Source organism: Aeromonas sp. 603757, from assembly GCF_049171255.1.
In the GTDB taxonomy this organism is placed as follows: Bacteria; Pseudomonadota; Gammaproteobacteria; order Enterobacterales; family Aeromonadaceae; genus Aeromonas; species Aeromonas veronii_A.
In genome coordinates this window covers 1-57,449 of the sequence record NZ_JAAKOE010000019.1, presented here as the reverse complement: position 1 = coordinate 57,449, position 57,449 = coordinate 1, and the positions used below count along the sequence as shown (strand labels likewise).

Annotated in this window: 49 protein-coding genes and 2 tRNA genes (1 of these 51 running past the window's edge); 24 read left to right on the top strand and 27 right to left on the bottom strand. The window is 60.5% G+C overall.

Features of this window, described 5'->3' with window-relative positions; all coding sequences use genetic code 11:
- A protein-coding gene (locus G5332_RS16715; RefSeq protein ID WP_201981361.1) for a substrate-binding periplasmic protein crosses the window boundary here: on the bottom strand, nucleotides 1-653 show its 5' portion. 79 nt of this gene lie to the left of the window's left edge; the window shows 653 of its 732 coding nt (coding positions 1-653); the start codon lies at nucleotides 651-653; its stop codon lies off the left edge, out of view.
- Nucleotides 654-1,204: 551 nt separating this feature from the next.
- Nucleotides 1,205-2,443 carry a uracil-xanthine permease family protein gene (locus tag G5332_RS16710; protein WP_005334784.1) on the bottom strand — a complete coding sequence of 413 codons (1,239 nt, stop codon included), beginning with the start codon at nucleotides 2,441-2,443 and terminating at the stop codon, nucleotides 1,205-1,207.
- 305 nt (nucleotides 2,444-2,748) lie between these two features.
- On the opposite strand from G5332_RS16710, the gene G5332_RS16705 reads away from it, so the two are divergent.
- Nucleotides 2,749-4,140, top strand: coding sequence for a hypothetical protein (locus G5332_RS16705; protein WP_421311396.1), 1,392 nt, complete (start codon nucleotides 2,749-2,751; stop codon nucleotides 4,138-4,140).
- A complete protein-coding gene (locus G5332_RS16700; protein ID WP_041235099.1) occupies nucleotides 4,137-4,478 on the top strand; it encodes an RT0821/Lpp0805 family surface protein in 342 nt (113 codons plus the stop codon). Before G5332_RS16705 ends, G5332_RS16700 begins: the two co-directional genes overlap by 4 nt.
- Before the next feature lie 87 nt (nucleotides 4,479-4,565).
- Here G5332_RS16700 and G5332_RS16695 read toward each other — a convergent pair whose 3' ends face one another.
- Entirely contained in the window at nucleotides 4,566-6,281 is a 1,716-nt protein-coding gene (locus G5332_RS16695; RefSeq protein WP_064339679.1) for an NAD-dependent malic enzyme, read from the bottom strand.
- A 274-nt stretch (nucleotides 6,282-6,555) separates the two neighbouring features.
- On the opposite strand from G5332_RS16695, the gene G5332_RS16690 reads away from it, so the two are divergent.
- A complete protein-coding gene (locus G5332_RS16690) occupies nucleotides 6,556-7,320 on the top strand; it encodes a substrate-binding periplasmic protein (protein WP_236396761.1) in 765 nt (254 codons plus the stop codon).
- 87 nt (nucleotides 7,321-7,407) lie between these two features.
- On the opposite strand, the gene G5332_RS16685 is transcribed toward G5332_RS16690, so the two are convergent.
- The 10 genes from G5332_RS16685 to G5332_RS16640 form a co-directional block, all read right to left on the bottom strand.
- On the bottom strand, nucleotides 7,408-7,818 hold the full coding sequence (locus tag G5332_RS16685) for a DNA breaking-rejoining protein (RefSeq protein WP_236396759.1): 411 nt from the start codon (nucleotides 7,816-7,818) through the stop codon (nucleotides 7,408-7,410).
- 159 nt (nucleotides 7,819-7,977) lie between these two features.
- Nucleotides 7,978-8,949 (bottom strand): formate dehydrogenase subunit gamma, encoded by a 972-nt coding sequence (locus G5332_RS16680; RefSeq protein WP_005334792.1) that lies wholly within the window; start codon nucleotides 8,947-8,949, stop codon nucleotides 7,978-7,980.
- Complete coding sequence (gene fdh3B / locus G5332_RS16675) at nucleotides 8,946-9,572, bottom strand: formate dehydrogenase FDH3 subunit beta (RefSeq protein WP_005334799.1); 627 nt, start codon at nucleotides 9,570-9,572, stop codon at nucleotides 8,946-8,948. Before fdh3B ends, G5332_RS16680 begins: the two co-directional genes overlap by 4 nt.
- Nucleotides 9,573-9,576: 4 nt before the next feature.
- Entirely contained in the window at nucleotides 9,577-12,453 is a 2,877-nt protein-coding gene (locus G5332_RS16670) for a formate dehydrogenase subunit alpha (protein ID WP_421249311.1), read from the bottom strand.
- Nucleotides 12,454-12,476: 23 nt separating this feature from the next.
- Nucleotides 12,477-12,680: a transcriptional initiation protein Tat gene (locus G5332_RS16665; RefSeq protein ID WP_421249310.1), complete on the bottom strand. Its 204-nt coding sequence runs from the start codon at nucleotides 12,678-12,680 to the stop codon at nucleotides 12,477-12,479.
- A 113-nt stretch (nucleotides 12,681-12,793) separates the two neighbouring features.
- Entirely contained in the window at nucleotides 12,794-13,411 is a 618-nt protein-coding gene (locus tag G5332_RS16660; protein ID WP_058058400.1) for a TorD/DmsD family molecular chaperone, read from the bottom strand.
- Nucleotides 13,412-13,420: 9 nt separating this feature from the next.
- Entirely contained in the window at nucleotides 13,421-15,166 is a 1,746-nt protein-coding gene (locus G5332_RS16655; protein WP_421249309.1) for a 4Fe-4S dicluster domain-containing protein, read from the bottom strand.
- A 103-nt stretch (nucleotides 15,167-15,269) separates the two neighbouring features.
- Nucleotides 15,270-15,869: a DUF3306 domain-containing protein gene (locus G5332_RS16650; RefSeq protein WP_421203042.1), complete on the bottom strand. Its 600-nt coding sequence runs from the start codon at nucleotides 15,867-15,869 to the stop codon at nucleotides 15,270-15,272.
- Complete coding sequence (locus G5332_RS16645; RefSeq protein ID WP_421249308.1) at nucleotides 15,862-16,440, bottom strand: DUF3305 domain-containing protein; 579 nt, start codon at nucleotides 16,438-16,440, stop codon at nucleotides 15,862-15,864. The genes G5332_RS16650 and G5332_RS16645 overlap by 8 nt, the downstream gene beginning before the upstream one ends.
- Before the next feature lie 471 nt (nucleotides 16,441-16,911).
- A complete protein-coding gene (locus tag G5332_RS16640) occupies nucleotides 16,912-17,634 on the bottom strand; it encodes a hypothetical protein (RefSeq protein ID WP_421249307.1) in 723 nt (240 codons plus the stop codon).
- A 230-nt stretch (nucleotides 17,635-17,864) separates the two neighbouring features.
- Here G5332_RS16640 and G5332_RS16635 point away from each other — a divergent pair, with 230 nt between their 5' ends.
- Both G5332_RS16635 and G5332_RS16630 read left to right on the top strand, forming a co-directional pair.
- Nucleotides 17,865-18,722, top strand: a complete 858-nt coding sequence (locus G5332_RS16635) for a formate dehydrogenase accessory sulfurtransferase FdhD (protein WP_323968682.1) — start codon at nucleotides 17,865-17,867, stop codon at nucleotides 18,720-18,722.
- Between the two features lie 15 nt (nucleotides 18,723-18,737).
- Nucleotides 18,738-19,604, top strand: coding sequence for a helix-turn-helix transcriptional regulator (locus G5332_RS16630; protein ID WP_323968810.1), 867 nt, complete (start codon nucleotides 18,738-18,740; stop codon nucleotides 19,602-19,604).
- 80 nt (nucleotides 19,605-19,684) lie between these two features.
- Here the strand turns inward: G5332_RS16630 and G5332_RS16625 are convergent, their stop codons facing one another.
- Nucleotides 19,685-21,763, bottom strand: coding sequence for a sensor histidine kinase (locus tag G5332_RS16625; RefSeq protein WP_421249305.1), 2,079 nt, complete (start codon nucleotides 21,761-21,763; stop codon nucleotides 19,685-19,687).
- Between the two features lie 25 nt (nucleotides 21,764-21,788).
- Entirely contained in the window at nucleotides 21,789-23,144 is a 1,356-nt protein-coding gene (locus tag G5332_RS16620; protein ID WP_421249304.1) for a sigma-54-dependent transcriptional regulator, read from the bottom strand.
- Nucleotides 23,145-23,395: 251 nt separating this feature from the next.
- Here G5332_RS16620 and G5332_RS16615 point away from each other — a divergent pair, with 251 nt between their 5' ends.
- The 6 genes from G5332_RS16615 (at nucleotide 23,396) to G5332_RS16590 (ending at nucleotide 29,278) form a co-directional block, all read left to right on the top strand.
- Nucleotides 23,396-24,238 carry a substrate-binding domain-containing protein gene (locus tag G5332_RS16615; RefSeq protein WP_111900510.1) on the top strand — a complete coding sequence of 281 codons (843 nt, stop codon included), beginning with the start codon at nucleotides 23,396-23,398 and terminating at the stop codon, nucleotides 24,236-24,238.
- Between the two features lie 129 nt (nucleotides 24,239-24,367).
- The gene (locus G5332_RS16610; protein WP_019446238.1) at nucleotides 24,368-25,069 is read left to right on the top strand and encodes an ABC transporter permease; all 702 of its coding nucleotides are present in this window, start codon (nucleotides 24,368-24,370) and stop codon (nucleotides 25,067-25,069) included.
- 34 nt (nucleotides 25,070-25,103) lie between these two features.
- Nucleotides 25,104-25,799, top strand: coding sequence for an energy-coupling factor ABC transporter ATP-binding protein (locus G5332_RS16605; RefSeq protein WP_019446237.1), 696 nt, complete (start codon nucleotides 25,104-25,106; stop codon nucleotides 25,797-25,799).
- A complete protein-coding gene (gene mobA / locus G5332_RS16600) occupies nucleotides 25,771-26,415 on the top strand; it encodes a molybdenum cofactor guanylyltransferase MobA (RefSeq protein ID WP_111900511.1) in 645 nt (214 codons plus the stop codon). The genes G5332_RS16605 and mobA overlap by 29 nt, the downstream gene beginning before the upstream one ends.
- Nucleotides 26,412-28,157 carry a bifunctional molybdopterin-guanine dinucleotide biosynthesis adaptor protein MobB/molybdopterin molybdotransferase MoeA gene (locus G5332_RS16595; RefSeq protein ID WP_421203032.1) on the top strand — a complete coding sequence of 582 codons (1,746 nt, stop codon included), beginning with the start codon at nucleotides 26,412-26,414 and terminating at the stop codon, nucleotides 28,155-28,157. The genes mobA and G5332_RS16595 overlap by 4 nt, the downstream gene beginning before the upstream one ends.
- Before the next feature lie 62 nt (nucleotides 28,158-28,219).
- Complete coding sequence (locus G5332_RS16590; RefSeq protein ID WP_421249303.1) at nucleotides 28,220-29,278, top strand: FUSC family protein; 1,059 nt, start codon at nucleotides 28,220-28,222, stop codon at nucleotides 29,276-29,278.
- 58 nt (nucleotides 29,279-29,336) lie between these two features.
- Here G5332_RS16590 and G5332_RS16585 read toward each other — a convergent pair whose 3' ends face one another.
- The 8 genes from G5332_RS16585 to G5332_RS16550 form a co-directional block, all read right to left on the bottom strand.
- Nucleotides 29,337-29,891 carry a DUF3332 domain-containing protein gene (locus tag G5332_RS16585; protein WP_227342168.1) on the bottom strand — a complete coding sequence of 185 codons (555 nt, stop codon included), beginning with the start codon at nucleotides 29,889-29,891 and terminating at the stop codon, nucleotides 29,337-29,339.
- Nucleotides 29,892-30,071: 180 nt separating this feature from the next.
- Nucleotides 30,072-31,373, bottom strand: a complete 1,302-nt coding sequence (locus G5332_RS16580; protein ID WP_421249302.1) for a methyl-accepting chemotaxis protein — start codon at nucleotides 31,371-31,373, stop codon at nucleotides 30,072-30,074.
- A 91-nt stretch (nucleotides 31,374-31,464) separates the two neighbouring features.
- Complete coding sequence (locus G5332_RS16575) at nucleotides 31,465-31,944, bottom strand: GNAT family N-acetyltransferase (protein WP_421311392.1); 480 nt, start codon at nucleotides 31,942-31,944, stop codon at nucleotides 31,465-31,467.
- Between the two features lie 97 nt (nucleotides 31,945-32,041).
- Nucleotides 32,042-32,485: a DoxX family protein gene (locus tag G5332_RS16570; RefSeq protein WP_421311390.1), complete on the bottom strand. Its 444-nt coding sequence runs from the start codon at nucleotides 32,483-32,485 to the stop codon at nucleotides 32,042-32,044.
- Nucleotides 32,482-33,234, bottom strand: a complete 753-nt coding sequence (locus G5332_RS16565; protein ID WP_421311388.1) for a putative DNA-binding domain-containing protein — start codon at nucleotides 33,232-33,234, stop codon at nucleotides 32,482-32,484. Before G5332_RS16565 ends, G5332_RS16570 begins: the two co-directional genes overlap by 4 nt.
- Nucleotides 33,227-34,075 (bottom strand): DUF692 domain-containing protein, encoded by an 849-nt coding sequence (locus tag G5332_RS16560; RefSeq protein ID WP_421311387.1) that lies wholly within the window; start codon nucleotides 34,073-34,075, stop codon nucleotides 33,227-33,229. Before G5332_RS16560 ends, G5332_RS16565 begins: the two co-directional genes overlap by 8 nt.
- A gap of 72 nt (nucleotides 34,076-34,147) precedes the next feature.
- Nucleotides 34,148-34,411: a DUF2282 domain-containing protein gene (locus G5332_RS16555; RefSeq protein ID WP_005334862.1), complete on the bottom strand. Its 264-nt coding sequence runs from the start codon at nucleotides 34,409-34,411 to the stop codon at nucleotides 34,148-34,150.
- Nucleotides 34,412-34,844: 433 nt separating this feature from the next.
- Nucleotides 34,845-35,045, bottom strand: a complete 201-nt coding sequence (locus tag G5332_RS16550) for a YbfA family protein (RefSeq protein WP_005334863.1) — start codon at nucleotides 35,043-35,045, stop codon at nucleotides 34,845-34,847.
- A 212-nt stretch (nucleotides 35,046-35,257) separates the two neighbouring features.
- On the opposite strand from G5332_RS16550, the gene G5332_RS16545 reads away from it, so the two are divergent.
- A complete protein-coding gene (locus tag G5332_RS16545; protein WP_005347702.1) occupies nucleotides 35,258-35,551 on the top strand; it encodes a hypothetical protein in 294 nt (97 codons plus the stop codon).
- Nucleotides 35,552-35,599: 48 nt separating this feature from the next.
- Here the strand turns inward: G5332_RS16545 and G5332_RS16540 are convergent.
- A tRNA-Cys gene (locus tag G5332_RS16540) sits at nucleotides 35,600-35,673 on the bottom strand.
- A 57-nt stretch (nucleotides 35,674-35,730) separates the two neighbouring features.
- A tRNA-Gly gene (locus G5332_RS16535) sits at nucleotides 35,731-35,806 on the bottom strand.
- A 249-nt stretch (nucleotides 35,807-36,055) separates the two neighbouring features.
- On the opposite strand from G5332_RS16535, the gene G5332_RS16530 reads away from it, so the two are divergent.
- The 11 genes from G5332_RS16530 to G5332_RS16480 all read left to right on the top strand — a co-directional run bounded on the left by G5332_RS16530 (nucleotide 36,056) and on the right by G5332_RS16480 (nucleotide 52,526).
- A complete protein-coding gene (locus G5332_RS16530) occupies nucleotides 36,056-39,493 on the top strand; it encodes an ATP-binding protein (RefSeq protein WP_227342161.1) in 3,438 nt (1,145 codons plus the stop codon).
- A 415-nt stretch (nucleotides 39,494-39,908) separates the two neighbouring features.
- The gene (locus G5332_RS16525; RefSeq protein ID WP_005353816.1) at nucleotides 39,909-41,594 is read left to right on the top strand and encodes an ABC transporter substrate-binding protein; all 1,686 of its coding nucleotides are present in this window, start codon (nucleotides 39,909-39,911) and stop codon (nucleotides 41,592-41,594) included.
- 118 nt (nucleotides 41,595-41,712) lie between these two features.
- The gene (locus tag G5332_RS16520) at nucleotides 41,713-42,696 is read left to right on the top strand and encodes an ABC transporter permease (RefSeq protein WP_005353818.1); all 984 of its coding nucleotides are present in this window, start codon (nucleotides 41,713-41,715) and stop codon (nucleotides 42,694-42,696) included.
- Between the two features lies 1 nt (nucleotide 42,697).
- Nucleotides 42,698-43,618 carry an ABC transporter permease gene (locus G5332_RS16515; RefSeq protein ID WP_421311386.1) on the top strand — a complete coding sequence of 307 codons (921 nt, stop codon included), beginning with the start codon at nucleotides 42,698-42,700 and terminating at the stop codon, nucleotides 43,616-43,618.
- Nucleotides 43,615-44,634, top strand: a complete 1,020-nt coding sequence (locus G5332_RS16510) for an ABC transporter ATP-binding protein (protein WP_005334876.1) — start codon at nucleotides 43,615-43,617, stop codon at nucleotides 44,632-44,634. Before G5332_RS16515 ends, G5332_RS16510 begins: the two co-directional genes overlap by 4 nt.
- Before the next feature lie 11 nt (nucleotides 44,635-44,645).
- A complete protein-coding gene (locus G5332_RS16505; protein WP_005353824.1) occupies nucleotides 44,646-45,638 on the top strand; it encodes an ABC transporter ATP-binding protein in 993 nt (330 codons plus the stop codon).
- Nucleotides 45,639-45,752: 114 nt separating this feature from the next.
- Nucleotides 45,753-47,486: a glycoside hydrolase family 9 protein gene (locus tag G5332_RS16500; protein ID WP_421311385.1), complete on the top strand. Its 1,734-nt coding sequence runs from the start codon at nucleotides 45,753-45,755 to the stop codon at nucleotides 47,484-47,486.
- A 128-nt stretch (nucleotides 47,487-47,614) separates the two neighbouring features.
- Complete coding sequence (locus tag G5332_RS16495) at nucleotides 47,615-48,487, top strand: BadF/BadG/BcrA/BcrD ATPase family protein (protein ID WP_335831979.1); 873 nt, start codon at nucleotides 47,615-47,617, stop codon at nucleotides 48,485-48,487.
- Nucleotides 48,472-50,337 (top strand): beta-N-acetylhexosaminidase, encoded by a 1,866-nt coding sequence (locus G5332_RS16490; protein ID WP_421250026.1) that lies wholly within the window; start codon nucleotides 48,472-48,474, stop codon nucleotides 50,335-50,337. Before G5332_RS16495 ends, G5332_RS16490 begins: the two co-directional genes overlap by 16 nt.
- Before the next feature lie 212 nt (nucleotides 50,338-50,549).
- On the top strand, nucleotides 50,550-52,103 hold the full coding sequence (locus tag G5332_RS16485; protein WP_421250025.1) for a methyl-accepting chemotaxis protein: 1,554 nt from the start codon (nucleotides 50,550-50,552) through the stop codon (nucleotides 52,101-52,103).
- A gap of 66 nt (nucleotides 52,104-52,169) precedes the next feature.
- Nucleotides 52,170-52,526, top strand: coding sequence for an MGMT family protein (locus tag G5332_RS16480; protein WP_421250024.1), 357 nt, complete (start codon nucleotides 52,170-52,172; stop codon nucleotides 52,524-52,526).
- A 16-nt stretch (nucleotides 52,527-52,542) separates the two neighbouring features.
- On the opposite strand, the gene G5332_RS16475 is transcribed toward G5332_RS16480, so the two are convergent.
- Entirely contained in the window at nucleotides 52,543-52,707 is a 165-nt protein-coding gene (locus tag G5332_RS16475; protein WP_162851498.1) for a hypothetical protein, read from the bottom strand.
- 109 nt (nucleotides 52,708-52,816) lie between these two features.
- Complete coding sequence (topA, locus tag G5332_RS16470; protein WP_421250023.1) at nucleotides 52,817-55,438, bottom strand: type I DNA topoisomerase; 2,622 nt, start codon at nucleotides 55,436-55,438, stop codon at nucleotides 52,817-52,819.
- 355 nt (nucleotides 55,439-55,793) lie between these two features.
- Between topA and astB the strand changes: the two genes are divergently transcribed.
- On the top strand, nucleotides 55,794-57,131 hold the full coding sequence (gene astB / locus G5332_RS16465; protein ID WP_227342152.1) for an N-succinylarginine dihydrolase: 1,338 nt from the start codon (nucleotides 55,794-55,796) through the stop codon (nucleotides 57,129-57,131).
- Nucleotides 57,132-57,449 lie beyond the last annotated feature (318 nt).

Below are 57,449 nucleotides of genomic sequence, written 5' to 3'. Positions count from 1 at the left end.
AGCTCATCGGGCGTGTCCTTGTTAAACGCCAAGCTCATCTGGGTTTCCTTGAACACGAAGACCGGCTTGGGTGAGGTCACCTTCTCCTTGCTGGCCAGATAAGGCGCCAGATACTGGCCGGTTGCCCAAAGATCGATGCGGCCCGCCTCCAGTTTCTTCACGTTGGCGGTATCGTTGGCCGCCAGCTGCAACTTGGCAAATCCCTGGGCCTTGAGATATTCGGCGGCCGCATCACCGTTATAGCCACCCACCGAATACTGCTTGGCATCTTCCAGCGACTTGACCGTGATATTGGCGGTCGAACTGGAGAAAAACACCCAGTTGTTATTGACCAGCGGCCCGACCCACTTGAACAGTGCTTCCCGCTCCGGAGTGCGGGTCGTGGAGTAGAGGGCGGTATTGGGGGTGCCAAGGGTATCTTCGTACGCCCGTTTCCAGGGCATCAGGGTCAGCTTGTATTCGACCCCGGCACGCTTGAACAGCTCTTCGACCACCTCGGTCGACAGCCCGACAATCTTGCCCCCCTCCCCCTGCATGTTGAATGGCGGGTAATCCTCGGTCATCACGTTCAGTGGCGCAGCCTGAACCGCGCTTATCGCCATCATGGAAGAGACTGAAAAAATTGCACTTTTCCACAGCAGTTGATAGTTCATTGCAACCTCGCTTTGCTTGCCATTCATCCCTGAACATCCGCCGTTACCGATGGCGGTGCACGTCTGACCCACTGGGGTCATGCCGGCTTTCACGGCTCGCCGCCCACCCATGTGCAGCAGCAAACAGATCCGGATTTTGCCTGTGCGCAACGAAACGCAACCGGCGAGGGAGGCTCACAACAAATCGAGGAGGAAACATGCCAGGGCAGCATGAGGGGAGTGTGGAGTGGGGCGGATAAGCCTCTGCCATACAACAGCGCCGTGGCAAAGAAAAAGCGCATCGTTTTATGACAGGGGTCTGGGAGAGAAATGATAGAAAACGCCAACATCCATTTTCCCATACTGCTCGAGGAGACCTCAGAGCCAAACCTGTCCTTTAGCTAAGGTCACGAAAAGAGATACGTCAAATGAGAATGCTAACCCCCTCATCTGCTTCCAAATTAGATTCCAGATGAGCTCCGCCGAGCCGAAAAGTGGCGCTAGATACCCGAAAATGAGAAGGCCACCGCGAGGTGGCCTTCTCCAAATCAACAATCAACGTCTGGTGAAACTCAGTCCTTGGCCGCGTCCATCACACCTTCTTCGGAGTGCGCAGGCAGGATCAGGTTGAGCAGGATGGCGGCAACAGAGGCCAGGCCAACACCGGCCAGCGCGAAGTCGCCAATCTTCATCTCCAGCGCACCGACACCGACGGTCAGAGTCACGGCGACGATGGCGATATTGCGTGATAGCCCCAGATCCACCTTGGATTCCACCAGCGTCTTGAGACCGATGGCAGCGATGGATCCGAACAGCAGCAGCATGATACCGCCCATCACCGGCATCGGGATGGAGGTGAGCAACGCATTGAACTTGCCGAAGAAGGCCAGAATGATGGCAAACACCGCAGCCCAGGTCATGGTGACCGGATTGAAGTTGCGAGTGATCATCACGGCACCGGTCACTTCGGCGTAGGTGGTCACGGGTGGGCCACCGATGAAACCGGCGAAGCAGACGCCGATGCCGTCACCGGCCAGCGTACGGTGCAAACCCGGATCCTTGGTGTAATCCTTGCCAGTCACGCCACCAATCGCCAACACGCCACCGATATGCTCGATACAGGGGGCGATGGCTACCGGCAACATGAACAACGCAGCAGCCCAGTTGATCTCCGGGGTTTCGAAGTGGGGCAGCGCCAACCAGGGGGCGTTCACCATGCCATCGAAACTCACCTGGCCCATGAAGACCGCCGAGACATAACCGGCAATCACGCCGCACAGGATGGGGATCAGCTTGATCCACCCCTTGCAGAACACAGCTGCAATCAGGGTGACCGCCAGCGAGATACCGGCCAGCGTCAGCGCAGTCCCCGCAGGAACCACCTGCTCACTACCGGCGCGGCCCATCGCCATGTTGCAGGCAACCTGCGCCACAGAAAGACCGATCACCATGATCACCGGGCCAATCACCACCGGGGGCAGCAATTTGTGCACAAAACCCATCCCTTTTGCCCGGATCAGCGCAGCCAGAATGAAATACATGAAACCGGCGGCAAACAGGCCAAACATGGTGGATGGCAATCCCCAGGTCTGGGTGGCGTAGATGATGGGAGCGATAAAGGCAAAGCTGGAACCGAGGAAAATCGGTACCTGGCGGCGGGTGCAGAGCTGGAACAACAGGGTGCCCACACCGGCGCCAAGCAGGGCCATGGAGGGGTTCAGTCCGGTGAGCAGGGGCACCAGAACCATGGCACCGAAGGCGACAAACAGGATTTGCAGCCCGGCGACACTTTGCTTGACTAAGGAAAACATGGATGTCCTTAATTTTTTGATAACTGATGGGGATATTTATCACTTTTCAGTTATCACAAGACTTTTCCAAGGCACAAAATGAACACAAATGCGTCACTTGTTACCTTTTACTGCTTGGGAAGGGCATGAAACTGGCTTTTTAGGCGGGATTCGTTGCTACAAGCATCGAGTATGCGATTTTACGCATTATTGTGACGAACGCCAATCGTTTTTCCATCATGTTTATTGTGTTCATAGTCAAAAATGCCGCCGCTTGGGGGCGCTCTATACTGGATCCTGTGAATCAAGATGGACAAGGAGTCCCCATGTCACAGCCCTCATTCAAGGCCAGCCAGCGCAGATTGCTTATTGGCTCGGCCATCGCACTCGCCCTGTTTGCGAACCCGTTCAGTTATGATTTCGCCCACAATGAGTGGCAAATGAATCAGGCCTATGCCAAGTCCTGCTTTATCGCCGGCACTCGCATCACGATGGCCGATGGTTCCACCCGCCCCATAGAAACGCTCCGGGTCGGTGAACAGGTGCTGGATCAGCACGGCGGCAGTAACCGGATCCTGGCGGTCGAACGGGTCATACTGGGCAAGCGCAGACTCTATGGGATCAATGATCTGCCCCCGTTCTTTACCGCAGAGCACCCTCTGCTGACCACTCGGGGCTGGGCGGCCATCTCACCGGCCATGACCCGAACCGAAAACCCGCAACTGGCGGTGCTGCCGCTATTTACCGGCATGCAGATAATGTGTCGCCCGGCACCTGCCATGGTGACGGGCAATCTGGCCCTGCAACCCCAGCCGGAATTACTGCTGGTTGAGTCACTCTGCTGGATCGAGGCATCTCCCACTACCGCACTCTTCAATCTGCTGCTCGATGGCAGCCACAGCTACATCGCCAATGAGCTGATCGTTCACAACAAAGATGGCGATGGTGGCAGCAGTGGTGGAGGCAGCAACAACGGTGGTGGCAGCAACAGCGGCGGCGGCAGCAACAGCGGTGGTGGCAGCGACAGCGGCGGAGGCAGCGACAGCGGCGGAGGCAGCAACAGCGGTGGTGGCAGCAACAGCGGCGGAGGCAGCGACAGCGGCGGTGGCAGCGACAGCGATGGGGGCAGCGATGACAGTGGCGGCCAAGGCGAGCATGCCGGCGGAGATCAGCATGGTGGAGGTGAACGGCATGCTGGTGGAGAAAAACATGCAGGGGGAGAACGCCATGGGGGTGGCCGCGGATTTGGCAATGGCGTTGATGACAACGGTGTGGATGCCGTCGATGCCAACGGGAACAAGCTCAGAGGTGACGGCACAGTCGATGACAACGGTGTAGATGCCGTCGATGCCAATGGCAACAAGCTCAGAGGCGATGGCACAGTCGATGACAACGGTGTGGATGCCGTCGATGCCAACGGCAATAAGCTCAGGGGTGATGGCACAGTCGATGACAACGGCGTGGATGCCGTCGATGCCAACGGCAACAAGCTCAGGGGTGATGGTACCATCGATGACAACGGCGTGGATGCCGTCGATGCCAATGGCAACAAACTCAGGGGCGATGGCACGGTCGATGACAACGGTGTGGATGCTGTCGATGCCAATGGCAACAAACTAAGAGGTGACGGCACGGTCGATGATCGCCAGCAAGTGCTTACCGATGAGCAGGAGCGGGCGCTGCTCAACAACGGTTTTCGCCAACAGGGGCAACCATGATGCGTTATCTGTTACCACTCCTCCTGCTCGGCCTCACTGGCTGCGCCACGGTCGACACTCCGCCGCTTTACCATCAGATGGATAAGGCAGATGTTCAACTGGCCAATCAGGCCCTTGCCAAAGCGCTGGAAACCCGCACCAAAGGGCAGAGCCTCACCTGGTTCAATCCGGCTAATCGTCACTCGGGTAGCGTCACGCCGCTTCGCACCTTCCGCCATACCAGCGGGGAGTGGTGTCGCGACTATCGCGAGCAACTCTATATCGGCAAGGCGAGCCAGCAGTGGCAGGATACCGCCTGTCGCAATCAGCAAGGGCGCTGGCGGCCATTGCGAACTTAGTGCATACCACGGGGTAAACGAAAGGGGGTAGCAGCGCTACCCCCTTGTCATCTTTAGCGACCCGTTATCCGAGCGGTGAATATGCGGTTATACCCGACGATAGGGCAGGTAAACCGGCTCCCACATGTGGTTGAGGATATGCTGCTGCAGATCCTGACCGATCAGTGGGTGGGAGGGATCCCGGCGCACGATATCCTTGAGCACGGCGGTCGCCACATGCACCGAGATGCTGCGCAGCTCGCGAATGCGGGGATAAACGGCCCCTTTCGCCAGGTCCACCTCACTCACGCACTCAGCCAGCGCAAAGGCGGCGGTCGTGAAGACATCGGGTGTGATCTCGCGGATCTGGCTGACGATGGCCGCCAGACCTACACCGGGGAAGATAAAGACGTTGTTGCCCTGCCCGACCCGGAACTCCTGCCCCTCGTAGCTCACATCCTTGAACGGACTACCGGTTGCAACGATGGCTTTGCCCTTGCTCCAGCGGTAGATATCTTCCGGCAGCGCTTCACAGTTGGCGGTCGGGTTGGAGAGCGGGAACACCATGGGGCGCTCGCAATGCTGCAGCATCAGCTGGATATGCTCTTCCTGGAAGGCTCCGCCCGAGCCGCTGGTACCCAACAACACGGTAATGGGCACATGACGCAGCACATCGGCCAGATTGGCCTTGCCGGGCACCTCGGTGTCCCAACCGGCCAGCAGCAGCCCCGGCTTGGCGTAGCGACGCTTGTACTCATCGAGCCCGTCCCGGTTGTCGCACACCAGCCCCTGGGTATCCAGAATGTAGATGCGATCGCGGGCCGCCTGCGGATCCATCCCCTCGCGGATCATCCCCGCGCAGATCTGATCCGCGACGCCAACCCCGCCGGCGCCAGCGCCATAGACCAGATAGTTCTGCTGGCCCAGGGTCTCCCCCTTGACCTTGACCGCGCCGATAATACCGGCCAGCACCACGGCACCGGTGCCCTGAATGTCATCGTTGAATGACGGCAGTGCCTGCTGGTAGCGGGCCAGATTGTTGAAAGCATTGGATTTGCTGAAGTCTTCCCACTGCAGCACGGCGTTGGGGAAGTGGCGCTTGACCCCCTGCACGAACTTGTCGATGAACTCTTCATACTCCTTGCCGCGAATACGCTTGTGCGGGCGGCCCAGATACATGGGATCATCGAGCAGTTTCTGATTGTCGGTGCCCACATCCAGCGCGATGGGCATGCAGCAGGCGGGGTGAATACCGGCCCCTAGGGTATAGAGCGCCAGCTTGCCGATAGGGATCCCCATGCCGCCAACACCCTGGTCGCCGATCCCCAGAATGCCCTGGCTGTCGGTGACGACTATGATGCGGATCGATTTGGCATCGAAGTGACGGGCCTGACTGCCCATGTCATCCACGTTGTCCGGGGTGATGTAGAGGCCGCGCGGCTTCTGGAAGCGGTGGCTGAACTCCTGGCACGCCTTGCCCACGGTCGGGGTATAGATGTAGGGAGTCATCTCCTCTACATGGCGTGACAACAGGGCATAGAAGAGAGTCTCGTTGCGATCCTGCAGGGCACGCAGGTTCTGGTACTTCTCGATATCGCTGCAAGCGCTCTTGAACCCCTCATACACTCGCTCGAGCTGGGCTTCAAAAGTTTGCACCTGAGGCGGCAGCAAACCATCGAGATCAAAATCGGCCCGCTCCTGTTCGGTGAAGGCCGTGCCCTTGTTGAGGTATCGATTGTTAAGCAGATCAGTGCCGGTCAGTGCAACGGGGCGAAAATCCTGTCCCTGTGCATCTTTCCACAGCAGATATTGTCCGGTAGCCATAGTCATTCTCTTTGATTTACGTGAAATTGCCGTTCGGCAGGAGAGCAAGACTCATAATGAAATCAATCATATGACGTTTACTCGATCGGTTTTGTGAGCTTGGGCATACCCTGCGGCCAAAATAGGCGTCTGGCGGCCCCGGCGAGACAAATTTCCACGGCAAGGAATGAGACTCATGTTAGCATTGCGGGCAACCCAGCCCCTTTCACCGCATCACAGCCGGGAGTGACCTGATGCCCTCGCCTCTGCCAGCCTGCGTCCCCTTCTTTCTGCCATGCGCTTGATCCCGCTGCTTGCTCTGTGGCTATTTCTGACCTGCCAGTCGGCTCTCGCCGCACCGGGCCGGGTGCTCAACATCATCGTGGGTGAATGGCCCCCTTTTGTCTCCGAGCAGTCAAAACAGCACGGGCCAGTGGCCCACCTCATCAGCGATCTGTTCAAGGAGGCGGGCTATGAGGTGAAGTTCCACTTCGCCCCCTGGGGTCGGGTCTATTCGCTGGCGGCCAACAGCCAGCTCTACGACGCCACCGCCGTCTGGATGCACAAACCGGAGCGGGAGCAGGATTTTCTGTTCAGCGAAGCGGTGCTGCAGGAGCAGTTTGTCTTCTTCTCCCTCAAATCACGGCAACTGCAAGCCGAGCGCCTTGAGCAGATCATCGGCATGCGGTTGGGGGGCGATATCGCCTATAGCTACGGGCCCGAGCTGGACAAGATGGTGGCCGATGGCAAGGTAACCCAACAGAAAGTCACCGACGTGAAACAGAATTTCGGCAAGCTGCTGCGCGGGCGGATCGACCTCTATCCGCAAGAGCTGCGAGTCGGTCTGGCCGAGTTGCAGAGCCAGCTCGATCCCGCCAGCGCGGCACTCATCACCCACAGTCAGACCCCTTTTCTGCGCAACGACAGCTTCGTGATGTTCCCGCGCAAGATGCCGGATTCAGCCAAACTGCGGGATCAGTTCAATCAGCTGTTGCAGCAGGCCATCGCCAGCGGACGTTATCAGCGCTACTTCGAGCGGCTGGCCCGGGGGGAATATTGACCTTGGCGAGGCAAAAACAGAGGGGATAAAACAACGGTGGCGGCCCTTTGTGGCCACCACCTCTGTGATGCTTGTCAGCGGCCGGCATTAGCCGCTGATGCCCACCTCCAGCTTGAACGACGTCTTGGCCTTGCTGCTCTCGGCAGCCCCCATCTGGTAGACCCGAATGGTATAAGTGCCCTTGGCAGGCAGGGTTGCCTCAAAGTTGTTCCCGTCACGCGAGCCAACAAAGATCGCCTCCCCCTTGCTGCCCGGCGGCAAAATATTGAAGTAGGGCTTGCCGGTCAGGATCACCACCATGCTCTGGCCCTTGTTGGCCGTCAGCTTGTAATCGAGGGTCTGGCTACCTTGAATAGTGCCGTTGATAGTCGCCCCTGACTCCCCCTTCTTGAACTGCACCTGCTGGGTCTTGATCCCGTCAGCCGCCTGCGCCACGCCCGCAATACCACCGAAGAGCGCAGATGCACATACCGCTGCCAGCCATGCTTTTCTCATCATTTGTCATCCCTTGTGTGAATGGAACCCCTGTTACTGTTGCTCAAGGTGGCCCAAAAAACCATCGCCGTTTGCGGCATCGTTCAATCAATTTGCCATCACCATCGACCCGCCATCAAAAGGGGCGCCGCAGCGCCCCTTCTCTTTATTCTTTGTCGACCATCAGCTTGATTTCCCCGCCTTGGGCTCATCGAGGGTGTGCTTCACCTCTTCATACCAGAGGTCGTGGTGCTCCTTGGCCCAGGTCTCGTCCACCTCGCCGGTCACCATCCCCTCCAGCGCCCCTTCCAGCTGGAACAGGCCCATGTAGATATGGAAGATAAAGCCGCAGATAAGGATCAAGGCGCCTACGATATGGATAAAACTGGCCCACTCCATCTGGCGGCGCAGCTGGCCGAAGATGGGGAAATCGAGGAACAACCCGGTCGCCACCACAATGCCGCCAAACCAGATCAGCAACCAGAAGATCGCCTTCTCGCCACCGTTGGAGAAGCCCGCCGAGGGGTGGCTTCCCTTGTGCTTGCCGAGCATGCCGCCAAACTTCATGAACCACTGCACATCCACCATGTTGACGATGTTGTGGCGGAACCACTTGATGAGCACCCCCATCAGGCAGAGGAAGAAGAGCGGCCCCACATAGTTGTGGAACACCTTGGCAAACCAGATCCAGTTCTCCCACACCCCGAGGCTCACCACCGGCTTGATGAAGTACTTGCCGTAGATGATGGCCAGCCCCGACCCGGAGAGGGTCAGGAACATGGCCGCCGTGGTCCAATGCAGCGCCCGATCCAGCCTGCTCCAGCGCTTGAGCTTGCGCCCGGTGCGCGGTTTGGAGAGCTTGGTCTGCCCCACCACCAGGTACATCAGACCGCACATGGCCAAGGAGCCGAAGATGGCGATGGCACCGAGCGGCGACACCCACTTGGTCTTCACCTCGAACCAGAGTTGGCCCGGCACCGAGATAAGTACCCCGTGCTCCGGCGAGCGGGAGGTGGTCACCCCCTCCTGCCCATCCTTCACCGCCCGCCAGTAATCGGCGCCGGCAAAGCCGACCGCCTCTTTCTCGGCATCGGCGAAACTTGCGGTACTCACCAGCAGCAGGGCAGCAAACAGGGCCATTAGCCAGGTTTTCATGCCGCCCCTCCCTGCTTGTTCAGCTTGCTGGCATCGTGGAACAGCTCATCGCCATTACCCCAAGCCGCATCCTTGGCACCACGATAGGCAACCCGCTCGCGGAAGATGTCGGAGATCACCTGCGCATCCCCTGCCAGCAGTGCCTTGGTGGAGCAAAGCTCGGCACACATGGGCAGCTTGCCCTCGGCAATGCGGTTGGCACCGTACTTCTGGCGCTCCGCCTCGCTGTGATCCTCTTCCGGGCCGCCGGCGCAGAAGGTGCACTTGTCCATCTTGCCCCGATCGCCAAAGGCGGCGGTCTTCGGGAACTGGGGCGCCCCGAACGGGCAGGCAAACAGGCAGTAGCCGCAACCGATGCAGAGATCCTTGTTGTGCAGCACTATGCCATCGTCGGTGTGATAGAAGCAGTCGGCCGGGCAGACCGCCATGCAGGGGGCATCGGTGCAATGCATGCAGGCGACCGAGATGGAGGTCTCACCCGGCAGGCCGTCGTTGAGGGTTACCACCCGGCGGCGCTGGATGCCCCACTCGAGGGCATCGTCGTTCTCGTTCTTGCACGCCGTCACACAGCCGTTGCACTCGATGCAGCGCTTGGTGTCACACATGAATTTCATTCTGGCCATGGGATCAGGCTCCTACTTTGCGAAAACGGCACAGGGTGACCTTGGTCTCCTGCATCTGGGTGACCGGGTCATAACCATAGGTGGTGACTATGTTGACCGACTCCCCCAGCACATAGGGGTCAGACCCTTCCGGATATTTGGATCGCAGATCCTTGCCCTCGAAGTGGCCGCCGAAGTGGAACGGCATAAAGGCGAGCCCCGGCTTGACCCGCGGGGTCACCAGCGCCTTCACCTTGACCCGGCCCCCTTCCGGCCCCTCGACCCACACGTCCTGACCGTCGCGCACGCCGACATCGTTGGCATCCGCCGGGTTCATCTCGACGAACATCTCCTGCTGCAGTTCAGCCAGCCAGGGGTTGGAGCGGGTCTCGTCGCCGCCCCCCTCGTACTCCACCAGACGGCCGGAGGTGAGGATGATGGGGAACTCCTTGCTGACATCCTTCTCCTGCACCGAGGCGTACTGGGTCGGCAGGCGCCACAGGCTCTTCGAATCAGGCCAGGTGGCGTAGTCGGCCAGCAAGTCGCGGCGCGGGGTGTAGAGCGGCTCGCGGTGCTTGGGCACCTGATCCGGGAAGGTCCACACCACGCAGCGCGCCTTGGCGTTGCCGTAGGGGACGAAGCCATGCTTGATGGCGACCCGCTGGATACCGCCGGAGAGATCGGTCTTCCAGTTCTTGCCCTCGGCCTCTTTCTTCTCGGCCTCGGTCAGTTCATCCCACCAGCCAAGCTGTTTCATCAGGTCGGCAGTGATCTCGGGATAGCCATCCTCCACCTCACTCCCCTTCGGCCAGGAGTCTTCGGCCAGCAGCGAAACGCCCTGATACTCGATGCCGAAACGGGCACGGAAACCGCCGCCCCCTTCCGACACCGGAATGCTGGTGTCATAGAGGATGTGGCTGCCGGGGTGTTTCATCTCAGGGGTGCCCCAGCAGGGCCACGGCAGACCGTACACTTCGCCACTGACCGGGCCACCTTCGGCCTTGAGGTTGGTCTTGTGGAAGGTGTGCCAGTTCTGCTGGTGCGCCTTGAGCCGCTCCGGGCTCTGGCCGGTGTAGCCCACACTCCACATACCGCGGTTGTACTCGCGGGTGATGTCTTCCAAGAGCGGCTGGTTGTTCTCTACCTTGATGTGCTTGAACAGCTGCTCGGCAAAACCGAGCTTCTTGCTCAGGAGATACATGATCTCGTGGTCGACCTTGGATTCGAACAGGGGTTCTATCACCTTGTCGCGCCACTGCATGGAGCGGTTGGTGGCGGTGACGGAACCATAGGTCTCGAACTGGGTGGTGGCCGGCAGCAGGTAGACGCCGTCGGTACGGTCGTTCATGACGGCAGCGACTGTGGGATACGGGTCGACAATCACCATCATGTCGAGCTTTTGCATCGCCTTCTTCATTTCCGGGCCGCGGGTCTGGGAGTTGACCGCATGGCCCCAGTAGAACATGGCGCGGATGTTGGAGCCCTGCTCGATGAGATCGGCGTTCTCCAGCACCCCGTCCACCCAGCGGGAGACCGGAATGCCGTTGTTGTTCATCGGCAGCTTGCCGTTGTAGACCTTGTTGTCGAAGCGGGCCTTGATCCACTCGTAATCCACATCCCACACTCGGGCCCAGTGCTTCCAGGAGCCCTCTTCCAACCCGTAGTAACCGGGCAGGGAATCGGAGGTGACGCCAAAGTCAGTGGCGCCCTGCACGTTGTCGTGACCACGGAAGATGTTGGTGCCCGCTCCGCTCTTGCCCACGTTGCCGAGGGCCAGTTCGAGGATGCAGTAGGCACGGGTATTGTTGTTGCCGGTGGTGTGCTGGGTACCGCCCATACACCAGACCACGCAGCCGGGGCGGTTGTCGGCCAGCAGTTTGGCGGCGCCATAGACCTGCTGTTCGTTGAGGCCGGTCACCCGCTCCACTTCGGCCGGGGTCCAACGCGCCACCTCTTTTTGCACCTCGTCCATGCCGTAGACGCGGGTGCGGATGAACTCCTTATCTTCCCAACCGTTCTTGAAGATGTGCCACAGCATGCCCCAGATAAAGGCGACGTCGGTGCCCGGGCGCAATGAGAGGTACATGTCCGCCTTGGCGGCGGTGCGGGTACGGCGCGGGTCAACCACCAGGATCTTGCAGCCGTTGCGCTCTTTCGCCAGCAGGATGTGCTGCATGGCGACCGGGTGGGCCTCCGCCGGGTTGGAGCCGATAAACATGATCGACTTGCTGTTGTGCATGTCGTTCAGGCTGTTGGTCATGGCACCGTAGCCCCAGGTGTTGGCTACACCCGCGACCGTGGTGGAGTGGCAGATCCGCGCCTGGTGATCCACGTTGTTGGTGCCCCAAAGCGACGCCATCTTGCGAAACAGGTAGGCCTGCTCGTTGGAGTGCTTGGCAGAGCCGAGCCAGTAGACGCTGTCGGGGCCGGACTCCTTACGCAGGCGCAGCACCTCGTTGCCCACCTCTTCGATGGCCTGATCCCAGCTGATGCGCTGCCACTTGCCACCCACCAGCTTCATCGGGTACTTGAGGCGACGCTCACCGTGGCCGTGCTCGCGCAGGGCCGCCCCCTTGGCGCAGTGACCGCCAAGGTTGAAGGGGTGATCAAACGCCGGCTCCTGACCGGTCCAGACGCCGTTTTGCACCTCGGCATAGACGCCGCAGCCCACCGAGCAGTGGGAACAGATGGTGCGCTTCACCTCGACCGGCACGTCGGCCGCCACGGTTTTGGCCTCGGCCCGCTGCATCATGGCTGGCGCCAGCCAACCGGCGGCCACGGCGCCACCGGCCACCAGACCGGAGTTGACCATAAAGGCGCGACGGGTCAGCCCCTGACCGCGAATGGCCTCATTGCCCTGCTCGCCCACTTGGGGCTGCTCGGCACGTTTTGTCAGTTTCATGAGTTCTCCTTCACTGATCCGGCTCAGTCGGTGCCGCGCAGGGTGCGATAAAAGTCGTGAACATGGGGGGTCTCCCGATAGCCCTTGTCAGGCTCGGTGTCGTAGGTCAGCACCTCTTTGCCCACCACCCGGCCGGTGGCACCGGCCAATACGCCTATGGTGGCGACCACGCCAACTCCCTTGATCAGATTGCGGCGGGACGGGTCTTTCAGCTGTTCATCGCTCATTCTTGTGACCTCTGTTGTTGTTCTTGCCGGCGCCTGCGCGCCAGCTTCGCGTCCAATGGGATATCTCGTCTGCTCGTTTATGCGCAGCTCTTGTTATGCGCAGATAGGGGCGTTCAGCCCGGCACCACGCAGGCGCCAAACGGCAGGCGCAATTCGTTTTCCAGCTTGAAGAAATCTTCGGCAAGGGCGCCGACCGCCCGGTAGAAGCTGCCCCCTTTCGCCTGTTGCTGATCGCGGCAGCAGGCGAGTACCCAGGGGGCAAGGTGGCGCTCATAGAAGCGGTTGCGCTCCGGGTGCTGCTCGCCAATCAGTACCGCCATCACCTCACAGAGGGCGGCGAGATGATCTTCCGGCTCGCACACTCCGCTCTGGCGCTCAAAACCGAGGGACTGCAGATCTGCGCGCAGCACCGCCAGCGGCAGCTCCATCAAAGAGCCGGTGAGATACCAGGAGGCAAACGGCACGATCTCCCCGCGCCCCAGCCCGATAAAGAGATCCTGATACTCCTCGGCAAGCTCGTTTTCGTGGTGGCTGCTAGCCGCCAGCTGCACCAGCCCCAGCCCTCTGGCAAAGGGGCCCGGCATCGGCTGCAACCCTTGCAGCCAGGCGAGCTGTTCGCCACGGGGAGCGGCGCGCCAGAGACTCGCCAGCAGGGCGTAGAGATCGGCGCTGCTCTGTTCCAGTTCGGTCATGGTCAGTTCGCCAGCCTTTTCGTTATGTTGTTCACTCATCACTGGCCCTCACACCTTGAGCTGGGAGACGGGATCCGCCGCCAGCGCCGCAAACACATCCTTGACCCGACACTCCTCGCACATCAGCAGCCGCTGGGCGGCCTCGTTCTGGAAGTGGGAGTGACCGGCCAGTTTTTGCTGGATGCGGCGGATCATCGAGGCGGGCGCGAACGGCTTGGAGCAGCGAATGCAGCAGGCCGCCTCTTCCGATTTCAAACTCTGCACGGCGCGGCGCGCCTCGGGCACAGGTTGCAGACGGGGCACCAGTACGATGGCCTGCTCGGGGCACGCCTTTTCGCACATGCCGCACTGGATGCAGTCCTGCTCGATAAAGTTGAGGCCGGGCGCATGACCCACCGCATGCAGGGCGCGGCTCGGGCAGACCGCCACGCAGCCCATGCAGAGGGTGCAGTCTGCTTCTTTCAGCTCCACGCTGCCGTAAGGGGCGCCGTGGGGCACCGCCAGTGGCTCGCGGCCGCCATTGTTGGCTTGCCAGAGGGCATCGAAGGCGGCAAACAGGTTCTCCCGTTTGTCTCCTTTCAGCGGCTTGTCCAACAGGGCAACGGCTGACTGCGCGTAAAGAGACTCATCCATTTCGGCATCGCCGTTAAACAGAGCAATACGATTGGCAGCAAGACCAGCGCCCGCCAACAGCACGGCGGCGCTCGCCAGCTCTCGCTCAACCAGCGCACGGACACTGGCGGGAGCATCGTCGCCCAGCGCAATGCGCACCGCGCTGGCGCCATAGACGAGGGCGGCAAACCAGCTCTCGATGCCTAAACTCGCGCTCTCCTCCATCCAGACTGGCAGCCAGTTGGCGGGCAGGCGGGTGAGTTCGGCTTCCACCCATTCGCGCTCGTTTTCACCAGCGATGAGCAGCTGCGGCGCGTCGCCGCCCGCCTCCCGATAGTGCTTGAGCAGGCGGAACAGGTAGTCGCCGCTGGTGTTGGCATCGGGCTGGTGATAGGCAATAGCCCCGGTCGGACAGGCAGAGGCACAGCTGCCAAAGCCCTGACAGAGATGGGGATCGATCTGGATGCGACCATTGATGGGCTTGAGGGCATCGGTCGGACAGACATCGAGGCAGCGGCTGCAACCGGGCACGCCGCGGGCGGTAAAGGCGCAGGCCTCGGGGTCGAGGCGAAAATAGCGCGGCTTGTCGAAGATACCGGTGAGGGCACAGAGCTCGGCAAGCCGTTCGGCAAGCCCTTGGTCATCAAAGAGATGCAGATAACCGACCGGCGGGCGCTCCAGCGCAAAAAGCGGAGCGCGGCCCAGATCGGCTACCAGATCAAAGCGCGGTTCGCCATTTTCCGCAGCCTGCTGAGTAAAACAGATCGCCGCCAGAGAAATACGCTCCCCCTGACCATTGAGGCCAGTGAGCTGGAACTGCCCCAGATAGCCTGTCAGGCTCGGTTCGCGCAGGGTCAAGGCCGCGAGGGATGCGGTGGCATCGAAAATGGTTTCGAGATCTGCTGCCTCGGCATCGTGGACCACTTCGGTCACCAGCAGGGTGGGCTTCACCCCGGCGGGCAGCAGGCTGGCAGCGCGGCGAATGCGATCTTCCGGGCCGACCAGCAGCAGGCGCCCCTGACTCTGGTAAGAGACAGTGGCCGGGATCAGGTTGTCGGTCTTGACCGTATGCTGCAGGGCATAGGCGCGAGCGCGCGCGTTATGCTCGGCCGCCCCCGCCCCATGGGCAAGATTGGAGGCCAGATTTGGGGTCAGATTTGGCAATGTTTGTTCAGTGCTCACATACGCTCCTGTGCGCGCCACCTCATGGGATGGGCGCTTGTTGGTAAGCCGAGAGAGCAAGAGGCGAGCCAACTCCCCCGGAAAAAAAGTGACTGACAGGGAGTCAGGATCCTGAGGGTTCCATTCCCCCACCTTTGGTTGGGACATTTTGTCCACCAGAGGAAACCAAAATGTCCCGATCGTCGGTGTGGGTTTGAGAATGGTTATCAGCCAGCTCGGGCGGCTCGGCGGCAGGTTCGCTGACAAGCGCCAGCGGTTCAGAGGATCCGCTGGCCGGATTGGCCGATTCGCTCTCCGGGGCGGTTACCTGATCTACCAGCCAGTTGCGCAGCCCGGCGGTCAGGGCCGCAGGCAACAATTCGGGCTGGCTGAAATCCTGGGTGTAGTCGTCGAGCCCATCCGGCTTATGGCTGCGAAACATGGCCCGCAGCGCCTCCTTGTCGGGGAGTTTTGCCTTGCCCGGCTGGGCTGTTGTTAGCTGCGGTTCGCCACTCTCGGCCCCCTCAACGGCAAGGGGTTCACAGCTCCCCTTGTCAGTGCTGACTACGGGGCTATCCAGCGATGTATCTGGAGTTTTACCTTCGCCACTGCCTTCGATGGGGGCGGCAACCGCCACGGGAATGGCCTCTTCCCGTGGCTGCAATGCCTGATGCTTGCGCGCCTCACTCTTGCGTGACGACCAGCGTTTGAGGAACTCACTCATGGGCGCGATTTCCGCTGTCACTGCCACGCTCGCGGCCATCGGGGCCGGTGGCTTTAACGGCGCCACAGCTGGCTTGATCTACCGTATCTCTTGATGTCGCTACAGCCGTATCGAGGCCCAGCTGATCCTGCGCCCGCCCCTTGCCCTTCTTGCCCTTGCGACGGGCCTCCAGCAGCTCGCCGTGGCGGCCGATAAAGGCCTCCACCCAGGCTTGCAGCGCTTCGGGCAGCGGGCAGGAGAGCACCTGCCGCTCGCCATCCATATAGGCGGCAGCCACGGTCTGGCTCAGGGTGAGGCCATCGGCCACAAAGCCACTGTCCACGCGGCTTCCGGTGACAAAGAGGCGGGGCGAGCCGGAGCTCAAATTGAAGCGATAATCCCCTCGTTCATCGCGAAACAGGGTAAGGGGCAAGGCACCGGCAGCCTCGGGCTCGGCGGGATGAAGCGCCGCAATCTCGAAACGGCGGCTCTGCCAGCGGCCAATCTGGCTGTCGATGGCCTTTAACTCCAGTTGCAGCCAGCGCTGCGGGGGCAAGGTATTGGTTGTCTCTTGCACTGTCACGGCTCCCATCAGAAGGTCTCTGCCGGGCCGCCCTCCCCCGTGATCCACCCAATTCGAGGCAGATCAGAGCAGGAGATTTATGGCGGCCACGGCCATCAATGGGATAAGACATAGCAAGAGTGGGGCCAAGGCCGGTCTGGTGGCCGATGGGGTTTGATGCGGGTTGGGTCGTCGTGCGGGATATAGGTTGGCGCGGGCGTAGGTTGGTGCAGAGCGCAGCGAAGCCCAACATGCGGCGTAAGACCAATCCGCCAGAACCTAATCAGCAGGGATGACGATAATCGAATAACACCGAATTATCCGATTATTGCCTTGATAAGAATGTTTGCGGTAAACGTTGGGCTTCACTTCGTTCAACGCCAACCTATTATTTAGCCCAAGATGCGAGATGATGGTGCTTCCCAGTAATTAACTCTTTGTCCGCATATCTAATCAGAACTGAATTTAGTGAAACTCAGCAGTAATAACTGTCTATTTAAATTACTCACACCAAACATCACATTTTTCTTGCATTCTTAAATTAAGTAATGTTGCACTTACACAAACACCATAGGGACTTCCATCAATAAAAATGACTTCATCTCCTTTTTCCCATCCTAAGCAATATGTCTGTGCTTCAAACTTCTCTCCGTTTATAATGAATAACTCATCATTGTGAGCCACTTCAATTTCATAACTATTATATTTTCCCCCTCGGTTCATAGTCCTAGGTGGTTGCGGAGGAACACTAGCAGATTTTTGTGGGATAGATTGAATTCCATGTAATGCTGCCGACTCTCTCTGAGCACATGAAATAAATAGACTCGGGCCAAGAGAAGGACTGCAAACACTTAGCAACCACTGACGCTGCTTTTCATTCAAAGATGAAATATCGAGACTAGCATTAGATACAGCAGTGCTTTCTCGGATAAGACAATTGATTGTCAAAGATGGCCCAAGAGAATCAGGGCAGCTACTTGTTATCCAAGTACGAATATCTGGTTGAAAATGTCCAAGATTAGGTTTTCCTTGCGATGCTGCAGATGCTTCACGTACAACGCAACTTGACCAAAGAGACGGACCTAAACTACTAGGACATGAACGATTGACCCAGTCGCGCATCTCTTGTGAGAGATTGGATAGTGCTGCATCTGGTGTTTGAGCAATGCACCAATGGGCCGTTAAAGCAATAAAAGCTGTTAATAACTGAATGAATTTACGCACATCAAACCCTTTTATCAGAGTTAACTGATATTTAATTTACAAAAATATCTATAGCGAATATTTTCATACCCTAATACCGATTTGTCTAGCAATTTCATGGTGAAATAGAGCATTCCGTATAATAACTACAGTTCATCAAACCCATGAGGCTCCCCTTCCGAATAAACAATCTGGAACAAAACTTGCTGTATCCCTTCCCTTAGATCCCGGCAACCGGTCGCGAGGGGCCCATGACACCGACCTTTATCAAAAGCAATGCTGCCGCCCAGCTCACCATGGCCGTCGAGGTGATGGATGAACAGGGCACAATGAACACCCGCCAAATAGCCTGTGAGCGGCCACTGACTGTCTACCTCAACTGGAAGGAGATAGTGACCCTGATGACGCTGGGGGCCCGCCCCGAGGCGCTGGTGCTGGGTTACCTTAAAAATCAGGGCTTTATCGAGGATATCTCGGCCATCGAGTCGGTGATCGTCGACTGGGAGAGCGAGGCCGCCGCCGTGGTGAGCAGCCAGCAGGCTGAAGATCTCGACAAATCGCTGGAGAAGAAGACGGTCACTTCCGGCTGTGGTCAGGGCACCATGTATGGCAGCGTGATGAAGAAGCTCGAAGGGGTGGTCTTGGCGGCGCCCGAGCTTAAACAGAGCACCCTCTACGCCCTGCTCAAGGCGCTGTCGGCCCATAACGAAACCTACAAGATGGCGGGTGCGGTGCATGGCTGCGCCATCTGCCGCGGCGCGGAGATCCTCTCCTTTGTCGAGGATGTGGGGCGCCACAATGCGGTGGATACCCTGGCGGGCGAGCTATGGATGCGCGGCGAGAGTGGCCACGACAAGATCTTCTACACCACCGGGCGACTCACCTCGGAGATGGTGATCAAGGTGGCGCAGATGGGCATTCCAGTGCTGTTGTCGCGCTCCGGCGTCACCCAGATGGGGCTGGATCTGGCCCGCCAGCTCGGCATCACCATGATTGCCCGCGCCAAGGGGCGCCATTTCGAGGTATTCAGCGGCCACGACCATATGGTGCTGGACGAGAAGCCGCCGGTGCTGGCGCCCAGTCCGGCTGGTCGCGGGATGCGGGATTAAGTCATGAACGAATTTATGAATGTGAAGCAGGTGGCGGAATACCTCGATCTCAACGAGAAGAAGGTCTACCAGCTCGCCAACGAGGCGCGCATCCCCGCCACCAAGGCGACCGGCAAGTGGCTGTTTCCCCGCTCCCTGCTCGACCGCTGGCTGCTCGGCAGTTGCCACGAGGGGGTGATGAACGACCGGCTGCTGCTGGCAGGCTCGGACGACGTGCTGCTGCACTACGCCAGCAGCTGCTTGGCCCAGCAGCTCGGCACCCAGGCACTGGTGGGCTACACCCCGTGCGGCACCCGTCAGGGGCTGGCGATGCTGGCGCGCGGCCATGTGGATCTCTGCGCCATCCACTGGGGGCAGGCCGAGGAGGCGCACCTGCGCCACCCGGCGCTGGTGCAGCAGTATCAGGGCCACCGGCAATGGGTGATCGTTCATGGATTTCGCCGGGTGCAGGGGCTGGTGCTGCGCCAGGGGTTGCAACCCAAGGAGGCGAAAGAGGCGCTCGACTGGCGCTGGGCCATGCGTCAGGAAGGCGCCGGCAGCCAGCGCGCCCTGCAGGAGTGGCTGCAAACCCAGGGGGAGTCGCTGACCCGGCTGGAACGCACCCTTGAGGTCAACAGCGAGCGGGAGCTGGCTGCCGCCATCAGCCGTGGCGATGCGGATGTCGGGCCCGGCGCCCAGAGCACCGCCACCGAGTTTGGCCTCGGCTTTATGCCCTTGTCGCAGGAGTGCTTCGATCTGGTGATGCCGCAGGGGGTCTTCTTTCGTACCCTGCTGCAACAGCTGATCGGCTGGCTGCAATCCCCAGAGGGGCGCGAGCTGGCGGCCCGCCTCGGCGGCTATGACCTGACCCAAAGCGGCAAGCTGGTGTGGAGTCCGCAGTAAATAACCACTCACCCACCGACAAAACAGCCCGCCAACCATGTTGACGGGCTGTTTTTATAACGGGCCTTTTTATAACAGCCTCAATCGCTTGTCTCACGCCCCTCGGCATTGAGCGCAATGCGCCACCCTTCCAGTTTCGCGGGCTCGCTGCCGCTGGGCAGCAGGGCGTGGCTGCGCAGCCGCACGGTAAAGCAGCTCCCCTGCCCCGGGGTGGAGTCCACCAAGAGCTCCCCACCCCAGCGACTGATGATGCGGTGGCTCAGGGCCAGACCCAGCCCGGTGCCGGTAGCGCGGGTGGTGAAGAAGGGGTCGAAGATCTTGTCGATAATCGCCGCTTCGATGCCGCTGCCGTTATCGATCACCCGCACCTCGGCCCCGCGCAACTGACCCAGTTCATCGACCCAGTCGCGGCTCTCGACCCGGATCTCCCCCTGCTCCCCCAGCGCGTGACTGGCGTTGACCAAGAGGTTTATCAGCACCTGCAACAGCTGCTGGCGATCCGCCTCGATGGGCTGCTGGGCCCTGAGATCGGCCACCAGCTCCACCTGCTGCTGGCGCAGGGCGGAACGCACCAGAGTCAGGCTCTCCTCAATGATGGGGTTGAGGTGCTGCCACACCGGCGCGGTCTCGTAATCGCCAGGGCGAGAGTATTGCAGCAAGCTGCGGGTGATGGCACGAATGCGCTCGATCTGGGCCAGCACCAGCGCCAGCTCTTCGCGCACCGGCTCGGCCGCTTCCCCCAGCTCCAGCTTCATCAGCTCCACATTGCCGAGGATCACCGCCAGCGGGTTGTTGATCTCGTGGGCCACACCGGCCGAAAGCTCGCCAAGGGCCGCCAGCTTCTCGCTGATCAGCAACTGCTGGCGCGCCTCGGTCAGCATATGGATATGATCTTCCAGCTCGGCAGTCTTGAGCTCGAGGCTTTGGGTACGCTCGGCCACCTTCTGCTCCAGTTCGTCGGCGCTGCGAGCCATCTGCTGCTGGTGCGCTTCTTGCCTGTCCAGCATGGCGTCAAACTGGCGACCGAGTTGGGCCAGCTCGTGATCGGGGTCGAGGGCCAGCGGGCCGATGCGGGCCGACTCCCCGGCCTGCACCTGCCGCACCACCTTGTGCATCCGCTCGATGGGGGTGAAGAGATCCCGCGCGCCGCGATAGACCAGCAGGCCGGAGAGCAGCAACAGCAGCACTACGCCGGAGCCCAGCTCCACCAGATTGGTGAGGTAGGTGCGGATGATGGGCCACTCGAGAAAGCCGACATAGAGCATGCCGAGCCGTTCGCCCCTAGCTCCCAGCAGCGGCTCGTAGCCAGAGACATACCAGGCGTCGTGGACGAAAGCGCGGTCTATCCAGATATCCCCCTGCCCCAGCACCTGTTCGCGCACCGGGGGCGAGACCCGGGTGCCCACCGCCCGGCCAACCTGACGGCTGCTGCTGACCGGCACATTGGTGCTCACCCGCAGATCATCGAGAAACAGGGTGACCGTACCTATGCTCCCCTCTGGCAGGGTGTTTTTGGCAAACACCTGACCCTTGATCTCATCCACCAGCCGGGTGCTGCCGTTAATCAGCTCCCCCCCCTCCAGCGCGGCCCAAAGGGATCCGTCGCGCCCCATCACAGGCGTCAATGACAGACTGATCAGCCCCCGGCTCTCCACCGCTTTGGTGCCATCCCGCTGCCACAGCACGGCTCGCTTGGCCAGTTGCGGGGAGAGGGCGAGCATCTCCTGCTGCGACCAGACCACGAAGTGACTGACGCTGCGTCCGGCATTCAGGGTCGTCAGCTCCTGCGCCGTCAGAGCCTGAAGCTCGGCGCCGCTACGCAGGCGCAGAAAATCGAGACCATAGTTGGCAGCCAGCGGCATCACCCACTCGTCCAGCCGGGTTGGTGACTCACGCAGCCGCAGCTGAAAAGCCCAGGCATCCCGAAGATGTTCGAGGTGCTCGGCCTGACGCTGCTGCTGCACGCTGACCGCATGATGGGCGACGCCAAGGTCGCTGCGCACCGTGGTGAGCAGGTTCTGCCAGCTGTAGGTGAGGGTCCAGTAGAGGGTGAGCGCAATCATGCCCACCAGGGTGAGCATGATGGGTACCGAGGTGAGCAACAGCAGGCGCCAGCGCACTTTGGTTCGCACGCAGCGGGGGAGCAGAGTCAGTTTCATCGCCACCCCATCCGATCACCCTTTATCATTCGATGGCCCACTCCTTGAACTTGCGATCCAGCGTCTTGCGCGCCACCCCGAGCACCCGGGAAGCGGCCGACTTGTTGCCATCATGGCTCGCCACCACTTGCAGAATATGAGCCTTCTCCACCTCCGCCAATGGCCACGCCAGCGGGTAGCCCGCCTCGCTCCCGCCGGCTTCGGCAGGCTTGACGCTCTGCCAATATTCAGCGGGCGGCTTGCCCAGCAGCAGGCAGCGCTCAATGAGGTTGCGCAGCTCGCGTACGTTGCCGGGCCAGGGATAGGCCTGCATCGCCACCACATCCTCGTGGGTCCAGCTCAAGGAGCCCATCCCCATCTCGGCGGTGAGCTGGCGGGTAAAGTGGTGTACCAGCGCGGGGATGTCGTCAATGCGATCCCGCAAGGGTGCAACCGGCAGCGCCACCACGTTGAGGCGATAGAAGAGGTCCTCGCGAAAGCGGCCCGCCTCCACCTCGGCCTTGAGGTTGCGATTGGTGGCGGCGACGATGCGCACATCCACCGACAATTCGCGCTCGGCCCCCACCGGGCGGATGGCCTTCTGCTCCAGCGCCCGCAGCAGGGAAGCCTGCATGGCAAGGGGCATCTCGCCGATCTCGTCCAAGAAGAGCGTCCCCTGATGAGCGACCCGGAACAGGCCGTCACGCCCCTTGCGGGCGCCGGTAAAGGCCCCCTGCACATGGCCAAACAGCTCGCTTTCCAGAAGCTCCGGGGCGATAGAGGCGCAGTTGAGGGGCACAAAGGCCCCCACCCGGCCGGAGAGCTGATGCAGGGCGCGGGCCACCAGCTCCTTGCCGGTGCCGGATTCCCCCTCCACCAATACGGCGGCGTTGGAGGGGGCCACTCTGGCGATCAGGGTCTTGAGCTCGCGGGTCTTGGCGCTGTCGCCGATCAGAGTGGGCGGGAACAGCTTGCTCACCTCCCGACGCAACAGCAGGTTCTCCCGCTCCATCTGACGGCGCTCGATGACCCTGTCCACCGCTTGCACCATCTGCTCCAGGTTGAAAGGCTTGAGGATAAAGTCGCTGGCGCCGAGGCGCAGCGCCTTGAGGGCGGTCTCCATATCACCAAAACCGGTCATGAAGATGATGTCGCTGCGACGGGTGCCGGGCTCGATAGCCTCGTGCCACTCGATACCGGAGCGTCCCGGCATCCGGATATCGGCGATGATGAGATCGAAGTGAAGGCGGCAGCGCAAGGCTTCCGCCTCCTCCACACTGGCGGCTGTCTCTATCTGGGCGAAACGCTTGGCCAGCGCCTTGGCCAGAAAACTGCGCATGCCGGGCTCATCGTCAACGATAAGCAGGGAGAGGGCAGACCAGAGACCGGGAGAGGCTGTCATGGAAAAAAGTACCTCGAATACAGGTAAGGTCGAAGAATGTCCCGATAACCGGAACCTTTGTGGGACATTTTGTCCTTCCCGCAGCAAAATCACCAACACCAATTATTAAAAGCGATAACCGGCTCACCTAATTGCCACCATTAAACAACTGTTTTTTAAGGGCAAAGAGCTAATCTCTGTTATCAGAATCAGTTTGGCACCCCGCTTGCTTGGTCGTTTCCTCTCTCACCGACCCTGAAAGTTGCATCACGATGACGATTAAAACCAGCCTCAAACGTTTTGCCCTCTCCCTCGCTGCCAGCCTGCTGATCGCCGGTGCGGCCCACGCCGAAGCGGATACCAATGCCACAAAAGCGCCGATCCGCCTCGCCACCACCACCAGCACCGAGCAGTCCGGTCTGCTGGGCTGGCTGCTGCCCCAGTTCACCAAAGAGACCGGTTATCCGGTGCAGGTGATGGCGGCCGGTACCGGCCAGAGCCTGAAGATGGGCGAAAACGGCGACGCGGATCTGGTGATGACCCACGCACCGTCTGCCGAGAAGAAGTTCGTTGATGCGGGCTTTGGCATCGAGCCGGTGCACCTGATGTACAACGACTTCGTCATCGTTGGCCCGGCGAAAGATCCGGCGGGTCTCGGCAAACTGCACGACGCGGCCAAGGGGCTGCAAGCCATCAAGGAGCAGGGCCAGATCTTTATCTCCCGCGGTGACGAGTCCGGCACCCACATCAAGGAGAAGACCCTGTGGCAGGCGGCTGACGTCAAACCCGAGTTTGCCGGTTACAAGTCCATCGGCCAGGGGATGGGGCCGACCCTGACCATGGCCTCAGAGCTGGGTGCCTACACCCTGACCGACCGCGGCACCTGGCTCGCCTACCAGAGCAAGCTGGAGCTCGCCGTGCTGCTGGAGGGTGACAAGCGCCTGTTCAACCCCTATCAGGTGATCCTGGTCAACCCCAACCGCTACCCGGATCTCAACACCGAAGGGGCCCGCACCCTGAAGAACTGGCTGGTCTCCGAGCATGGCCAGAAGCTGATCGGTGACTTCAAGGTGGCGGGTCAGGCGCTGTTTGTAGCGGATGCCAACGGGAAATAATGGCAACCCTGACCCCTGCGATGACCTTGCTGGCCCTCCCCCGGTTCGCTGAGGGAGGCGCCTGATGCCGACCCTGCTCGACACGACCGTATTGACGGCCCTCGCCCTGCACGATGAGAGAGAGGTCTGATGCCGACATTGATCGACACGACATTGGCGGCTCTCGCCCTGCTGTTCAGTGGTGACACTGAACTGTGGCAGGTGGTGGGGGTCTCCTTCTCCGTCTCCTGCATCGCCCTGCTGCTGGTGCTGCTGCCCGCCTTGCTGCTGGGCTTTGCGCTGGCCTATCTGCCGCTGCCCGGCCGCTGGCTCTGGCTCTCCTGCATCAATACCCTGCAATCGGTGCCGACCGTGGTGATTGGCCTCTTGCTCTACATGCTGCTGTCGCGGGCCGGCCCTTTTGGCGACTGGAAGCTGCTCTTTACCCAGCAGGCGATGGTGGTGGGGCAGATGCTGATCGCCTTTCCGGTGATCGCCACCATGGCCCACGCGGCGTTTGTCCAGAGCGACCGGCGTGCCTGGGAGACCGCCCTGACCCTGGGGGTCTCCTGGCCCAAGGCGCTGATCGGCCTGATGCACGAGTGCCGCTTTGGCCTGCTGGCCGCCATCATCGGCGCCTTCAGCCGCATCGTCACCGAGGTGGGCTGCTCCATGATGGTGGGGGGCAATATCCTGCACTTTACCCGCAATATCCCCACCGCCATCGCGCTGGAGACCCAGAAAGGGGCCTTCACTCAGGGGGTGGCCCTCGGCATAGTGCTGCTCACCCTCGCCCTCTTGCTCAACCTGCTGCTGACGGCCTGTCGCGGCCACAGCTATCTGAAGAACTGACCATGCCCCCACTGTGTACCAACAGGAGTACCCCATGGCCCTGACCGCCCACCAGCTAACGATGCGCTTTGGCGAGCGCCAGCTGTTCGAGATTGACCGGCTCGCCATCGCACCGGGGGATGCCATCTGGCTGCATGGAGCCAACGGGGTGGGCAAGACCACCTTGCTCAAAATCCTGGCGGGGCTGCTGGCACCCACACGCGGCCACACCAATCTGCCGGGGCGCTGGCAACAGCGGCTCAACCGGTTGCTCAAGCGGGATCTGGGGCCGGGCCGGGTTACCTATCTGCACCAGACTCCCTATCTGTTCGATCGCACGGTGCACGATAACGTGGCCTGGGCGCTGGATAAACAACTCGGCAGCGAGATCCGGGTGTTCGAGGCGCTGCGCCGGGTCGAGCTGGAGGGGTTGGCGCGGGAGCACATCAGCATTTTGTCCGGTGGCGAACGGCAACGGCTGGCGATGGCCCGTGCCTGGGCACTGCAACCGGCCTTTCTGCTGATGGATGAGCCCACCGCCAATCTGGATACACATTCGGTTGCCCTGATGGCCGCATTGGCGCAAGATCTGCGGGAACATGGCAGCGGCCTGGTCGTCATCAGCCACCAGAGCAACGCATTGACCTCCCTGTGCGAGCGGCAATGGACCCTCGCCCGTGGCCAGCTGCAAGAGACGACCCCTTTAAAAATCATCGAGCGACATGACTTCAAAAAGCGACAGCCACTCTGATCCCGTTGCCGTATCAGCAGTGATCCTGGCAGGAGGCCGCGCCACCCGGATGGGGGGCGAAGACAAGGGATGGGTAGCACTGGCGGGACGCCCTCTTATCGACCACGTTCTGGCACGGCTGCGCCCCCAGGTGGATGAGGTACTGATCAACGCCAACCGCAGTCAGGCCCGCTATCAGGCGCTAGCCCCGGTCATCAGCGATGACAACAACGACTATCTCGGCCCGCTGGCGGGCATGCAGGCAGGTCTTGCTGCCGCCCGTCACGACTGGGTGCTGTTTGTCCCCTGCGATGGCCCCGCCCTGCCGCTGGATCTGATGAGCCGCTTTCGCGCCGCCCTGACCCCGGATACCGAGCTGGTAGTGGCCCACGATGGCGACTGGTTGCAACCCGTGGTGGCCCTGCTGCACAAATCCCTGCTCCCCTCCCTCACCGCTGCGTTGGCAGAGGGAGAGCGCAAAATCGATATCTGGTTTGCCCGCCACAATATGGCGGTGGTGAGCTTTGCCGATCAGCCGGATGCCTTTATCAATCTCAATAGCCCTGCCGAGCTGGCCGCCTACGAGGCCCGTCTGCTTGCCCCGGCTATCGACCCCCAACAAGGAGTCACCTCATGACCCCGGCCCCCACTCTTCCCCTGCTTGGCTTCGCCGCCTGGAGCGGCACCGGCAAGACCACCTTGCTGGAGCAGTTGATCCCCCTGTTGGTGGATCGCGGCCTGCGCATCGGGGTGCTCAAACACGCCCACCACGACTTTGATATCGACCAGCCGGGCAAAGACAGCCATCGCCTGCGCAAGGCGGGTGCCAAGCAGATGATGGTTGCCTCCCGCCGTCGTCATGCCCGTATGATTGAAACCGAGCTGGCCGAAGCGGACTTTCGCCAGCTGCTGGCCAGCTTCGATCAGACAGAGCTCGATCTGCTCTTGGTCGAGGGGTTCAAGCACGAACACTTCCCGAAAATCGAGCTGCACCGCGCCGAGATTGGCAAGCCGCTGCTCTTCCCCGAAGACAGCGACATCATCGCGCTGGCCAGCGATCAGCCCGCAGAGACCACCCTGCCGCAGCTCGATATCAACGACCTTGAGGCTATCGCCGACTTCGTCTGCAGTTGGCTTGACGGCTGCCAGAGCAAGGAGCCGGAGGCGGGCAAGGGCTTTCTCTCGGTCGAGGCGGCCCGCAATGCCATTCTGGCGGCCCTCACCCCGAGCACGGCCTGCAGCGACAAACCGCTGGCCCAATGCCACGGCGCCGTGCTGGCCGCCGATCTGATAAGCCCCATCAATGTGCCCCCCCATGCCAACTCGGCGATGGATGGTGTTGGCCTTCGTAGCGACGATCTCGCCGCCGGTCGCTGGCAACTGGTGGGGGAAGTGCTGGCGGGCCAGCAGCGCCACGAACCTGTGCTGGCCGGTCAGGCGGTGCAGATCATGACCGGCGCCCCGCTGCCCCCCGGGGTAGATACCGTGGTGATGCGTGAAGAGACGCTGATTGAAGGTGAGTGGGTTACGGTCACCGCACCGATCCGCGCAGGGCAGAATGTGCGCCTCGCCGGCGAAGATCTCGCCAAAGGCGCGGTCGCCATTCCGGCCGGTACCTGGCTTGGTGCCCCCCAGCTGGGGCTGGCGGCATCACTCGGTCAAGCCAGTCTCACGGTGCGCACCCCGCTGAAAGTGGCGCTGTTCAGTACCGGCGACGAGGTGCAGGCGCCGGGCGAGCAGCTCGCCCCCGGCCATATCTTCGACAGCAACCGCTTCACCCTGATGGCCCTTATCCGCGCCGCTGGTTGCGAGGTGATGGACCTTGGCATCATTCCCGATGACAAGACCATTCTGCGCCAACAGCTGGAGCAGGCCGCCGCCAGCGCCGATCTGGTGCTGAGCTCGGGCGGTGTCTCGGTGGGCAACGCCGACTTTATCAAGCTGGTGCTGGCGGAGCTCGGCCAGATCGATTTCTGGCGCATCCAGATGCGGCCGGGCCGCCCGCTCGCCTTTGGCAAGCTGGGGCAGACCCCCTTCTTCGGCCTACCCGGCAATCCGGTAGCCGCCATGGTCTGCTTCCTGCAATTTGTCGAGCCTGCCATCGCCCGCTTGCAAGGCAAGCGGTGGCAGCCGCTGCGCCTCTCGGCGCTGGCGGACGAGAAGATGAAGAGCCGCCCGGGGCGCACCGAGTTTCTGCGCGGCATCTTCCATCAGGACCGTAACGGCCAGCTGCGGGTGCGCACCACAGGGCCACAGGGCTCCGGCATTCTCAGCTCCATGGCCGATGCCAACTGCCTGATCGAAATCGTACCGGATCAACCCGGGATAGCCGTTGGCGAGCGGGTCTGGATCCACCCCCTGCAGGGACGACTGGCCTAAATCCCGACGGGGCGTTGGCCGGATGCACGGCGCCCCGTCACCCACCTGACAGGAGGCAGACCGTGCGTCTTGATGCCCCCCTCTCCCGACTCGATCTGCTGGTCTATGGCCGCTACCGGATCGTACATGGCCTGCGCATTGCGCTCGCCTTTATGCTCACCTTTCTGCTGACCCGCGAGCTGAAACTGCCGGAGAGCACCTGGCCGCTGATAACCTTGGTGGTGGTGATGGGCCCCATCTCGTTTTGGGGCAATGTGCTCTCCCGCGCCCTGCAGCGGGTGGTGGGCACCATCTTCGGCGCCAGTTGCGGGGTGGTGGCGCTCTATCTCGAGATCTACTCCCTGCCACTCACCCTGATCTGGTGCGGCTGCATCATGTTCCTCTGCGGCTATCTGGCCCTCGGCAAGCGCCCCTATGTGGGGCTGCTGATCGGCATCACGCTGGGGGTCACCATGGGGGCCATGCCGGGGGATATAGAGACGGCGCTGTGGCGCAGTGCCGACGTGATACTGGGCTCCCTGCTGGCACTGCTCTTTTGCAGCATCTACCCCCAGCGGGCCTACAGCCACTGGCGGCTGCAACTGCACCAGACCCTGCAGCAGTCGGGGCGGCTCTATCACACTCACCTCTCCCCCAATGTGCTGGAGCGCCCGCGCCTCAAGCACAATCTCTCCCAACTGCTGGCCCAGACCGGCAAACTGCGGGCCCTGCTGGCACCAGCAGCCAAGGAGACGCGCCACAGCGTCGCCCTGTTTGATGCGGTGCAGGTCACCATGCGCAACACCCTCTGCACTCTTGAGATGCTGGCCAACACCTACTGGAACGATCGGGAGAGCCACTTCCTGATGCAGAGCACGGCTGCGCTGCAAGCCTGCCATCTGGCCACCGAGGAGGCGATCAACCAGCTTGCCCTGATGATGCAAACCGGCGACGGTCGCGGCGCAGATGCCGCCATCGCCCGCCTGCACGAGGTGGCGACCCAGGTATCGCTGCCGCCCAACGCAGAGGCAGCCATCAATGGCTACCTCTGGCTCAACGTCCAGCTGACCGAACAGCTCACCCACCTGCGCCGCCTGCTGGGGCTGATCCTCACCCCGCTCCATCGCAAGCAGCCGGACTAGACCCAATGCAAAACGCCCCGCAGTTGCGGGGCGTTCTTGTCGGCATAGGCACTGATGATCAAGCCGCCGTGCGGGCGTTCTCGCTCATCTGCTCCAGCTCTGACCGGGTCAGGGTAGAAACAAACTTGCCATCAAAATAGATATCCATCAGCTCGCCACGCTTCTCGCCACGCATCATGCTGCGGCGGCCATCCATATAGTGCACCTCCATCTGGGCGGTACTCTCGTCCGGGTAGCTGATCTCCACCTCGCGCACCCCTTGCGGCAGCATGGCCAGCGGCACCGTCTTGAGGGCCGGATCCAGGTGCTGGTTCACCTTGATCACCGGATTGGCCTTCATGTCCACCACTGCCGGGGATTTGCCGGTGATGGGGTTCTTGCCAGACCAGAACTCGATGGTATTGAAAATGAACAGGTCAGCGGTCGCGGCCAGACCGTAGACAGGGGAAAGCAGCATAAAGACACCGGCCCGACCGTAGCGGTTATCCACCACGCTCAGGTTGCCCTTGGTCACCATGCCGGAAAGCCCCATCTGCCCCATACAGCCGCCCAGCCCCATGCTCGCGACCATAACCAGCAGGGCCATTGCCCGCCCCTTCTGTTGTAAAGCCATCTTGTTCTGTTCCTGCTCTGAAATAAATGAGGCGGCAAGCCTAATCAAGGGGCCAGAAGAGGACAATTCACAATGGCGGGACGATACAGGAGGGGTTCAGATTGGCATATCAAGTGCGCAATAAATAAGCACCGATGGGATTATCATCCGATCGGTGCCTCGTTCAACAACCAATAACCGTCAGGAGCCGATGGCCAGATTGGAGACTGTCTCGGTCACATTGATGGCGCCCTGCTCGATCTGCGCCATTACGCCACTCACCTCGCCGATCTGCTCCTTGCCACGCTGGGCACTGGTGGCCACCTCATTGATGTTGCCGGTGATCTGGGCCGTCAGTTCGCGGTTTTTCTGAACCACGCTGGCGATCTCGCCGGTCGAGAGGGAGGTGCGCGCAGCCAGCTGACGTACCTCGTCGGCCACCACCGCAAAGCCGCGCCCCTGATCGCCGGCCCGAGCAGCCTCGATGGCTGCGTTAAGGGCCAGCAGATTGGTCTGCTCGGCAATACTGCTGATGGTCGAGACGATGGCTTCAATGCTTTTCGACTGCTCATTGAGCTGGCCAATCAGGCCGGAAGTGCGACTCACCTGTTCGGAAATGGCGCTGGAGATGGCAACCGATGCCGCCAGCAGTTCAGACCCGGTTTCGGCAAAGCGGGTGGTCTCCTGCGAAATGGTCTGGGCTATGTTGGCCGCCTCGCTCACTGCCTGGGCGCGCTTGATCCGCTCTGTCACCTCACTGGCAAACTTGATCACCTTGACCACCTTGCCGCTCTCATCCTTGATGGGGTTGTAGGTAGCCTCCAGCCAGATCTCGTTACCGTGGCTGTCACGGCGACTGAACAGCCCCGACTTGAGCTGGCCGTGGGCCAGATCGTCCCAGAAGTGGGGTTGCTCGCGATAGAAGCTCTCATCGCAAAACAGCCTGTGATGCTGCCCCTTGAGCTGCGAAAGGGAGTAACCGACGCAGGAGAGGAAATTCTGATTGGCCGTCACAATCTCCCCCTTGGGGGTGAACTCGATAATGGCGAGCGCCCGATCGAGTGCCGAGATGATCGCTTTCTGACGACTCAACTGCTGATAACTCTCGGTAATATCTGAGGCTATCTTGACGACCCTGACCACCTTGCCCTCAACCTTGATCGGGAAGTAGGTAGCCTCCAGCCACAACTCCCTGCCATGTTTGTCAATGCGCTGGTAGATGCCACTGTGGGAATGCCCCTGACGCAACTGTTCCCAAAACTGGGCGTAGGAGGATGACTGGGCGTAGTGGGCATCACAAAAGATCCGGTGGTGTTTACCAATCACCTCCTGCTCGCTATAGCCCACCACACTCAGAAACAGCGGGTTCGCCTCGAGGATCTCGCCACCTGGTGTGAAACTGATGGTAGCGACACCGACTTTTACTGCATCAATGAATGCCTGGGCCTGGGCCAACTGCATTTGACACGCTTGTAATTCCGCTTTGAGTTTGAAGTTGAACATCTTGCCCTGCCCCTCTGTTACCTGTTTACAACTACATCACATCTGCATGAACTTTAGACGAGAAACCAGAAGGATAACGGGGTCCCATCGATTAAGGTGCCAGATCCCACTCCAGATAGGCCGGATTGGCGACAAAGCCGATCCGCTCATAGAGAGGGCACCCCTGCTCGCTGGCATGGAGCCACACCTTTCCCAGCTGACGCGCTCGGGCAAAGGCCGTTATGGCATCGAGCAGCGCCGTGGCGATCCCCTGCTGGCGCCATTGTGGCCGCGTATACATGTTGAGCAGATACCCCCCCATCCCCGCCAGATTGCCGGGATAGGGCGGCCGTACAAACAATGCCAGCGTCCCTGCCGCCACGATCTGTTTGCCGTCCTCCTGCGTATCGGCCTCAGCCAGCCAGGATAAAGCACTCTCTTCACTCATCGCCCGGGTAAAGTAGTCAAGGGTGGCCTGCCACAAGGCCGGGTCTGCCTGCGGCGTCACCAGCTCACCCACCTCACAAAACAGCTCCATGCGCAGCGCCACCATTGCGGGAATATCTGCGGCCTTTGCCTGACGAATAATCATTGGCTGCTCCTTTTCTCTCATGGGAAATTTCGCCGGCCGTCATTATGACAAAGAGCGCCTTGTGGCGCTCTTTGTCATTGGGGAAATCACTGATAAATCAATGGTTGCGACGTGTCAGCCAGTGATCCAGGCTCAGCACACCACCGCCCCAGATGATCAGGGTCAGCAGCATCCAGCCCCACAGCTGGTGATCGTAAAAGCCGCCCGCCCAGAGGGTCGGGTAGGAGATCACCGCCATGATATTGAAGCCAAACAGCAGTAAGGCGGCCGGGCGAGTAAAAAGCCCCGCCAGCAGGAAGAGCGGCAACAGCAGCTCGGTCGCCGTACCCAGATAAGCAGCCCACAACCAGGGCAGCAGGGGCACCTGATACTCGGATTCAAACAGATAGAGGGTGGAATCCCACGCCGTCAGCTTGAGCCAGCCTGAAGTGAAAAAAACCGAGGAGACCCAAAGCCGCGCCAGCAACAGCACACCAGCGCTGCTCCAGCGCGGCAAATCACCACTCGAGCTGGCCAGCGCCAGCCATTTGTTTGCCATCATGGCATTACCTCCATATCCACCAGCAGACCAAGGGTTATCAGGCGAGTGAGATGTTCACTGGCCGCAGGGTCGGCCGCAAGCAGATCGACCAGCGCCGTACCAGCGAGACAACCCTGTAGCAGCACCCACTCACCCGCCGTCAGGGGCAAGGGGGCAACCCGGCAATCCGGCTGTTTCTTCAATGCCAACCAGACGGGGGCATCAAGCACCTCCACCGCTTCACCACCGTGCAGCGCCATCTGCCACAGGGCCAGCACCGGATAATCGCTGGCAACCAGCAGCAGATCCGTGGCTGGCAAGAGTCGCAGCCGCTCCCATTGTTGCGGCGATAATGCGGCCAGACGCTCGGCTGGCCAGCAGCGTGATTCCAGCGGCAGCAGACTGGCACGCTCAAGCTGCCATTCGAACTGAGCCAGCGCCTCCAGCCAGGGCAGTCCGGTTGTAGTCGGCAAGCGGGCCAACCATTGACCAAATCCAGCGCCATAGTGCATGACGCTCCCTTCCCTGAGCGGCTCGGCCAATACGAAGCCACGGGCCGCCGCTGCAAAAAAGTCATCCCCGACCATAGCCTTGACGGCGGGATAACTGCTCGCCAGCACCTCGCCAAGGCTCAGGATGAAGTGGTTGCGATAGACCTGCAGCACAGACTCGGCAGAAAAGAGCCGGGAGCTGATGTGAGGGGAAATGGCGTCAGGCACCCCCAGCAGACCATCGGCAAAGTGCTGTTGCAGTTGTGCCAGTTCAGCCATGGGCTACCTCCCGTGGCGCACTCATGGCGCGCGCCTCATCCAGAATGGCACTGGCCTGCGCCGCCTCTGCCAGCAAGACCGGCAGCGGCGGGATCTCGAGGTCCCACTCAATCAGGGTGGAAATGGCCTGCTTGCGGCAGATCTGGCGATAGAGTTCCCAGACCGGCTCCACCACAGGGGCGCTGTGGGTATCGATATAGAGGGAGCCTTCCGGCAGCTGCTTCTCGGTATAACCGGCCAGATGGATCTCCCCGACGGTGGCGAGATCGATCGCCGCCAGATACTCATCGCAAGAGAAACCGTGATTGAAGGCACTGACATAGAGATTGTTGAGGTCGAGCAGGATGCCACATTCGCTGCGCTGCTGCAGCTCGGCCAGAAATTCCCACTCGCTCATCTCCCCGGGCAGTTGCAGATAGGAGGAGGGATTTTCAATCAACATGCGGCAACCCAGGGTCTGTTGTACCTGCTGGATCTTGTCGCTCATGTTGCGCAGGGAGGCGCGGGTATAGGGCACCGGCAGCAGATCGTTGAAGTAACGCCCGCCAATGCTGCCCCAGCTGAGATGTTCGGAGATCCGTACCGGTTTGATCGCCGCGGCCAGTGTCGACAACTGCTGCAGATGGTGCGGATCGAGCGGGTCGGCAGAACCGAGGGACATGCCAACGCCGTGAAGACTGACGGGGTAGTGCTGCGCCAGTTCGGCGAGCACCTGAAAACCGTGACTGTGCCGTTCGAAGTAATTTTCACTATGCACCTCCAGCCAACCGACTGCCGGCAGGGTTTGCCGGATCTCGTCGTAATGGGGAGTGCGTAATCCGATACCAATCAAAGAGTTCATCGCAAGACTCGCTTTCGCCAACCAGAGAAGATGCAGGGGGCGACCCATTGGCCATCCCCTGCCCGATGTCTCTTACTTGGGTTGCAGCGAACCGCCGACCAGCTTCTCGCACAGCCCTTTGGGCATCACCACAAAGGCATCACCCTGAGCATCTTCCTTGGCAGTACCGGCGCAGGAGCTGCTCTTGGTCGCACAGTCATTTTTGCTGGCCTTGACCACGCCGTAGCACTTCTCCTTTTCATCGGCAGCCATTGCTGGTGCCGCGATAAATTGGGCGCCCAGCGCCAGCAGACCGGTCATGGCGGAGGCGATAGCAGTGCTTTTTTTAACATTCATGTTCATGTTCCTTTTGATGTCGTTGGATGTTGCTGATATCCCCGATTTGTCGCAACCGGGTACCTGCAATAGAACCGGCAAACGGAATATTCCCTTTCAAAAAAACACAAAAAGAATTAAATAATCCAAATAAGAACAATCAAGCAATTGATTTTAAACAGCTATTTCATCATTGATAATTTCTCGACGACCACCCATTAATGAACGAGTAAAGTGCCATATGGTGCTTTCATCCCGTTAATCTTCTTTACAGCTTCCATCAAAAAAGATGCGTCAGACATAAAAAAGCCCCGCCAACAGGCAGGGCTGGATGCAACTTTAAAGAAACAAGAAATAAACAATCGGAGTGGTGTTGGGAGCCAGGAGTTGCGGCAAGCAGATAAAAAAAGAGACAGCTTTGGCTGTCTCTTTTTGCACATGGTGCGAATGGGGTTTAGTAGAAGATCCGCTCGCCACGCTCGCTCATTTTGAGCCAAACCGGTTTGGTGCTGGTTTTATTCCAGATCCGGTGCAGATAGCTGTAGAAGCGGGCACGATCGCTGCGAAACAGCATCACGGGGAAAGCCAGAATGCCCACCAGCAATACATAAATGCGACGAAGAATAATCTGAGTCAGGGAAAAGGGATGAAACATGATGTAACTCCTTACTGGTAAGACCACTGAACAAAGATTACCCCACTCCATGTAGGATTACTACATCACCAACGCATTTTTTTATAAAAAAATGGTGAAAAACGGGAAATACTGAAAACGGGTTACGTCATTAACCAACAGTTAACAAACTTGCGAAAATCGTGCGCTTTGCCACAGTTATCAGGGGAAAAACATGCAGTAGGGAGACACGCATGAAACTGCCGGAAGTGGCACTGCTGGTGCTGATGGTTGCCCTGACACGGGCACAACTGGAGGAGTGGCAACTGAATCGGGAAGATGCCATCGTGCTGGCCGAACGGGGCGTGCCCACCGTCAGCCTGTGGCAATGCGGCACACTGAAGCAACGGATTGCGGATCTCAACCAGCACAGTGCCGAGGTGCAGTTTCAATATCGGGGGCAAAACATGGCGGACGTGAGCCACTATCTCGAGCGCGAGTGGAAACAGGCTGGCTGCGAGCAGTTACTGGTACAGCAAGGATACTGACCAATGCTCATACTCGAAGAGTGATGATTGAGATGAACAGAGAGAATATGGAGGCACGTTCCGGAGTCGAACCGGACTAAACGGATTTGCAATCCGCTGCATAACCGCTTTGCTAACGCGCCATGCTGACAAGACTGGTCGTCTTGAAAGTGAATTCCATCGTTGGTGTGATGGAAAATTGGAGCGGGAAACGAGACTCGAACTCGCGACCCCGACCTTGGCAAGGTCGTGCTCTACCAACTGAGCTATTCCCGCGTTACTGCTTTCGTGCCAGTTGCCTGACAACGAGGCGCATTATACGTACCACGAGCGCCAGCACAACCCCTTTTTCGCAATTTAAGCCTTGATGCAGACTGTTTGCTCAGGGTTTAAACGCCTTGCTGCATTTTTCTCCAGCCAGCTGTGACCCACCAAGCGAATTTGGGATAAAGTCGTTGAAATGATTACGCTTTCGTTCGAGACTTGAGCGGCTTAATAACCGGATTCTCAATTGAAAATCACAAGATGAAATGGATCTTCACGCTTCGTGGGCTCAGGCCGCAGTTAATGCTGGCTTTTTTCATGTTGGGCATGGTGCCCTTTTTGGTCATCACCCTCTTCTTCCTATACAGCCACGGCAAGGATCTCACCACCCAGACCTCCAACCATCTGGTCTCCGTTCGTAATATCAAGAAGAGTCAGCTCGAGGATTACTTCAACAACCTCAAAGAGCAGATCATCAACTTCTCCCAGCAGGATTTTGCCGGCAACAGTATCGGCCGTTTCTATGGCTTTACCGGCGCCTTCGAGAAGCTGGGCACCACGCCGCAGGAGGCCCGCAGCCGCGCCCAGGCCCGCTATCTGCCCGGCTCCTGGGATCAACTGCGCAAACCGGACAGTCAGGTAGAGATCGAACCCTCCATCACGGCGCTTATCCTCGCCGACGAGATGTATGGCCGGGTGCACCAGCGTTTTCATCGCGGCTATGCCGACATGGTGCGCAAGTCCAACTACAGCGACATCTTTCTGGTGGACCTTAACGGTGATGTGGTCTATTCGGTCACCAAGCACCCTAACTTTGCCACCAATCTGCTCTCCGGCCCCTACCAGGGCAGTGGCTTGGGCCAGACCTTCGCCAAGATCAAACGCCGCCTTGATGGCGGCCAGAAACCGCAGCAGATCTTCGAGTTCACCGATTTTGGCCGCAACGAGCTGACCGGGCAGGTGGTCGCCTACATGGCAGCCCCCGTGATGCAGTACGACTATGTGCGCGGTGTGGTGATTTTCGAGCTGCTGCCGGACAAGCTCAACCAGATCATGGCGGAGCGGGAGGGGCTGGGCGAGACCGGCGAGACCATCCTGATCGGCCCCGACAAGCGGATGCGCGCCGATGCCTGGCTGGCGCCGGAGTTCAGCGTCGAGAACAGCTTCAGCCCCAACTTCCGGCCGCTGCAAACGCCCCTCATCACCAAGACGCTCTCCGGCGAGCAGGGGGTCGGGCTGTTCCACTCCTATCAGGATGACGAGGTGCTGGCCGCCTACACCCAGGTAAAGGTGTTCGATACCGAGTGGGCCTTTATCGCCGAGATCTCCACCCGGGAAGCCTATGCCCCGATCCGCCAGCTGGAGACTCTGGTGATTGTGCTGGGCGCGGGCTCGGTGCTGCTGCTGATCCTCTTCTCCCGCTGGCTCTCTCACTCCATCACGGCGCCGCTGCGCTCCCTGACCGAAGCGGCCGAGCAGGTGGCCGACGGCGCGCTGGATCACCCCATCGCCATCGAGCGCACCGGCGATGATATCGACCGGCTGGCCGAGGCGTTTCGCCATATGCAGCGCTCGGTGAAGGACAAGATCGAACTGATCGAACAGCAGACCCAGGAGCTGCAACAGCAGGTCAAGCTGACCCACAAGCAGAACCTCAGCCTGCAGCAAGCGGACAAGCTCAAGGATGAACTGCTGGCCAACACCTCCCACGAGCTGCGTACCCCCATTCACGGCATCAAGGGGATGGCCGAGTCGATGCTCGCCAGCCAGCAGGATTTGACCGAAGGGCAGCAAAAGCAGCTCGGCCTCATCATCAAGAGTGCAGACGGCCTGGCCCGTCTGGTTGACGATCTGCTGGACTACCACCAGATGCGCTACGGCCAGCTGGAGATCCACTCCCAGCCCGTCTCATCCAAGGGGGTTATCCGGCTGGTGCTGGACCTCTGCCAGCATCTGGTGCAGGCCAAACCCCTCACCCTGGTGGATATCAGCCCGGCCGAACTACCGCCGGTGCTGGCCGACGAGCAACGACTCGAACAGGTGCTCTACAACCTGGTGGGTAACGCCATCAAGTACACGCCGCAGGGCAAGGTGGTGCTCAGTGCCATCGTCGAGAACAACTTCCTGCGCATCAAGGTCACCGACACCGGCATCGGCATTGCCCCCGATCATCTGGAACACATCTTCGAGCCGCTGGTGCAGATGAGCCCGGAGGTAAGCAAGCAGGGGGCCGGCCTTGGTCTCTCCATCACCCGCCAGCTGGTGCACCTGATGGGGGGCGAGCTGTTTGTCGAGAGCGAGCCGAGCGTTGGCTCGACCTTCGCCTTTACCCTGCCCCTTGCCACCGGCAAAGCGGCCAATCTGACTCTCGACAGCCGCCAGATCGAGCATCAGCTGGTGCGCCAGCAACCGCTGATCCTGCCGAACTGGGAGAGCGACGATCTGCCCCCTCCCCCCGAGGATGCTCCGCTCATTCTGGTGGTGGATGACGAGCCCATCAACCTGCACATCCTGCGCCATCTGCTGCAGCCCTGCGGCTACCGCATCCTGCCCAGCAGTGACGGCCACGATGCGCTGGCCAAGCTGGCCGAGGTGCAGGTGGACCTCATCCTGCTCGATGTGATGATGCCGACCCTTTCCGGTTTTGACGTCTGCCGTCGCCTGCGCCAGCAACACCCGAAAGATATGCTGCCGGTGCTGCTGCTCACCGCCCTCAACCAGCCCAAGGATATCGAGGAGGGCTTCGGGGCCGGAGCCAACGACTATCTGGTCAAACCCTTCTGCAAAGAAGAGCTGTTTGCCCGGGTCAAGGCACTGCTGGAGGCCAAGGCCGGACGCGCCTCGCTGGTAGAGAACCGGCTATTGAAGCAGGAGATCGAACATCGCCTCACCCTGCAGGAACGACTGCATCAGGATCAGCAGCGCCTGCTGGCCCTGCTCGGCGAAGGGGCCGACCCCATGATCTTTATCGACGAGCAGGGCACAGTGCTGTTTGCCTCCCGGGTGATGGCACGCCTGCTGGGGCAGGAGCCGGAAGCCATGGAGGGGCAGCCCCTCAATGAGTGGCTCGCCACCCCGCTGCAACAGCAGTGGCCCGACCTTGCCAGCGAGCGGGAACACAATCTGGAGTTTCTGGTGGCCGGGCAAAAAGATGTGCTCAACGCCCGTGCCCTGCCCATCGCACTCGGAGGACAGGCCGCTTTCGCCCTCACTCTGAGTACCGAGCTGCGTCAGGATGAGAACCGGGTAATGGCGCTGGAGAACGCCCTCAAGAACCTCTCGCGGCAAGCCATCATCGAAGATGAACAGCTGCTGGGCGAGCTGAGCCGCCTGGGTGGCGAGTTCCGTTCGCTGGCCGACGACCTCATTCGCCAGCAGGATGACGAGCCGCTGCGTCGGGCGCTGGTAGAGACCATGCAGCTCACCCTGGATGCCTGGCAGCAGGGGACCGGCAAGGGCAAAATCGTGCTGGCGGAGAAGAGCAAGCTGTGGCGGGTCTATATGGACAGATCCAGCCCGCAGACCCGCACCCTCGACAAATACCTGAGTCTGGACACCCTGCCCAAGTCGCCACGCTGGAAGACGGTCGTGGCCACCACCGAGTATGTGCTGGGCCACTGCCCGCTCAATGACCACCAGCGCCAGCAGTTACAGCACAGCGCCCAGACCCTGCGTCAACTCGCCAACCGCAAGCCGTGACACGGCGCCCTAAACGGGCGCCGGATCACAATTGGCAATCTGGTTTCTTTTTATGCAAAACAAAGCCCCGCACGACCCCGAAACCGAGAGCGGATCCAATTCACAAATTTGTCATACACGCCATTTTCACAGCCACTTTTTACGCGAAAGCAAATAACGAAAAGCTATGATTTTAAAAAGATAAAAATCGATTTTGACGAGATTGACGTAACACCGTCAATTTTTACGAAAACAACGAAATCAATAGTTGTTGTTTTCCTGTTAATTCTGGTTTGCTTAGGGCGTTGGAAAACAGAACGACAAAGGTTAGACACCTGACCAACACAGAGGGCCGATTTCATCAGCATGCGAAACCGGTGCTCACACAAAACAAGGCGAACCCTCGGGAATGCCAAAAAATAAGAAAGGAAAACATATGCTTGCCAAAGTATCCAAAATCTCTACCGCTGTAATGCTGGGAACCATGATGCTTGCCGGTGCCGCCGGTAACGCCATGGCCGCAGAAAACAAAACCGTGTTGACCATGGTCGCACAGCAGGAAACCGCCTGGGTCAAGAACTTCAACCCCTTCCTGCAAGCGGGCTTGCTGCACACCACCCGTCACTTCATCTATGAGCCGCTGGTGATCTTCAACGATATGCAAGGGGGCAAACCCGTCTATCGTCTGGCCACCAACTATGCGTTCAGCGATGACCTGAAATCCGTCACCTTCGATCTGCGTGACGGCGTGAAGTGGTCTGACGGCGAAGCCTTTGATGCCGATGACATCATCTTCTCTTTCAATCTGGTCAAGGCCAACAAGGCGCTGGATGAGCGCTCAATCTGGACCCAGATCAAGAGCGTCGAGAAGCTGGCCCCCAACAAGGTCAAATTCGACCTGACCGAGGTCAACACCAACGTGGTGAATGATCTGGTGCTGGTACCCATAGTGCCGGAGCATCAGTGGAAATCGGTGAAAGATCCGGTTGCCTTCACCAACGACAAGCCGGTTGGTACTGGCCCCTTCACCGAAGTGGACAACTTCTCCGCCCAGCTCTACACCCAGTGCCGCAACCCGCACTATTGGGATAACGCCAACCTCGCTATCGACTGTATCCGCATGCCGCAGATGGCCACCAACGACCAGGTGCTGGCGGCTGTCATGAAGGGTGACATCGACTGGTTCGGCTCCTTCGTGCCGGATATCGAACGCCTCTACGTCGGCAACGATCCGAAGAACAACAAATACTGGTTCCCGGCCTCCGGTACCGTGGCGTTCAACGTCAACTTCCAGACCAAGAACCCGGGCAATAACGAAGCCTTCAACGACATCAACTTCCGCCGCGCCTTCTCCATGGCGATGGACCGCCAGTCCATGGTGGATATCGCGGGCTACGGCTACCCCACCGTCAACGAGTACCCGTCAGGTCTGGGCAAAGCCTTTGACTCCTGGAACAACCCGGAAGTGGACAAGAAGTACGGCAAGTACAACAAGTTCGATCTGGAAGGGGCCAAGGCCCTGCTGAAAGAGGCAGGCTACAAGGATTGTGACGGCGACAAGTTCCTCGACACCCCGAGCTGCAAAAAGATCGAGTTCAAGGTACTGGTACCGAACGGCTGGACCGACTGGGTCAACACAGTTCAGATTGGTGTAGAAGGGCTGCAGGCGCTGGGCCTGAACGCCAAGACCGCCACCCCGGAAGCAACCGTCTGGACCGAGAACCTGATCACCGGTGACTTCGATGTCGCCCTGCAGGGTTACTTTGCCGGTGCCAACCCGCACAAGTACTTCGAGACCGCGTTCCACTCCCGCAACATGGGCGACCGTGGCAACCGCTTCGCCGCGCCCCGTTACAAGGACCCCGAGCTCGACAAGCTGATCGATGACTTCACCCAGACCGCCGATGCGGCCAAGCAGAAGGAGATCATGTTCGCCATCCAGGATCGTGTTGGTGCCAACCAGACCATCATTCCGGTCTTCAACAACCCGACCTGGTATGAGTACAGCACCAAGCGCTTCAACGGCTGGTTCAGTGCTGATAACCCGGTAGCCAAACCTCAGCTCCACCCGGACACCCCTGAGCGTCTGCTGCACGTGTTGTCCCTCAAGCCAAACAGCTAAACAATCCCGGCCCCCTGCGGGGGGCCATCTTCCCCGTTAACCCCTTTCTTGCCCGGCACCGCCGGGGTTGGGGTAGCTATACCCGACGCGGGGCAGACTTGCAGTAAAAGGTACTATCATGGGATTCATACTGAGACGCTTTTCCTTCTATCTGGTTGCCTTTCTGGTAGCCGCCACCATCAACTTCCTGTTACCCCGTGCCATGCCAGGGGATCCTGTCTCCGTGATGTTTGCCCGCGCTGGCGCCATGATGGAACCCGCCGCCCTGGAAGCCCTCAAAGCCACCTTCGGCTTTGTCGACGGCCCCATCGGCACCCAGTTTCTCACCTATGTGAAGAGTGTCTTCACCTGGGATCTCGGCACCTCGGTGCGCTTCTACCCGCAGCAGGTCTCTGACGTGCTGGGCCGTGCCATCGGCTGGACCCTGTTTCTGGTTGGCACCTCCACCATCCTTAGCTTCTCCATCGGTTCCATCGTCGGCATCTTCGCCGCCTGGTATCGCGGCGGCCGGATGGACAGCATTCTCTCCCCGCTCACCCTGGTGATGCAGGCCATTCCGCCGGTGGTGGTCTCCCTGCTCGCCCTGTTCCTGTTCGGGGTCAGCCTCGAGTGGCTGCCCATCGGCTACGCCTACAGCCCGGAGATCAAGGCTGACTGGGGTTGGGAGCACATCAAGAGCATCATGACCCACGCCATCATGCCGGTGCTGACTCTGGCCGTGGTACAGGTGGGGGGCTTTCTCATCACCATGCGCAACAACATGATCAACCTGCTGGGCGAGGATTACATCACCATGGCCAAGGCCAAGGGGCTCTCCAGCAACCGGGTGATCTTCAACTACGGCGCCCGCAACGCCATTCTGCCCAGCGTCACCGCCCTCTCCATGGCGCTCGGTTTCGTTATTGGTGGCTCTCTCATCACCGAGGTGATCTTCAACTATCCCGGCCTGGGCCTGACCCTCTATCAGGGCATTCTGGCCCGCGACTACCCGCTCATTCAGGGGCAGCTGCTCATCATGACCATCACCATGCTCAGCTTCAACTTCCTGGCCGACGTGCTCTACGTCTTCCTGGATCCCCGTCTGCGTACAGGAGGCAAATAAGATGCGTATGCCGACCATTCTAAAAATCCTGCTGGGCAACAAGAAGGCTGCCTGTGGCCTCGCCATCGTGGTTGCCTTCGTACTGATGGCCATCTTTGCCCCCATTCTGGCCAGCAACGAGCCGACAAAGCGGGTGGCTCGCCCGCACCAGCCGCCCAGTGCCGAGTTCGTGATGGGGTCCACCCGCATGGGCCACGATATCTGGGCCCAGTTCACCAACGGCGCCCGTATCTCGCTGCTGGTGGGCTTTAGTGCAGGCCTGCTGGTCTGCACCCTGGCCGTCGCCATCGGCATCACCGCCGGCTACTTTGGCGGTCTGGTGGACGAGTGCCTCACCTTCCTGATGAACGTGGTGCTGGTGATCCCCAACCTCCCCTTGCTACTGGTACTGGCGAGCTTTATCGGGGAGGCGTCACCGGCGGTGATTGCCGTGATAATAGGATTGACCTCGTGGGCCTATGGCGCGCGGGTCATCCGTGCCCAGACCCTGGCGCTGCGCGAGAAGGAGTTCGTCATCGCCGCCGAAGTGCTGGGCGAGCCAGCCTGGCGCATCATTCTGGTGGAGATCCTGCCCAACCTCATCTCCATCATCGGGGTGAGCTTTATCGGCTCCATCATCTACGCCATCGTCACCGAAGCGACCCTGGAGTTCCTGGGGCTTGGCGACCCGACCGTGGTGAGCTGGGGCATAATGCTCTACAACGCCCAGACCTCCAGCGCCATTCTGGTCGGCGCCTGGTGGGAGATCCTGGCTCCCTGCTTTGCCATCGCCACCCTGGGTGCCGGTCTGGCCCTGCTCAACTTCGCCATCGACGAGATTGCCAACCCGCAGCTGCGCTCACACAAAGGGTTGAGCCGCTGGAAGAAACTGGCCACACCGGTAACCACACCGGTTGCCACAGCACAGGAGAAGACAGCATGAACAAGCATCCCCTGCTGTCAGTACGCAATCTTTGCGTCGACTACATCACCGAAAATGGCGACGTGCGCGCCGTCAACTCGGTGAGCTTCGATATCAGACAGGGCGAGATCTTCGGTCTCGCCGGTGAGTCGGGCTGCGGCAAATCCACCGTCGCCTTCTCGGTGGCCCGGCTGCACAAGCCGCCCGCCTATATCAGCGGTGGCGAGATCCTGTTCAAGGGGGAGAATATCCTCCACTACAACGACGAGCGGCTACGCTCCTACCGCTGGCAACAGGTGTCGGTGGTGTTCCAGTCCGCCATGAACGCCCTGAACCCTGTGCTGCGGATGGAGGAGCAGTTCTGCGACGTGCTGCTGGCCCACAACCCCGGCATGACCCGTTACGAGGCGATCAAGCGCGCCCAGGAGCTGCTCACCATTGTCGATATCCACCCGAGCCGGCTCAAGGACTACCCGCACCAGTTCTCCGGCGGCATGCGCCAGCGGCTGGTGATTGCCATCGCCATGGCGCTCAACCCCGAGCTGCTCATCATGGATGAGCCAACCACGGCGCTCGATGTGGTGGTACAGCGGGAGATCCTGCAGAAGGTCTATGCCCTGAAAGAGAAGTTCAACTTCTCCATTCTGTTCATCACCCACGACCTCTCCCTGATGGTGGAGTTCTGCGATCGCATCGGCATCATGTATGCCGGTGAACTGGTGGAAGTCGCCCCCTCCAAGGCGATCCTGACCGCACCGCTACACCCCTATACCAGAGGGCTGGGCAACTCCTTCCCGCCCCTGCACGGGCCGAAGAAGGTACTGGAGGGGATCCCGGGCACACCGCTCAACCTGCTGGAGGTGCCGGTCGGCTGCCGCTTTCAGGCCCGCTGCGGCAAGGTGCACGATCGCTGCCGTCAGGAGTACACCAGATTGGCCGAGATCCGCCCCGGGCAACAGACCGCCTGCCACCTCTATGAGGAGCAGGGACTGCAACAAGATTCCGTGATCTATCTGGACAAGGCCGCTGGCTGTTAAGGATGTCTGTCATGCAAATCGCCAAAACCGATGCACCCATCATCGAAGTCCAGCACCTCTACAAGGACTTCCCCATCAACTCCAATGCCATCAAGAGTGGCAAGATGCGGGCGCTCTCCGACATCACCTTCAACCTGCACCGGGGCCGCGCCCTGGCGGTGGTCGGGGAGTCGGGATCCGGCAAGAGCACCATCGCCAAGATCATCGCCAAGATGTACAAGCTCAGTGCCGGGCGCATTCTCTATCGCGGCCACGATCTGGAGGAGTTCAACAAAGGCACCGCCCTGCTGGACTATCGCCAGAGCGTGCAGATGGTGTGGCAAGATCCGTTCGGTTCGCTCAACCCGACCCACACCATCTATCACCACATCGCACGCCCCCTGCTGCTGCACAGCAAGGTGATCGACAAGAAAGAGCTGCCCGACATGGTCTACGCCCTGCTGGAGAAGGTCGGCCTGACCCCCGCCAAGGCAACGGCGGCCAAGTATCCGCACCAGCTCTCCGGCGGCCAGCGCCAGCGGGTCAACATCGCCCGCAATCTGGCGGTGGAGGCGGAAGTGGTGCTGGCGGACGAGCCGACTTCCATGCTCGACGTCTCCATTCGCATCGGCATCCTCAACCTGATGGAGCAGATGAAGAACGAGCTCGGCGTCTCCATGCTCTACATCACCCACGACATCGCCACCGCCCGCTATGTGGCGGAAGATCTGGCAGTCATGTATGTGGGACACATGGTGGAGTGGGGCGAGGTGGACGAGATCCTGCACCACCCGCAGCACCCCTACACCCAGCTGCTCATCTCGGCGGTGCCCGATCCGGAGAAGAGCATCCACGCCGAGCTGGAGGGTGGCCGCAAGGGGGAGATCCCGCTCTGGACGCCGGAGTCCTGCGGTTGCCCCTTTGCCGGGCGCTGCAATCAGGCAATGCCCCGCTGCAAGGAGGCGCTGCCCCCCATCACCAAGCTTGCCGACAACCACTTCGTGCGCTGCTACCTCTACGAGTGAGGGTGAACCTTGAACCGGCCGGACAACCCTGTCCGGTCATGCCTCGATACGGGGCGGCCACAGCCCCGTGATGTGCCTCACCGCCCGGCGGTGAACCACAGGAGTAATACCTTGATGGAACTCTTGATCAATCAGGTGGGCTACGAGTGCGACGGACACAAGGTCGCCCTGTTGCAAACCTCCCCCGCCCCTGATCTCGGCGGCTATGTCAGGCTGCAACGCCTTGATGATGGCCAGATCCTGTTTGAAACCCCGCTGCAACCGGCTGGCAGCGTCCCCGGCTGGCAGGGCCGCGCTTACTGGCGTGCCGACTTCTCCGCCTTCAAGGAGCCCGGCCACTATCGGCTGGAGGCGATCACAGCCCAAGGCATAGTCCGCTCCACCCGCTTTGCCATCGGCCAGGATCTGCTGGCCAGCCGCTGTCTCTCCGATGTCATCCACTACTTCAAGGGGCAGCGCGCCAGCGGCACCTTCGATCGGGCCGACCGCAGCGCCCGCCTGTTTGGCACCGACCAGCACAAAGATGTGCACGGCGGCTGGTTCGATGCCAGCGGCGACATGAGCAAGTACCTGAGCCACCTCTCCTACGCCAACTACCTCAACCCCCAGCAGACCCCCATGGTGGTGTGGGCTCTGCTCAAGTGCCGCGAACTGCTGGCCCCGCGCCGCGATATCGACGGGATAAACCTCTGCAAGCGGCTCAATGACGAGGCGCTGCACGGCGCCGATTTCCTCTGCCGGATGCAGGATGAGTCGGGCTTCTTCTACATGACCCTGTTCGACAAGTGGAGCAAGGACCCTGCCCAGCGCGAGCTGTGCGCCTATACCACCCAGCAGGGGATCAAGTCCGCCAACTGGCAGGCGGGTTTCCGCCAAGGGGGCGGCATGGCCATCGCCGCGCTGGCCCGCGCCGCCCGCGAGAGCGTCAGCGGCGACTTCGATGCCAGCCGCTACGCCGAGGCGGCCCGCCGCGGCTACCTGCATCTGCGTGAACACAACCTCTCCTATCTGGATGACGGGGTCGAAAACATCATCGACGACTACTGCGCCCTGTTGGCAGCGGTGGAGCTGACCCGCACCTTCGGCAACGAGTGGCTGAATGAGGCGAGAGCCCTCGCCAGCAAGCTCTGTGCCCGCCAGCGCCCCCATTCGGAGCTGGGTCACTACTGGTCGGCCAACGAGGATGGCTCGCGCCCCTACTACCACGCCGCCGAGGCGGGTCTGCCGGTGCTGGCGCTGCTGGAATATCTGGGCGTAGAGCCGGATCAGGGGCACCAGGCCCGGGTACAAACCGTAGTGGAGCAGGCACTGGCCGCCGAACTGGCACTGTGCGCACGGGCGGGCAACCCCTTCTCCCTCGCCCGCCAATATGTGAAAGGGGTGGATGAAGCGCCGCGCGTCAGCTTCTTTATGCCCCACAACAACGAGTCCGGTTACTGGTGGCAGGGGGAGAATGCCCGCCTCGCATCGTTGGCGACCATGGCCTTTGCTGGCGCCCGCCACTTCCCCCGCCAGAGCCAGCCGCTAATCACTTACGGCCAGCGCCAACTCGACTGGATCCTCGGGCAGAACCCCTTCAACGCCTGCATGCTGGCGGGCCACGGCATCAACAACCCCGCCTATACCGCCGGGTATCCCAATGCGCAGGGAGGTATCTGCAACGGCATCACCTCAGGGTTTGATGACGAAAATGAGGTGGCCTTTATTCCGGAGGAGTACAAGGATCGGCTGGATCAGAACTGGCGCTGGGGCGAGCAGTGGATCCCCCACGCCGCCTGGTTTGCCCTTGCCATCAGCTGGCAGAGTGCACTGGGTGATCGGAATGAGCAGGGGGGTCGCCATGATTGAGATGTACAGGAATCGGCACGATCATAACTGGCACAGGGAAGAACAGCGGATCCTCCATGCAGTCCGGTTTGCCCTGGCCATCAGCTGGCAGAGTGCTCTGAGTGATCGAAATGAGCAGGGAGGTCGCCATGATTGAGTTCTGGGTCGGCGTCGATGGCGGGGGCACCCACACCCGCGCCCGCATTCGGGATCGGGCGGGCAAGCTGCTCGGTGAAGGGCGCGCTGCTGGCTCCAATCTGGAGCTGGGCATCCCTCACGCTCATGCCAATGTGCTGGCCGCCATCGCCAGCGCCCGCCTTACGGCTGGACTGGGCATAGAGTGCGAACAACAGATGGGGGTCGGGCTGGCGCTCGCCTCCGCCGAGCTGGCCGACTGCTATCACGCCCTGCTCGAGATGCCCTTCCCCTTTGCCAGCGTCAGGCTCACCTCCGATGCCTTCGGTGCCTGCCTCGGCGCCTTTGGCGGCCGTGAGGGGGCCATTCTGATCGCAGGTACCGGCTCGGTGGGGCTGGTCTATCAGGAGGGGCAGATCCGCACCTGCTCCGGCCGCGGCTTCCCCATTTCAGACATAGGCAGCGGCGCCTGGCTGGGGCTGCGCGCCATCCAGCAATCCCTGCTCTGCCACGACGGCATTCTGCCCCCCAGCACCCTCGCCATCCGCTTGATGGATCGCTTCAAGCGGGATCAGGCCGAGGTGGTACGCTGGGCCGCCCGCGCCATTCCGGCGGACTATGGCCACTTTGCCCCCTGGGTATTTGATGCAGCCAGCGATGGCGACGAGCTCGCCAATCAGCTGCTGGACGAAACCTGCGAGCAGCTGCAGATCCTGCTGGAGGGGATGACCCAGCTCGGTGCCAGACAGATCGCCCTGCTGGGGGGGATTGGCACCCGCCTCGCTCCCCGTCTCGGCCAGCTCAACCTGATCCCCCCCCAGGCAGATGCGCTCGATGGCGCCATCCTGTTTGCCCAATCAGAGGATTTTCCATGTCTACACCCCTGATCCACACCCAGGTCGCCCGACGTGACGGCGAGGATGTCTGGTTCACTTTCACCCTCTCCCGCATGCCTGATACCAAGTGGAAGCTGCACTTCTGTCTGGCTCGCCATATCGACCCCGACTCCTTGCAAGGGGGCGAGCTGGAGCGCCAGAGCGGCAGCTACAAGGTGATTGTCCCGAACGCTGGCAGCTGCGAGCTGCGCTTTTGCTGCCGCCAGACCCCCATCAAGAAGCTCTCCGACATGCCGCAGGGCTTTTTCCTCAGCTTGCCGGAGGCGACTACGGGAGCCCAGCTGCTGCCGGTGACGCTGGCGGCGCAGGATCTCGGACTGGAGAACCCGCCGGTAACCCGCCCCGACCTGCCGGATGTCGAGCACCAGCCCGGCATAGTGCCACAACCGGCCCATCTGGTACTGCTGGAGGGGAACTTCCGGCTGGCAGAGCGGGCTCATGTCAGCGCCCCCCGCGATGTACCGAAGCTGCTGGCCCACTTCAACGAACTGACGTCGCTGGCGCTGGAGCAGGATCACGACGCTGAAATCCGGCTGACCGAGGCCAAACTGGCCCCCGAAGCCTACCAACTCACCATCACGCCGCAGGAGGTGGTGATTGCCGCCGCCGACGAAACGGGTTGGCGTCATGGGCTGGTGACTTTGGCCCAGTGGTATCTGCAACATGGGGAGAGCCTGCCCTGCGTCACGCTGGAGGATGCCCCGCGCTTTGGCTTTCGCGGCATTTTTCTCGACTGCGCCCGCCACTTCCACACTCCGGCAACCATCAAGCGTCTGCTCAAACTGATGAGCCTCTACAAGTTCAACCGCTTCCACTGGCACCTGACCGATGACGAGGGGTGGCGACTCGAGATAAAGGCCTTCCCGGAGCTGAGCGACGTGGGGGCCTGGCGCGGCCACGATCTGGCGATCGGCCCCCAGCTCAGCGGCGGTGCCGAACCCTATGGCGGCTACTACACCCAGAGCGAGGTGAAGGAGCTGGTGAGCTATGCCAGTGAGCTCGGCATCACCGTCATTCCCGAGATCGACATTCCGGGCCACTGCCACGCCGCCATCAAGGCGCTGCCCGAGTTGCTGATCGAAACGGCGGATCACTCCCGCTACCGCTCGGTTCAGCATTTCGATGACAACGTGCTCAACCCCGCCCTGCCCGGCACCTACCGCTTTCTGGAGGCGGTGCTGGACGAGGTATGCGAGCTCTTTCCCGGCCCGCAGATCCACATGGGGGGTGACGAGGTGCCGACCGGGGTCTGGACCGACAGCCCCGCCTGCCAGCAGCTGATGGTCGAGCAGGGCTACGCCGATTGCCGCGAGCTGCAGGGCCATCTGCTGCGCCACTGCCAGCGCTATCTGGCCGCCAGAGGCAAACAGATGATCGGCTGGGAGGAGATCCTGCATGGCGACAAGGTGAGCCGTAAAGCCGCCGTCTGTGCCTGGACCTGCTTTCAGGCGGGGCTGGATGCTGCCGCGGCCGGTTATCCGGTGGTGATGGCGCCCGCCCAGTTCCTCTATCTCGATCTCGCCTGGAGCGCCGATATTCATGAACCCGGCCTCTACTGGGCGGGTACCCTCAATCTGGAGCAGATCTACGCGTGTGACCCTGCCCCAGCCGATTTCCATGCCAACGATAACATCCTCGGGGTGCTGAGCCCCTTGTGGTCAGAATTGATCACCAGCCGTGATCGTCTCGACTACATGTTGTTCCCGCGTATGCTGGCCACGGCCGAGGTGGCCTGGAGCGATCCCGCCCACAAGGGCTGGGAGCACTTCGCCGCCCGCCTGCCGGGTCAGCTGCAGATCCTCGATCAGTTGCAGGTGCGCTACCGGATGCCACAGAGGTAATGTTGTCTCTACTTTGGCGGCCAATCGGCCGCCTTTTTTACGATTAGCCAACAAAACATCAACTTCCCCCTACCATTCATCCGCCATTATTGGCAAAATCCAGCCCCCAATGAAGCTGATCTGCCTCCTGCTGGCGCGAGCCTGCGGTCACCTCCAGATCTGCCACAATAACAACGACAACATTATCAACAAGAACATCGGAGCGTATTCCTATGGCCCGCAGAAACGTCCATACCCTGGATAGCGAAGTGGAGTTTCCTGCCGACGTACAACTGGTCTCAACCACTGACCTGCGCGGGGTGATCACCTACGCCAACCCGGCCTTCTGCGACATCGCAGGCTACTCGGTCGATGAACTGGTGGGACACAACCACAATCTGGTACGCCACCCCGACATGCCCAAGGCCGCCTTCGCCGATCTCTGGGCCCGCCTCAAGGAGGGCAAACCCTGGCGCGGTATGGTAAAAAACCGCTGCAAGGATGGCCGTTACTACTGGGTAGATGCCTATGTGACCCCCATCTATGAAGGCAACAGGATCAGCGGCTACCAGTCGGTACGCTGCAAGCCCGAGCCCCAATTCAAGCGCATCGCCGCTCAGACCTACCAGGCCCTGCTCAAAGCAGAGCGCGGCAACAGCAGCAACCTCCCCTCTCTTGCCAGAGTGCGCACCCCGGCCATTACCCTGCTGCTGCTCGGCCTGATGGGCTGGACCTTCGCTAGCCAAGGGGCCATGACCGCCCTGCTGATGCTGCTGCCCCTGTTGCTCATCGGCGGCGCCTACTGGCGCGAGATCTTCGCTCTGCCCCACTATCTACAGCAGTTGGGCCGTGAATATGACAGTCTGACCCGGCTGGTCTACTCCGGTGACAACCCCGGCGCCATTGCCGATTTTCATATCAAGATGCTGCAGGCCCGCATCCGAACCGTGTTGGGACGGATCAACGATGCCACGGCACCTCTGCAAACCCTGGCCATCAATCTGAAGCAGGCCTCTCATCAGGCCTGTCTCGATATCAACGAGCAAGATGCCCAGACCCAGCAGATGGCTACGGCTATGACTCAGATGGCCAACACAGCTCACGAGATCGCCCGCAACATTCAGGACTCCAACGGTCAGGTCAACGAAGCTCGCAATCGTTGTGAACAAACCAACCAGCAGTTGAACCAGACAGAGCAACAGATCGAACAGCTCGCCAAACAGGCAGAGCTGGCGTTCAACTCGGCGGTAGAGCTCGCCAGCGAATCCGAACGGATTGGCAGTGTCATGGGCGAGATCCAGGGCATCGCCGAGCAGACTAACCTGCTGGCCCTCAACGCCGCCATCGAAGCGGCTCGCGCCGGAGAGCAGGGCCGTGGTTTTGCGGTGGTCGCAGACGAGGTACGAACTCTATCGACCCGCACCCACAAGGCGACCGAGCAGATCCAGGGCAGCATCAAGCAGATCCAGCACACGCTGGGACGCTGGAAGGGGATGATGCAGGAGAACCTGCAACAGACCCGCGCATGTGCCGAGATGACCCGCCAGGGCGCCAGCAGCCTCCATACCGTGCTGGCAGAGATAGAGCTGGTCACCGAACACTCCACCCAGATCGCCACCGCTGCTGAGCAGCAACAAGCGGTAGTAGAGGAGATCAGCCGCAGCATCCACCAGATCTCCGAGTACTCCCACGCCAACAGTCAGAAGATGCTGGATGTCGATCACTCCAGTCAGGCTCTGCTGGAACGGGCCAAGCAACTGAAGGGGCTTAGCCAGACCTTCGGCTGAATCATTGCCAGCCCCATGACAGAAGCGCCACAATGGCGCTTCTGTTGTTTTTGACGAATCGGGTTTATGAGCATTGAATCAAGTCCATCCCCATTGAACAAAACTGCCCGTATCGAGGCGATCATCGCCCTCATCCCTGCCGGCAAGGTGGCCAGTTACGGTCAGGTGGCCGATCTGGCGGGGCTGCCCGGACGGGCAAGACTGGTAGGCAAGGTGCTGCGGGAGACCGACAAGGTACTGCCGTGGCATCGGGTGCTGGGCGCAGCAGGCACTATCTCCTTACCAAAAGGGTCGGCTGGCTTCGACAGACAGGCGGGATTGCTGCAGGAAGAGGGCGTGCCCGTGATTGGTGGGCGGGTCAGAATGAAGGAGTGGCAATGGCAGCCCGACCTGGCCGAGCTGCTTTTTCTACTGCCGTTTTGAGGGGGGCACTGCCAGATCACTCCAGCGGTGCCAGGATCTCCTCACTGCGCACCTGCACCGGTATAGTCTCGTCCTCGCGCTGCAGCAGCACAAGCAGGCTCTGTCGGTCCACCTCCAGCACATAGGCAGCCCCTTCCCGGGTCATGCAGCTCATGCCCGGCCGGATCTCGTTAATCTCCATCTCAACCTCCTTGTCTACTTCGCGATTGACGACAGCTGCACTCCTTGCAGCTGTCTCAGTATACCCTTATCCATAAGCAAAGAGGCCCCTGGTCGGGGCCTCTTTGTCATCAGGCTTTCTTCGCCTTCGGCAAACTCTCTTGCCAGGTACCGTTGTCGTAGTGAGCGGTCCAACCGGTCGCCTTGCCGTTGACCTCGCTCATCACGTACTGCTCCTTGGTCTTTCGACTGAAGCGCACGATGGCGGGGTTGCCGTCCGGATCGGTGAGCGGGGCTCCCGCCAGATACTTGTGCTTGGCGGAGATGCGATCCTTGAAGCGCTTGAGCTCTTCCACCAGCGGCGCGCGAGTCTCGCGGGATTTGGGGAAGTTGCTGGCTGCCAGGAACAGACCGGCAGCACCGTCACGCAGCACGAAGTGAGCATCGGACTGGGTGCACTTGAGCTCCGGCAACGGTACCGGATCTTCTTTCGGCGGCGCGATGTCGCCGTTTTTCAGGATCTTGCGGGTGTTCTTGCAAGTCTCGTTGGTGCAGCCCATGTACTTGCCGAAACGACCGTTCTTGAGCTGCATCTCGCTGCCGCAGCGGTCGCACTCGATACTCGGCCCTTCGTAGCCCTTGAGCTTGAACTGGCCCTTCTCGATTTCGTAGCCATCGCAGTCCGGGTTGCGACCACAGACGTGCAGCTTGCGGCTGTCATCGATGATGTAGGCATCCATCGCTGTGCCACAGACACCGCAACGGTGCTTGGCACGCAGCGCCTCGGTTTCCGCCTCTTCGCCGTCAGTGGCGGAGACAAACTCATCGGCAGAGACCAGGTTGATGGTCTTCTTGCAGCGCTCTTTCGGCGGCAGGGCATAGCCGGAGCAGCCGAGGAAGACGCCGGTGGTGGCGGTACGAATACCCATCTTGCGGCCACAATCCGGGCAGTCGATGTCGGTCATCACCATCTGGTTGGCACGCATGCCGCCCTCTTCGGGCGCCTTGTCGGCCTTCTCCAGCTCCTGGGTAAACTCGGCGTAGAAGCTGTCCAGCACCTTCTTCCACTCCAGGCTCCCTTCAGCGATGCCATCGAGCTTGTCTTCCATCTTGGCGGTGAACTCGTAGTTCATCAGCTCGACGAAGTTCTCCACCAGACGATCGGTGACGATCTCACCCATCTTCTCGGCGAAGAAACGGCGGCTCTCGACCCGCACATAACCACGATCAACGATGGTGGAGATGATGGAGGCGTAGGTAGAGGGACGGCCGATGCCGCGTTTTTCCAGCTCGCGCACCAGCGCAGCTTCGGTGAAACGGGCAGGCGGCTTGGTAAAGTGCTGGCGCGGATCCAGCTTGACCAGTTTCAGCACCTCGCCCACGGTGACCGCAGGCAGCTGGCTATCTTCACCCTTGCGACCCATCGGCGGCAGCGCCTTGGTCCAACCGGCGAAGCGCAGGGTACGACCACGGGCCTTGAGCTCGAACTCACCCGCCTTGACGGTCAGGGTGGAAGAGTCGTACTGAGCGGGGGTCATCTGGCAGGCAACGAACTGACGCCAGATGAGATCGTACAGACGCATGGCATCCGGCTCCATCCCTTCCAGCATCTCGGCAGTCACCTGTACGTTGGAGGGACGGATCGCTTCGTGCGCTTCCTGGGCATTGGCCTTGGCGCCATACAGATTCGGCTCGGCTGGCAGATAGGCCGCGCCATAATGCTCGCCGATATATTCACGCACCGCTTCAACCGCCTCTTTGCTGAGGTTGGTGGAGTCGGTACGCATATAGGTGATGTAACCCGCTTCATAGAGACGCTGGGCCATCATCATGGTCTTCTTGACCCCGAAGCTCAGACGGGTAGAGGCCGCCTGCTGCAGGGTGGAGGTGATAAACGGCGCGGACGGCTTGGAGCCGGTCGGCTTGTCTTCCCGGTTAACGACCTTGTAGTCGACCCCTTCCAAGGCTGCGACAGCGGCAAAGGTCTCGGCCTGGGTCACCGGCTTGAAGTCAGCCCCGTTGCGGCTGACCACTTCCATACGCAGATCGCTCTTGTCGGCAGTCAGCAGGTCGGCATTGAGATCCCAGAACTCGACCGGTACGAACGCCTTGATTTCGCGCTCTTTATCGACGATAAGACGCACCGCAACGGATTGCACTCGACCGGCGGAAAGACCGCGCGCCAGCTTCTTCCACAGCAGCGGGGAGACCATGTAACCCACCACGCGGTCGAGGAAACGACGAGCCTGCTGGGCATTAACGCGGTCAATATTGAGTTCGGACGGCTGGGCGAACGCCTCCTTGATGGCGCTCTTGGTGATCTCGTTGAACACCACGCGCTTGTAGCGGCTGTCGTCGCCACCAATGATCTCGCGCAGGTGCCAGGCGATCGCCTCTCCTTCTCTATCCAAATCGGTTGCGAGATAGATGGTGTCGGCTTTCTCGGCCAGACTTTGCAACTCGCTGACCACCTTCTCCTTGCCGGGCAAAATCTGGTAGTTAGCCTGCCAGCCAGCGGTCGGATTGATACCCATCCGGGCAAACAGGGCCTTGCGATCCTTGGCAGCCTTCTCGGATTCGCTCAACTTGATGCCGCGAATGACAGGTTTCTTGGGCTCGGTGCTGGCGCTGCCGCTGGTGGGCAGATCGCGAACATGACCCACGCTGGATTTCACCACGTAGTCCTTGCCCAGATATTTGTTGATCGTCTTGGCCTTGGCCGGAGACTCCACTATGACCAGTGATTTGCCCATGCTGTAACTATTATCCTCATTGCACCCGACGGGGTTGGTGTGCGGTTTTGTGGGGCTGTATAAGAGATTTGGCGCGAAAAAGCAATCTTGTGAGCAAATTTGCCTGACCAGCCCGAACCACACGGCTTCTTTTATTGCTTCTTTATTTATTAATGCGAAGGCAACAGGCCGGACGCAACCGCTTTTTCAATTTTCTGCCATACCGCCCCTCTTTTTATATCTGAAACGACATAAAAACGTCTGCTGGTTACCGGCTTGTTACAAAAACATAAAATCTCTTTATAATGGCCCAACCCCGACGCATTGCGCGCGGAAGGAACCGCTACCCATCATAAAAATCGAAAGGATGTACTCAATGAAGCACTTCGAGGTCAATTTCGACGGTCTGGTCGGCCCGACTCATAACTATGCTGGCCTCTCCTACGGCAACGTTGCCTCCCAGAGCAATGCCCAGGAGGCTTCCAATCCGAAAGAGGCCGCCAAACAGGGGCTGCGCAAGATGAAGGCGCTGACCGAGCTTGGCATGACCCAGGGGGTACTGGCGCCACAAGAGCGTCCCGATCTCGCCACCCTGCGCCGCCTAGGCTTCACCGGCAACGATGCCCGGGTGCTGGAGCAGGCCGCCAAACAGGCTCCCGCCGTACTGGCTGCCTGCTATTCGGCTTCCAGCATGTGGACTGCCAACGCCGCCACCGTCTCCCCCAGTGCCGATACCCAGGATGGCCGCATTCACTTCACCCCCGCCAACCTGACCAACAAGTTTCACCGCTCTCTGGAGCCGGACGTCACGGGCCGTATCCTACGAGCCGTGTTCAACAATGATCGCCACTTCAGCCACCACCTCCATCTGCCGGAGAATGACCACTTCGGCGACGAGGGGGCTGCCAACCACACCCGGCTCTGCCGTGCCTATGGCGAGGCGGGGGTCGAGCTGTTTGTCTATGGCCGCAGCGCCTTTGACTACTCCCGCCCGGCGCCGAAGCGCTATCCGGCCCGCCAGACTCTGGAGGCAAGCCAGGCCATCTCCCGTCTCCATGGCCTTGGCGAGGAGAGCGTGGTGTTTATTCAGCAAAACCCGGATGTGATCGATCAGGGGGTGTTCCACAACGACGTGATCGCGGTGGGCAACCAGAACGTGCTCTTCTTCCACCAACAAGCGTTCCTCAACACCGAAGCGGTGCTGACTGAAATCCGCGGCAAGTTTGGCGAGGGGGATTTGCACTTTATCGAAGTGCCAACTGCCGAGGTATCCGTGCTGGATGCGGTGAAATCCTACCTGTTCAACACCCAGATCCTCACCCTGCCGAGCGGTGAGATGGCCATCATCGCCCCCACCGAGTGCCGCGACAATCCGGCGGTGTCGGCCTATCTTGGCAAGCTGCTGACGCAGGAGACCCCGATCAAGGCGGTCCACTATATGGATGTGAAACAGAGCATGCGCAATGGCGGCGGCCCGGCCTGCCTGCGACTGCGGGTTGCCATGAACGATCAGGAACTCGCTGCGGTCAATCCGGCCTGCCTTATCAACGACAGCCAGTTTGCCCGCCTCGATGGCTGGGTCGATAGCCACTACCGCGACCGCCTGACCCTCGACGATCTGAGGGATCCGGCACTGGTGCAGGAGTCCCGCAGCGCACTGGACGAGCTGACCCAGATCCTGAAACTGGGTTCGGTCTACCCGTTCCAGCGCTAGATGTGATGCCCGGGAAGACCGCCGACGCTGGCGGTCTTCTGCTATTTCCCTTCTCTTCAGCGCGATCGCCAACTTGCACGGATGCTGTTTTGTGCAGAAAAGCAGCGCACAACTTGCTGATAAGCTTGAATTTTGAGCTGGATGTATCAAAAAATCGACGAACAGTCATTTTTTACTGCCAGATGCCTCATCAAGGGGTTCACAAAGCCTCTGGATCTGATAGTATGCGCCTCGCACTTGGGGAGGGGTTCCCGAGCGGCCAAAGGGATCAGACTGTAAATCTGACGGCTCTGCCTTCGAAGGTTCGAATCCTTCTCC

What these genes read in the sequence shown, in the direction of transcription:
- G5332_RS16710 (WP_005334784.1), bottom strand. Translation starts at nt 2,443, where the DNA reads ATGTTTTCCTTAGTCAAGCAAAGTGTCGCCGGGCTGCAAATCCTGTTT.
- G5332_RS16705 (WP_421311396.1), top strand. Translation starts at nt 2,749, where the DNA reads ATGTCACAGCCCTCATTCAAGGCCAGCCAGCGCAGATTGCTTATTGGC.
- G5332_RS16700 (WP_041235099.1), top strand. Translation starts at nt 4,137, where the DNA reads ATGATGCGTTATCTGTTACCACTCCTCCTGCTCGGCCTCACTGGCTGC.
- G5332_RS16695 (WP_064339679.1), bottom strand. Translation starts at nt 6,281, where the DNA reads ATGGCTACCGGACAATATCTGCTGTGGAAAGATGCACAGGGACAGGAT.
- G5332_RS16690 (WP_236396761.1), top strand. Translation starts at nt 6,556, where the DNA reads ATGCGCTTGATCCCGCTGCTTGCTCTGTGGCTATTTCTGACCTGCCAG.
- G5332_RS16685 (WP_236396759.1), bottom strand. Translation starts at nt 7,818, where the DNA reads ATGATGAGAAAAGCATGGCTGGCAGCGGTATGTGCATCTGCGCTCTTC.
- G5332_RS16680 (WP_005334792.1), bottom strand. Translation starts at nt 8,949, where the DNA reads ATGAAAACCTGGCTAATGGCCCTGTTTGCTGCCCTGCTGCTGGTGAGT.
- fdh3B (WP_005334799.1), bottom strand. Translation starts at nt 9,572, where the DNA reads ATGGCCAGAATGAAATTCATGTGTGACACCAAGCGCTGCATCGAGTGC.
- G5332_RS16670 (WP_421249311.1), bottom strand. Translation starts at nt 12,453, where the DNA reads ATGAAACTGACAAAACGTGCCGAGCAGCCCCAAGTGGGCGAGCAGGGC.
- G5332_RS16665 (WP_421249310.1), bottom strand. Translation starts at nt 12,680, where the DNA reads ATGAGCGATGAACAGCTGAAAGACCCGTCCCGCCGCAATCTGATCAAG.
- G5332_RS16660 (WP_058058400.1), bottom strand. Translation starts at nt 13,411, where the DNA reads ATGAGTGAACAACATAACGAAAAGGCTGGCGAACTGACCATGACCGAA.
- G5332_RS16650 (WP_421203042.1), bottom strand. Translation starts at nt 15,869, where the DNA reads ATGAGTGAGTTCCTCAAACGCTGGTCGTCACGCAAGAGTGAGGCGCGC.
- G5332_RS16645 (WP_421249308.1), bottom strand. Translation starts at nt 16,440, where the DNA reads ATGGGAGCCGTGACAGTGCAAGAGACAACCAATACCTTGCCCCCGCAG.
- G5332_RS16635 (WP_323968682.1), top strand. Translation starts at nt 17,865, where the DNA reads ATGACACCGACCTTTATCAAAAGCAATGCTGCCGCCCAGCTCACCATG.
- G5332_RS16630 (WP_323968810.1), top strand. Translation starts at nt 18,738, where the DNA reads ATGAATGTGAAGCAGGTGGCGGAATACCTCGATCTCAACGAGAAGAAG.
- G5332_RS16625 (WP_421249305.1), bottom strand. Translation starts at nt 21,763, where the DNA reads ATGAAACTGACTCTGCTCCCCCGCTGCGTGCGAACCAAAGTGCGCTGG.
- G5332_RS16620 (WP_421249304.1), bottom strand. Translation starts at nt 23,144, where the DNA reads ATGACAGCCTCTCCCGGTCTCTGGTCTGCCCTCTCCCTGCTTATCGTT.
- G5332_RS16615 (WP_111900510.1), top strand. Translation starts at nt 23,396, where the DNA reads ATGACGATTAAAACCAGCCTCAAACGTTTTGCCCTCTCCCTCGCTGCC.
- G5332_RS16610 (WP_019446238.1), top strand. Translation starts at nt 24,368, where the DNA reads ATGCCGACATTGATCGACACGACATTGGCGGCTCTCGCCCTGCTGTTC.
- G5332_RS16605 (WP_019446237.1), top strand. Translation starts at nt 25,104, where the DNA reads ATGGCCCTGACCGCCCACCAGCTAACGATGCGCTTTGGCGAGCGCCAG.
- mobA (WP_111900511.1), top strand. Translation starts at nt 25,771, where the DNA reads ATGACTTCAAAAAGCGACAGCCACTCTGATCCCGTTGCCGTATCAGCA.
- G5332_RS16595 (WP_421203032.1), top strand. Translation starts at nt 26,412, where the DNA reads ATGACCCCGGCCCCCACTCTTCCCCTGCTTGGCTTCGCCGCCTGGAGC.
- G5332_RS16585 (WP_227342168.1), bottom strand. Translation starts at nt 29,891, where the DNA reads ATGGCTTTACAACAGAAGGGGCGGGCAATGGCCCTGCTGGTTATGGTC.
- G5332_RS16580 (WP_421249302.1), bottom strand. Translation starts at nt 31,373, where the DNA reads ATGTTCAACTTCAAACTCAAAGCGGAATTACAAGCGTGTCAAATGCAG.
- G5332_RS16575 (WP_421311392.1), bottom strand. Translation starts at nt 31,944, where the DNA reads ATGATTATTCGTCAGGCAAAGGCCGCAGATATTCCCGCAATGGTGGCG.
- G5332_RS16570 (WP_421311390.1), bottom strand. Translation starts at nt 32,485, where the DNA reads ATGATGGCAAACAAATGGCTGGCGCTGGCCAGCTCGAGTGGTGATTTG.
- G5332_RS16565 (WP_421311388.1), bottom strand. Translation starts at nt 33,234, where the DNA reads ATGGCTGAACTGGCACAACTGCAACAGCACTTTGCCGATGGTCTGCTG.
- G5332_RS16560 (WP_421311387.1), bottom strand. Translation starts at nt 34,075, where the DNA reads ATGAACTCTTTGATTGGTATCGGATTACGCACTCCCCATTACGACGAG.
- G5332_RS16555 (WP_005334862.1), bottom strand. Translation starts at nt 34,411, where the DNA reads ATGAATGTTAAAAAAAGCACTGCTATCGCCTCCGCCATGACCGGTCTG.
- G5332_RS16550 (WP_005334863.1), bottom strand. Translation starts at nt 35,045, where the DNA reads ATGTTTCATCCCTTTTCCCTGACTCAGATTATTCTTCGTCGCATTTAT.
- G5332_RS16545 (WP_005347702.1), top strand. Translation starts at nt 35,258, where the DNA reads ATGAAACTGCCGGAAGTGGCACTGCTGGTGCTGATGGTTGCCCTGACA.
- G5332_RS16530 (WP_227342161.1), top strand. Translation starts at nt 36,056, where the DNA reads ATGAAATGGATCTTCACGCTTCGTGGGCTCAGGCCGCAGTTAATGCTG.
- G5332_RS16525 (WP_005353816.1), top strand. Translation starts at nt 39,909, where the DNA reads ATGCTTGCCAAAGTATCCAAAATCTCTACCGCTGTAATGCTGGGAACC.
- G5332_RS16520 (WP_005353818.1), top strand. Translation starts at nt 41,713, where the DNA reads ATGGGATTCATACTGAGACGCTTTTCCTTCTATCTGGTTGCCTTTCTG.
- G5332_RS16515 (WP_421311386.1), top strand. Translation starts at nt 42,698, where the DNA reads ATGCGTATGCCGACCATTCTAAAAATCCTGCTGGGCAACAAGAAGGCT.
- G5332_RS16510 (WP_005334876.1), top strand. Translation starts at nt 43,615, where the DNA reads ATGAACAAGCATCCCCTGCTGTCAGTACGCAATCTTTGCGTCGACTAC.
- G5332_RS16505 (WP_005353824.1), top strand. Translation starts at nt 44,646, where the DNA reads ATGCAAATCGCCAAAACCGATGCACCCATCATCGAAGTCCAGCACCTC.
- G5332_RS16500 (WP_421311385.1), top strand. Translation starts at nt 45,753, where the DNA reads ATGGAACTCTTGATCAATCAGGTGGGCTACGAGTGCGACGGACACAAG.
- G5332_RS16495 (WP_335831979.1), top strand. Translation starts at nt 47,615, where the DNA reads ATGATTGAGTTCTGGGTCGGCGTCGATGGCGGGGGCACCCACACCCGC.
- G5332_RS16490 (WP_421250026.1), top strand. Translation starts at nt 48,472, where the DNA reads ATGTCTACACCCCTGATCCACACCCAGGTCGCCCGACGTGACGGCGAG.
- G5332_RS16485 (WP_421250025.1), top strand. Translation starts at nt 50,550, where the DNA reads ATGGCCCGCAGAAACGTCCATACCCTGGATAGCGAAGTGGAGTTTCCT.
- G5332_RS16480 (WP_421250024.1), top strand. Translation starts at nt 52,170, where the DNA reads ATGAGCATTGAATCAAGTCCATCCCCATTGAACAAAACTGCCCGTATC.
- G5332_RS16475 (WP_162851498.1), bottom strand. Translation starts at nt 52,707, where the DNA reads ATGGAGATTAACGAGATCCGGCCGGGCATGAGCTGCATGACCCGGGAA.
- topA (WP_421250023.1), bottom strand. Translation starts at nt 55,438, where the DNA reads ATGGGCAAATCACTGGTCATAGTGGAGTCTCCGGCCAAGGCCAAGACG.
- astB (WP_227342152.1), top strand. Translation starts at nt 55,794, where the DNA reads ATGAAGCACTTCGAGGTCAATTTCGACGGTCTGGTCGGCCCGACTCAT.